The organism is Halovibrio sp. HP20-59 (assembly GCF_033052795.2).
In the GTDB taxonomy this organism is placed as follows: domain Bacteria; phylum Pseudomonadota; class Gammaproteobacteria; order Pseudomonadales; family Halomonadaceae; genus Vreelandella.
The window spans coordinates 1-55,753 of record NZ_JAWJUW020000015.1 but is presented as its reverse complement, the minus strand read 5'-3'; the positions used below and the strand labels follow the sequence as shown (position 1 = coordinate 55,753).

Below are 55,753 nucleotides of genomic sequence, written 5' to 3'. Positions count from 1 at the left end.
TTGGACTCTAACAGCGCGCGGGCATTCAACTCGGTGCCGCTACCCGGCGCACCGACTGACACGATTTTGCCTTCCAAATCAGCGATTGATTCAATATCCGACTCCGCCAACGTCACCAGCTGAACGGCGTTAGGATAAACCGAGGCCAAAGCGCGGGTATTTTCAATTTGACGGCCTTCGAAATCATCGGTGCCGGTATACGCTTGATAGACGGTATCAGCGAGTGCCAGCGCAAGGTCCGCATCGCCGCGCATGATCAAGCCCATATTTTCAACCGAGGCACCGGTGACTTCAGCAGTCGCTTGGGCGCCTTCGATATGGTTATTGATCATTTCGGCAAAACCACCGCCGATAGGATAGTAGACGCCGCCGGTACCGCCGGTGGCGATCGACAGTTGCTGGGCGCTGGCTGGGAGCGCAACCGCTAGCATAGAAGCAGCCGCTATATAGTGAAGAGTTCGCATGAGCGTTTCCTCCGTCCTGTTGGACTTATAGGTATGGTTGACGATAAAGGAGGTGTTCCCCCGCTTCTGCCTGTCATTAAAAGCCAAGCAAAAGCGGTTATCAGAAGTTAGCACGGCTTATGCGTTAGATGCTAATAAGGCTTTATCAGTGCAGTAGCGTTTTCAACGTTACCAAAATGACAGCGCTAATAGGCGTAACCGTCAAGCAGTTGGGCCTAGTAGCTACGCACTAAAATCATGAAATCCGGCACAAATGTCTTACTCCATGCCAAATTGTTATTATTTGTTGATAATGGCCGTCAATTCCACCCACCTCGCCTTTATTATTGATTCAGGATAGGAGCCAAACTGCTATGGAGCCCGGTTTTAAAGAAGAAAATAGTGGGGGCAAAGACGCGCCGCGCCAAAACCTCGCCATCAGTGCTTACCGTCAACTCAAGCACGACATTATTCGTGGCCACTTCGCGCCTGAACAGAAGCTGCTGATGAGCCGCCTGAAAGAGAAATACGGCGCGAGCACCGGGCCGCTGCGGGAAGCGCTTTCACAGCTGGTAGCTGACCGTTTAGTGGTGGCTATTAGCCAGCGCGGCTACCGGGTGGCGCCCATGTCGCTGGCCGAACTCAACGACATTTACGACGCCCGCGCTCAGCTTGAAGGGCTGATTCTGCGCTTGGCTATTGAGCGCGGCGACGACGACTGGGAAGCCACGGTCCTGGCCACCGCGCATCGGCTAGCCAAAGTCACCGACATCAACTCCCCCGACGACCTGCTCGATATCTGGGATCAGCGCCACAAAGCGTTCCATACCGCCATTGCCAGTGGCTGCAACTCCCCTCACCTGCTGCAAATGCGCAATACACTGTTTGACCAAGTAGAGCGCTACCGCCATTTGTGGCTGCAGGAAACCGTGATGTCGCCCCAGGCGCTGGCGCTTAAACGCCAGGAGCACGCCGCGCTGGTCGATGTCATATTGGCTCGCGATACCGCCAAAGCCGACAGCTTAATGCGCGACCACTTGATGACCCCGGTGCCGATTATTACCCGAGTACTCAAAGCGCGCGGTATGCACTAAATTCTGCGCTCCATAAAAATGTAGATATTTTTACAAAACGGCGATACATTGCCGGTAAGCGACGCTGTATTTATTGTCGAATTTATTACCACCCGTCATTTATCGCTGTAGGCGCTACGCTAGTTGAGTGCCAACAAATCGAGGAATCCACGCCATGACGCATTTCAACTGGGACGACCCGCTACTTCTGGAACAACAGCTCACCGATGAAGAGCGCCAGATTCGCGATGCGGCCTACGATTACTGCCAGGAAAACCTTCAGCCCCGCGTACTCACCGCCTTTCGCGAAGAGCGCTTTGACCGCGAAATCATGACCGAAATGGGTGAACTGGGCCTGCTCGGCGCCACTGTTTCCCCCGAGTATGGCGGCGCAGGCGTTAACCACGTGGCCTACGGCCTAATTGCCCGTGAGGTTGAGCGCGTCGACTCCGGTTACCGCTCCGCCATGAGCGTGCAGTCATCGCTGGTGATGTACCCCATCGAGGCTTACGGCTCCGAAGAGCAAAAGCACAAGTACCTACCCAAATTGGCCAGCGGCGAGATGGTCGGCTGTTTTGGCTTGACCGAACCTGACCACGGCTCTGACCCAGGCAACATGATTACGCGCGCAGAAAAAGTCGACGGCGGCTACCGCTTGACCGGCGCCAAGATGTGGATCACCAACAGCCCGATTGCCGATATTGCGGTGGTCTGGGCGAAGTCAGCGGCTCACGACAATCAGATCAAAGGCTTTATCGTTGAGCGCGGCGTGGAAGGTTTTAGTACGCCCAAAATCGAGGGCAAAGTCTCGCTGCGCGCCTCGATTACCGGCGAAATCGTGCTGGAGAATGCCTTCGTTCCCGAGGAAAACCTGCTACCCAACGTAAGCGGCCTGAAAGGCCCGTTTGGCTGCCTCAATAAAGCCCGCTACGGCATCGCCTGGGGGGTAATGGGCACCTCTGAATTCTGCTGGCACGCGGCGCGCCAATACACCCTGGACCGCAAGCAGTTTGGCCGCCCGCTGGCGGCGAACCAACTGATTCAGAAAAAGCTCGCCGACATGCAGACCGAGATTACTCTCGGGCTACAGGCGGCGCTGCAGGTGGGCCGACTGATGGACAGCGGCAACTGGGCGCCGGAGATGGTCTCGTTGATCAAGCGCAATAACTGCGGCAAAGCGCTGGACATTGCCCGCCAGTCCCGCGATATGCACGGCGGCAACGGCGTTTCTGACGAATACGGCGTTATCCGTCACATGGTCAACCTGGAATCGGTGAACACCTACGAAGGCACCCACGATGTGCATGCGTTGATTCTGGGCCGCGCCCAGACCGGTATTCAGGCCTTCTTTTAACCGCCCCGGGAGCAGGAGCGCTGAATGAGCGAAGCACCCAAACCTCTGATTGGCATCAAAGTGCTGGATATCTCCCGCGTGCTGGCCGGCCCATGGTGTGGCCAGATGCTCGCCGACATGGGCGCCGATGTCATCAAGGTGGAACGCCCCGGTAGCGGCGATGACACTCGCCACTGGGGGCCGCCCTGGTTAGCAGGAACGGCCGAATCGGCTTACTACCTATGCGCCAACCGCGGCAAGCGTTCGGTGACCGTCGATATGGCCAAGCCCGAAGGTCAAGCGGTGATCAAGCAGCTCGTCGCCCAGTCCGACGTGTTGATAGAGAACTTTAAAGTCGGCGGCCTTAAACGCTACGGTTTGGATTACTTAAGCTTAAAGGCGCTGAATCCCAAGCTGATTTATTGCTCAATTACCGGCTTTGGCCAAGAGAGCCCTTACGCTCACCGCGCCGGTTATGACTTTATGATTCAAGCCATGGGCGGGATCATGAGCTTGACCGGCAAGCCCGACGATGAACCCGGTGGGGAACCGGTGAAAAGCGGCGTCGCCTTTACCGATATTTTCACCGGGCTGTACGCGGCCAACGCGATACTGGCAGCGCTATATCAACGCCGCGATAGCGGCGAGGGCTGCCATATCGACATGGCGCTGATGGATGTTCAGGTAGGCGTGCTGGCTAATCAAGCGCTGAACTACTTAACCTCGGGCAACGTGCCACAGCGGATGGGCAATGCCCACCCTAATATCGTGCCTTACCAGGCGTTTGCCACCCAGGATGGCCATATGATTGTGGCCGTCGGCAACGATGAGCAATTTAAGCGTTTCTGCACAGCGCTGTCTCTGCCATGGCTGGCTGACGACCCACGCTTTGCCACCAATGGCGCCCGAGTGAACCAGCGTGCGCTACTGGTTCCCCAACTGGAAGCGGCGCTGGCCCAGCGCAGCACCGAACACTGGCTGACCACTTTTGAGGCAGTCGGTGTGCCCTGCGGGCCGATCAACACCCTGGACCGCGTATTCGACGACCCTCACGTTAAAGCCCGCCGGCTCAAGCAGACCTTACCGCACGACCAAGCGGGCCAGGTGGACTTGGTTGCTAATCCGATCCGTTTCAATGGCGTACAGATGAGCGCCACTACCGCCCCCCCTCACTTAGGCCAACACACTGACAACGTATTAGCCGAGCTTGGCATCACCCAAGAACAGTGCGAAGCCCTGCGTAAAGCAGGTATTATCTAAGCTTGCTTGAAAGTGGCATCCCTATCATCTGCGCTATGCCAATGACCCGGTACACCGAACATGCTGTACAGCTCCTGTACATCGCGCCCGATTTACGTCTAAAATAGTGCTTATTCATTGAGCTGGCAATTTATATACGACTGACGCTGACTCATCCAGAGCAGACAAAGATCTTACACAGGAGTTGTAATGAGCCAGTGCGCGCGTGTTGATGGTAGCTGCAAACGCTGCGAAGGGAATCTGCCATTTGAATTCACCATGGCTTTTCAGCCGATCGTGGATATTGCTTTGGCGCAAGTGGTTACTTATGAAGCCTTAGTACGCGGCATTAATGGGGAATCCGCTTGGAGCGTCATTTCGCAAGTCACCGATGAGCTGCTCTATCGTTTTGACCAAGCTTGCCGGGTGAAGGCCATCGAAATGGCCAGTGCCCTGGATATGCAAACCGATCTCTCAATCAACTTCTTACCCAACGCCGTATATGAACCAGAAGCGTGCATTCAGGCAACGCTAGACGTTTCCAGACGCGTTGGCTGGCCAATGGATCGGCTGGTTTTTGAAATTACCGAAACAGAGCGCGTTCGCGACCGTCAGCACCTGTGCAATATTATCGATGCTTATCGCTCCATGGGCTTCAAAACCGCGCTGGATGATTTTGGCAATGGTTATGCCAACTTAGACCTATTAACCGACTTAACGCCCGATAAACTTAAGATTGACCGTGCGCTGGTAATGGACTGCGATAGCGATGTACGTCGTCAGGCGCTGTTAAACGCCATTATTACACTGGCGCAAGACCTCGACATGACGCTGATTGCTGAAGGCGTTGAAACCCGGCCAGAAGCGCTTTGGCTGGCCCGGGCAGGCATCGTATGCCAGCAAGGCTTCTACTTTGCCAGACCGGCGGTCAACTCGTTGGGCGATGATATTACTCCCCTACTCGCGGGGTTAAAAAGCGAAGCGGGCATAGCGTTAGGAAAAGCAGATGAATAACTTCAGCACTGAGCAAATCTATCAGCTATTTAACCGCTCAAAGCGTAATACGGAAAACGTTATTCGGGCCGCGCCTATTGGCATCTGTATTACCACCCCTTCGGGTCACTTTGAGATGGCCAACCCGGCTTACTGTGAACTGTGCGGTTACCCAGAAGAGGAGCTCTTGGGCCAGCATTTTACCATGGTCATCCCAGAGGCTTACAGGGATCGGTTGACGGCCCTGCACCAAGATTTTATGCAGGGCGGCAAATCCCAGGAGCAACGTCAAGAGTGGGAGATGCTGACCAAACATGGTCGGATTCATACCATTATTGTTGAATCAGCACGCATTGAAGGTGAAGACGGCAAGCCACGCAAAGTCACTTTTATTCTCGACATTACCCAGCGTAAACAGCTTGAAGAACGCCTAAAACAGGCCAATGAGCGCCTTGATCATCTCGCCCATCACGATGAGCTAACCGAGCTGCTCAACCGCCGTGCCGGTTTACAGCGTCTGGATGAAGAGATCAAACGCTGCGAACGATACGGCGGCACCTTCAGCATCGCCATGTACGACCTAGATGACTTCAAAACCATTAATGACCAGTATGGGCATAGCATCGGTGACATCGTTTTACAGCAGACAACCGCCTTGGTGAACCAAGTGCTGCGCGACACCGACCTGCAAATCCGTTTGGGCGGAGAAGAATTTCTGGTGATTATGCCGGGGGTAGACGCTGACGAAGCCTTGCGGGGTATGGAGCGCGTTCGTAAAGCGGTTGCACAAGCCTCTTTTACCGAGCATCACTTAACGGTTACTCTTTCATCTGGGATCGCCAGTTATGTCGAAGCGTCTGGCACACGACTGCTTGATCGTGCCGACAAAGCTATGTATCAAGCTAAGCAGGCGGGACGCAATCGGGTTGCCATTGTATCGTCGCCTATGTGAGCAACGCCATTGCGCGCTATGCTGAAAGTTCATCATTCATTAATAGGATTTAAGTCATGAGCAGCAATGCAGAATTAAACGAGCTGAAACACAAATACGTCGCTGCTGGCGCCGCCAGTCCCGCGACGGCCTTTGCCGATCGCGCTGAGAATGCTGAAGTATGGGATGCCGACGGCAATCGCTTTATCGACTTCGCGGGCGGCATCGGCGTTCTCAACGTGGGGCACCGCCACCCCAAAGTCGTCGCTGCCGTCAAGGCCCAGCTCGATAAGCTGATGCACACCTGCCAAACCGTGATGCCCTATGAAGGCTACGTCAAAGTGGCGGAAAAGCTCAGCCAGATCGTGCCGGTTCGTGGCCATGCCAAAGTCATGCTGGCAAACTCTGGCGCCGAAGCGCTGGAAAACGCGGTCAAGATTGCCCGCGCCGCCACCGGCCGTTCTAACGTCATTTGTTTTGATGGTGGCTACCACGGCCGGACCTTCTACACCATGGCCATGAACGGCAAAGTGGCGCCTTATCAGAGCGACTTCGGGCCGATGCCGGGCACCGTTTTCCGTGCACCCTACCCGGTGCCCTACCATGGTGTCAGCGAAGATGAAGCCATCCGCGGCTTGAAGATGGCGCTAAAAACCGACGCCAACCCCAAAGACACCGCCGCGATTGTGCTTGAGCCGGTACTCGGTGAAGGTGGTTTCTACCCGGCGTCAAAAAACTTTCTTGAGAAAGTCCGCGCCATTTGCGATGAACATGGCATTTTGATGATCATTGATGAGGTGCAGTCGGGCTTTGGCCGTACCGGCAAAATGTTTGCCATTGAGCACAGCGGCGTTGAGCCAGACATTATGACCATGGCCAAGAGTATGGCCGACGGCATGCCGATTTCTGCCATCGTGGGTACTGACAAGGTCATGGACGCGTCTGGCCCCAACTCGCTGGGCGGCACCTATACCGGCAGCCCGACCGCCTGCGCCGCCGCACTGGCGGTGATGGAAGTGTTCGAAGAGGAGAACATCCTTGAGAAGAGCCAGGCCCTGGGTGAGAAGCTGGCTCAGCGTTTCGGCGGTTGGGAAAGCAAGTTTGCCTGCGTTGATAATGGCCGCAATATGGGCGCCATGGCCGCCTTTGAACTGGTATCCGACAAAACCGAGCGGACGCCTAATCCTGAACTGGCCGCAGCGCTGTGCAAGAAAGCCCGTGAAGAAGGCTTGATCCTGCTCTCTTGCGGCATGTACGGCAACACCATCCGCTTCTTGATGCCCGTCACCATTCAAGACGACGTACTCAACGAAGGGCTGGATATCATCGAATCCTGCCTGGAATCGCTGATTTAAGTACGCGCTAGCCTAAGTACTAAAACGCCGCCGCCCTTCTGGGCGGCGGCGTTATTGTTTATAGCCTTATACTCACTCTTTCGGACGACGGTCCCCTTCCAGGAAATTCGCCGTAAATACCGCTTTACCATGGGTCTCAAACGACCACTTCATCACGTCGCTTATCGCCGCCATGACGGCGTCAAACTCACCAAACACCTGAGTACTCATACGGTTCGGGTGCACTTCCAGCCCCGTTGCCTCAAAGCGTTTTACTACCTCTTTGATGACCGGCTTAAAGTCATCGGCCAGTGGGTAGTAGCTAAGCTGTACGGAAAGATACATAACGCCTCCTTACGCTGTGTGTGAATGCTTACTGGCATTAGGCAAACGCTGCCAGGCAGCCAAAATAGCCGCCCGGGTCTCGTCAGGATGCTCCATCGGAAACATATGCGTACCGGGGACTTCACTCACTGTTAGCCCCTTGCGCCTTAGCCGCTTGATACGTGAGGCGGTCAGCAGATGCGACTCTTTGCCCGCCACCAACGCCAGCGGCACCCCCAAACGCTGAGGAAGGCGCGAGAGGTGATCGGGCAGATGGCGGAAAATTTCCACCTCAATGCGCGGATCAAAGATCAGCTCAGCACTGCCGTCATCTAACAAGCGTGTCCCTGCTTCAATGTAGTCGTTGAGCGCGTCCGGGGTAAAGCGACGAAAGAGCCCCCGGCGCCGTAAAGAACTGGCCATCGTTTCACGGCTCGGCCACACGGTGCGCCGCCCCAAGGTTTTACCGGCAGGCGTGATACGATCGATAAAGCCAAACCGCTTGGCGGCTTTCATTGCCCAGGCATCGGTGCCCAGCATCAAGGGTGGATCCAGCATAATCACCCCGCAGAAACGCTCGGGCTGCCTGTCGGCGGCCATGGCCATCAAGGTGCCACCCAGCGAATGACCAACGCCCAGCAGCGGTGTGTCGCTCTCTGGCAGGGAGTTCAGCAGTTCATCGACCAAGTTGCCCCAGTTGTGGTTAACCGGGTAGTCAGGATGATGGCCCAGGCAATTGATCGGATGCAGATCAAACGTCTCCGCCAGAGGATTAAGCAGGCTGCGATAGCTCAACCCTGGGAAACCGTTGGCATGAGCAAACACTAAACGGGGACGTGAAACGGCATCGGCAGACATAACGGGGCTCGTTGGTGGCCAAACAGAAAAAGAGCAGTTCGAACTATCATACGACTGTTTTAACGCACTCCTGGCGCGTGGTCAATCGGGCAAAGGGTTAACAGGCTAATTAAAACAGCGACAGCTGATGCTCCTGGCTATTCTCCGCCAGCCGATAGCCCACGCCCAACAGGCGCACCGGTCGCTCGCCCCGTGCCCAGCCAACGTTAAGCAGGGTTTCAAACTGCTCAAGGTTGGGCGCCGGGTCGGCGTGCTCGACAGTAGTTTGGGTAAAGTCGTTAAACTTCACTTTGACGATTAGGCCGCGCACCGGCAGGGGCGGGTCAAGCCGGGCGTAACGGCGCTCTAAATCATCGATCAGCGCCGGTAGCTCACGGCGGCAGGCGTCAAGGGTGGGCAAATCCTGAGCGTAGGTCTGCTCGGTGCTGATTGACTTGCGCTCGCGGTGGGTTTTCACCGGGCGCTCGTCCCTTCCCCAGCTTAGTTCGTGCAGCCGTCTTCCAAAACGACCAAAGTGCTCGACCAACTCGGTCAGCGGGCGAGTGCGTAAATCAGCGCAGGTGTGAATAGCCAGCCCGGCCATTTTTTCTGCCGTGCGGGGGCCAACGCCGTGGATTTTCTTCACCGGCAGTTGCTGGACAAAGCTATCGACTTTATCCGGCGTAATCACGCACAGGCCGTCGGGCTTGTTCCAGTCGCTGGCAATTTTGGCTAGAAACTTGTTGGGCGCGACACCCGCTGAAACAGTGATACCCACTTCACGGCTGACCCGTCCGCGGATGGCTTCGGCCATTAGCGTAGCGCTACCGTGATGCTGGGTGACCTCTGAGACATCCAAAAAAGCCTCATCCAGGGAGAGAGGCTCAATCAGCTCGGTCACTTCGCGATAAATCGCAAACACTTGCCGGGCAACCGTTTTGTATTTGGCCATATCACCGCGAATCAACGTCAAATGCGGGCAGCGCTTGAGCGCTTGGCTCATGGGCATCGCCGAGTGAATGCCAAACGCCCGTGCAGGGTAGTTGCAGGTTGCCACCACCCCGCGCTGCTCGACGCTGCCGCCAATGGCAATCGGGATATCCCGCAACGCGGGGCTATCGCGCATCTCCACCGCAGCGTAAAAACAGTCACAGTCGCAGTGAATGATTTTGCGCACTGGCTAGCCTTCCACCTGTAAAAAACCACAGTTTATCACAGCATCAGGTGCCGCAGAATGTTCTCAGCACCTGCTCACTTTCCGTGGCAGGCGCCGCTAAACGACGCGCCTCAGTTGAATCCTCAAACGGCTGGGTAACGACGTCCAGCAGTGTGTGGAACGGCGCAAAGTCACCATCGTAAGCGGCATCAATGACTTCCTGAACGCGGTGGTTGCGGGGAATAATGATCGGGTTGGCGTGGCGCATGGCAGCTAGGCGCTGGCTATCTTGACTGGCTACCTGCTCGGCCCGCCAGTTATCCAGCCACGCGGCTAACGCATCGGGCTGGGTGGTTAGCGACAGCAGCGCTTCGCGATGCTCGTCACTCAGCGAGGCAGCGTAGTGGGTCAGCGCATCAAACGTCGCGGTCATATCCATCCGCCCCTGCTGCATCTGGCTTTCCAACCCTTCCATTAGTGGCATTGCCTGGTCGCTCTCCTCCGCCAGGCCGAGTTTATTGGCGTGTAATCGGCGGCGCTCAGCAGCAAAAAACGGATCAAAGCGGCGAATGGCGTCAGTGGCCTGTTCCACCAGCGCATCGCCTTCTTCGCGCATCAGCGGCAGCAATGTTTCGGCAAAGCGCGCCAGGTTCCACTGGGCAATCGCGGGTTGGTTGGCAAACGCATAGCGCTTGCCCTGGTCAACCGAGCTGTACGCTTTTTGCGGGTCGAACTGCTCCATGAAGGCGCAGGGGCCGTAATCGATGGTTTCCCCAGCAATGCTGCAGTTGTCGGTATTCATCACGCCATGGATAAAGCCGATGCTCATCCAACGGGCAATCAATACGGCTTGGCGAGCAACCACGGCTTCCAGCAGCGCCATATAGGGGTCTTCTGCCGAGGCGGCTTCGGGGTAATGGCGCTCAATGACATGATCGGCCAACGCTTTGAGCAATGCTTCATCCCGCTGTGCAGCGGCAAACTGAAAGGTGCCTACGCGAATATGGCTGCTTGCCACGCGGGTAAAAACGGCGCCAGGCTCGGCCATTTGCCGGACCACGCGCTCGCCGCTCGCAACGGCCGCAAGGGCACGCGTAGTGGGAATCCCCATAGCAGCCATAAACTCGCTGACCAGATATTCACGCAGCACCGGTCCTAACGGCGAACGGCCATCGCCACCGCGGGAAAACGGCGTGCGGCCGCTGCCTTTTAGCTGCACATCACGGCGAACGCCATCCTGATCGATCACTTCACCCAGCAGCAGCGCACGACCATCACCCAGCTGCGGCACAAAGTTGCCGAACTGGTGGCCTGCGTAACCCATTGCGCCCGGCTTGGCATCCGGCATGGGTTGGTTGCCGCTAAACCACTGGGCCAGCGTTGCTGAGTCAGGTATCTCTTTTGCGCCCAGCTCTTCGGCAAGCGGGGCATTAAAGGCAATGAGCTCAGGGTCGGCCACGGGCGTTACTTGGGTGGCAACCCAAAGGGGTTCAGGTAACGTGGAATAGAGATGTTCAAATGACAGCACGTTTAACTCCGCGTCTATTGGCTTTCGTCAGCTAATACCCTAGCATTTTACTCAACTAAACGCCGAAGCGATATTGTCCAACATGCCAAGTGTTAACGAGCGCGTACTAACGCCGCTCCCAAGGAATTTTTATAACCGCGACACCCTTGTAGTGGCGAGAGACATGCTCGGCTGCTGGCTGGTGCGCGAACATAACGGCGAACGGATGGCTGCAAAGATTGTTGAGACAGAGGCCTATTGCGGCGCTGGAGACTCCGCTTGCCATGCCCACCGGCGTCGATCACCGCGCACCGAAGCGATGTTCGGGCCTGCTGGCCACGCCTATGTCTATCTCGTTTACGGCATGCACTGGCTACTGAACGTGGTGACTGAGTCGGAAGGCTCGCCCTGCGCGGTATTGATTCGTGCAGTGGAACCCACGACCAACGAGGCCGCCATGCGCGCCACCCGTCAAGCCGTGGGCAAACAACTCAGCAACGGCCCCGGCAAGCTCACGCGTGCCCTCAGTATTGATAAAGCCTTGTATGGCCATGATATGACTCAGGCTGGAAAGCTGTGGATTAGCCAAGCGACACATAACGCCGAAATTGCTGCTGGGGCTATTGCTAGCGGGCCACGCGTGGGTATTGATTACGCCCAGCCCGAGCACCGCGATGCCCCCTGGCGGCTTTGGTTGGAAGATAATCCGTGGGTATCGAAAGCGCGCTAGCGCTGATGAACTAGCTAAGCACCCTTTAAGCAGCTCACAACCTGTTCAAGTACCGGCGTTAACGGCGCACGCCACTGGTGGGTCAATAGCGCGTCAGCCCGTGTGACGCCAAGAGAGAGCGATGCAACAGGCAGGCCCATCCCATGCGCATCACGGCAGAAGCGGTAGCCGGAATAGACCATCAATGATGTCCCCACGGCCAGTACCGCCTCCGCATTCTGCAAGCCTGCCTGGGCGGCGAGCCGCCTTGCTGGCGGGACCACATCACCGTAATACACCACGTCCGGTTTGAGGATGCCGCCGCAGCGCGGGCAGTCGAACACCGTAAAGCCGGAAAAGTCGGTTTCCAGGTCGGCGTCGCCATCCGGCGCATGGCCTGCATCAAGCGCAGCAAAGCGTGGATTCAGCTGCGCCATTTCACTGTGCATGGCGTGGCGCATCATGTGGTAGCCGCAGCTCATACAGCTAACCGTATCGGCTCGGCCGTGCAGATCGATGACCTTTTTGGAGCCCGCCCGCTGGTGCAGGCGGTCGACGTTCTGAGTGACCAGCATTTCCACAAAGCCCATGCGTTCGAGCGCCGCAAGCGCCTGATGCGCCCCGCTGACCTGCGCCTCGCGCAGCGCCTTGAAGCCCACCAGCGCGCGAGCCCAGTAACGCTGGCGCACGGCATGCGAGCCCATGAAGTCGCCGTGCTGAACCGGTGGCGAGCGTTTCCACTGGCCATCGGCATCACGGTAGTCGGGAATGCCACTATCGGTACTCACGCCCGCACCGGTAATCACCCACAGCTTAGGGTAGCGCTGAATAAAATCAGCCAGTTCCTCACCCGCCTGGGTAGCGTTTTTTGCAATTTCCACGGCCTGCGTCAATAGTTCACCTCTAGGCAATGTGGTTATGAGTCAGTGATACTGTAGAACATCGGCGGGCCATGCAACGCGCCCTTCAACGGTTATTGTGCACCCAGGAGATACTCTTATGCAGCAGGACCATGACATTATTATTGTCGGTGGCGGCATGGTGGGCGCTGCGCTTGCTGCCCGCCTAGGCCACGCGGGCTTCTCGATTGGCCTGGTTGAGCGTGATGGCCCACCCACCGCGCCGAGTGGCGATTACGATCTGCGGATTTCATCGCTGAATGCGCGCTCTCTCGCGTTTATCAAAGCCAGCGGCACAGCGCTGCCCGAAGAACGCAGCTGCCCTTTTCGGCATATCGATGTTTTTAACCAGGATGGCTCAGGCCACTCGCTGTTTTCCGCTGAAGAAAGCGGCATGGAAGACTTCGGTATTTTCGTCGAAAACCTTACCCTGCAATACTCGCTCTGGCAGCGTTTGGAACAGCTGCCCAGCGTTACCTGTTACACCCATTGCGCGCCGTTGAGCACTATCGCCGCCACCTCTGCCCGCCTGTTGGAGCTGGATAACGGCAAAACCCTAAGCGCGCGGCTAATAGTGGGGGCCGACGGCGCGCAATCGACCCTGCGTGAGCTAGCGGGTATCAGCGTTAGCAGCTATGACTACCACCAGCGGGCGATGATCATTAACGTAGAAACCGAACTGCCCCAGCAGGATGTCAGCTGGCAATGTTTTACCCCTACCGGCCCGCTAGCCATGCTGCCGCTACCCGGCCAGCGCGCCTCCTTGGTGTGGTACGACAGCGACGGCGCCACCAAAGGCCGCGAACAGCTGGACGACGAAGCGCTCAAAACGGCCATTGAAACGGCCTTTCCTTCTCGCCTGGGCAAGCTCACCCGTATCGTCGCACGGGCCAGTTTCCCCATTAAGCGCCAGCATGCCCAGCGCTATATCGGCAAGCGCTTAGCGCTGATTGGCGACGCCGCCCACGTGGTGCACCCGCTGGCGGGCCAGGGGTTAAATATCGGCCTGCACGACGCCGACACACTCGCCGAGATCATTATCCAAGGCCGCGACCCAGGTGACTATGTCAACCTACTCCGCTTCGAGTGCCAACGCCGCGCGGCCAACCAAGCAATGATCGCTGCTACCGACAGCTTCCACCACCTGTTTACCGGCGCCAAACCGCTGCGCCAACTGGGTGATTTAAGCTTGCAGCTCGCCGAGCGCTTCCCGTTTGCCAAGCGAATGATGATGCAGCAAGCCAACGGGTTGAATCCGTTTAAAATGCGCTAGGGTCTACTACGCTGAGAGGGTGGCTGCGATAGCGGTCAAAAACAATCACAACAATCCCTCTCTTAAGGCAACCCAATGGCATCTACACGACAAACGCTATTAACGGCAACGCTCTGCTCGGGTCTTGGTCTTCTGCTGACTTTCCCTCTTTGGGCCTGGGATGGTGTCGTTGAGAAACAAACCTTCGAAATGGACAGTTTCACTACCCAAAGCGGCGAGACGATTCCCAACGTGACGGTGGGTTGGGAAGCCTATGGCGAGCTCAACGACGCCCGGGATAACGTCATTCTGATTACCCATTTCTTCTCAGGCACCAGCCATGCGGCGGGCCGTTATGAGGCAGATGGCGAGCCGCCCGGCTACTGGGATGCGATCATTGGCCCCGGCAAACCACTGGATACCGATGAGTACTTCATTATTTCATCGGATACCCTGGTAAACCTGAACGCCAATGACCCCAACGTCACCACCACGGGGCCCGCTTCCATCAACCCAGAAACCGACGAACCCTGGGGAATGGACTTCCCGGTCGTCACCATTCGTGATTTTGTAGAGGTCCAGCGCGAGCTGCTAGAGAGCCAAGGCATTGAATCGCTGCATGCGGTGATGGGAGCCTCAATGGGCGCCCTTCAGGCCATCGAGTGGGCCAGCGCCTACCCTGAGCGGGTCGAACGCCTTATCTCCGTGATTGGTGCCGGCGTTGCCGACCCCTGGCTGATAGCGACGCTGAGCGCCTGGGCAGCGCCGATTCAACTGGATGCCAACTGGAACGGGGGCAACTACTACGACGGCGAGCCGCCCACCGATGGTTTAAAAGAAGCGCTTAAGCTGGTGACGCTCAACGCCAACCACTGGCAGTGGGCCAACGAAACCTTTAACCGTGACTGGGCGGATGAAGCGCGCGACCCTGCCCAGGATATCGACGCCCGCTACGCGATCGAACAAACGCTGGATGATATCGCTGCCGCCCGTGCAAAAACGTCTGATGCCAACCATTTCCTATACTTGGTTCAAGCCAACCAAACCTTTGTGGCAGGCCACGGCGACTCTCTAGAAGCCGGGCTTGAAGCAATCGACGCCCCCACGCTGATGCTGTATAGCGAAAACGACCTCGTCTTCGCCCCCGAAGGCGTGCGCCGTACCGCCGAGTTGATTGAAGCTGACGGCACCGAGGTGACACTTGAAACTCTGGAAGGTAACCGAGGCCACCTGGATGGTGTGCTATCCATTGACCAGGCGAGTGATACGTTGCGTGAGTTTTTGCAGTAAGGGATTGAGCGCTGGCTTCTCTAGGAGCCAGCGCTATTTAGGCGGCTTCAAAATCCAAAGGGTGAAGATCGTCCAAATTAATTGTGCTGCGAGCCATCCACAGGTCATATGTATCCTGCATTGCCAGCCAGCTCTCCGGGGAACGACCAAGAACCTTCGACAAACGCAAAGACATTTCAGGGCTAATGCCACTACCTCCTTTCAGCAACCGTGAAAGCGTAGAGGGCGATACACCCAAACTGGAAGCAAGCTGGCGTGAACTGATACCAAAGGGCTCTAGGTAAACCTCCCGAATAAATTCGCCAGGATGCGGTGGGTTATGCATTGTCATTAGTGATAATCCTCATAATCAAGAATATAAGCGTTGCCGTCCCGGAATTCGAAGGTCATGCGCCAATTTCCGTTGATCCAAATCGACCATCGCTCTTTGTCTTTCCCCTTCAACGGATGCAACCGAAAGCCGGGGATATCCATGTCTTCCACCGAAATAGCCGTATCTAGAGCAGCAAGCTGCATACGCAACTTCTTAGCGTGATCTGCCTGTATACCAGCAGTGCTGCCACTAGCGTAGAACCGTTTCAGTCCTTTGTGACGGAATGATTTAATCATGAGGTATTGTAGCGCGTTGCGCATCGCGCACCAATAAAAATTTACGCTCGGAATAAAAGCAAAGTTTTGAAGTGAGACTTCCCCTATCGAAGCACCGACACTGATGCTGTATAGCGAAAACGACCTCGTCTTCGCCCCCGAAGGCGTGCGCCGTACCGCCGAGTTGATGGAGGCTCGACGGCACCGATGTGAAGCTAGACGCTTTGGAAGGCAATCGAGGCACTTGGATGGGGTTGTTTCCATCGACCAAGAATAAGCCGAAGCCTCTTTGCATGCGCGGCGTTTCCAACTTCATTTCTCTGTGTTTAACCCTTCCGCTTATATGGTAGATAACACCGCTTCGGAAAATTCTCGTGGCGCTTCTTGCGGGAAATTGTGACCAACCCCGGGCATCACTCTGTGCTCATACTGGCCGGTGAAGAAATGATGATGATCCGCAGATCCGGCTAAAGGGGCAACGCCATCGTCGTGTCCATCTAACGAAATAGTTGGCACGGATATTTTGGGCAACTTGGTCAGACGCTGTTCGGTTTCTTCGACTAAAGGGTCTCCAGGAACCAGTCCAAAGCGATGCCGGTATGAATGAATCACCACGTCAACAAAGTCTGGATTATCGAATGCGACAGCGGTCTGGTCGAAATCTTCGTCCGTAAAATTCCAGGTGGGTGACCAAAGCCGCCAAAGAAGTTTACAGAGCTCACGACGGTTTTGAGATAGCCCTGCCCGCCCTCTTTCAGAGTGAAAATAGTACTGATACCAATAACGGTATTCATTTTCCGGAATCTGAGGTTTGGTCGATCCTGGAATGTCCTGAATGTTATAACCACCTACCGACACAAGCGCTTGAACACGCTCAGGCCAAAGAGCAGATAATATACAAGCAGCGCGACCGCCCCAGTCATATCCAGCGAGCACAGCCTTCGAAATCTCAAGTGAATCCATCAATGCAAGAAGGTCGTGCGCAAGCACTGCCTGCTGACCGGAGCGAGGGGTATCTGAATTTAAAAACTGCGTTGCCCCATACCCACGCAGATAAGGCACGATTACACGACAGCCTTTCGAAATCAAAACAGAGCTCACCGCATCATATGCATGCACATCATATGGAAAGCCGTGAAGCAGCAAGACTGGCGTCCCGTTTGGCGGGCCGTTATCAAAATAGGCAATGCTCAATACACCCGCCTCGATCTGCTTCAACATGGTCGCTGCCCCCTTAATGTCTCATTGCCTCATGCTTGCATTGCCGTTCAGCACGACGCTCATCTTATTGCGGCTACTCCCTGTTAGCGGTTGGCGTTCTCTTCGGCCACCTGACGAAGCGCATCGACAAGCACTTCAGCTGGCTGGGCGCCCGAAATCAGGTAGCGCCCGTCAAGGATGAATCCCGGCACGGCGCTAACCCCTGCGTCCATGAATCGCTGTTCTGCCGCGCGAACTTCGTCTGCATACTGATCGGAGCGGGCGATGGCCTCGGCGGCGTCGCCGTCAAGCCCAACCTCAATGGCCTTCTCTCGCAGAACAGTGGGATCTGAAGGGTTTTTCGCCTCACCGAAGTAGGCATCAAACAGTGCCAATTGCAGGGGCGTCTCCAGGTTCTGCGTTGCGGCCCACGCAAGCACGCGGTGGGCATCGAAGGTATTGTTCGCCCGACGCTCCTGGGCGCCACGGAAATTTAATCCAAGCTCTTCGGCCACCTTTATAATCTCGTGCTGGGCCTGCTCCATGCTGGCAGCATCCTTGCCGTACTTGCGGCATAAGTGCTCCAGAATCGGCTCACCCTCGGGTGGCATATCCCGGTTGAGCTCGAAGGGCTGCCAGAAGAGCTCAACGTCGATCTCACCATCAAGGGTCTCTAGCGCTTGTTCCAAGCGGCGGTAGCCGATCGCGCACCACGGGCAGGCTACATCGGATACTAGGTCAATTCTTACCTTCTGCATTTGTATATCCCTTCGACATATCTAAAAATTCGATCAAACTAAAGAAAGCATGGTACGTGTATATAGTGATTAACGGCAGTACAGATATGGAGACTTCCATGGAAAAGGCAACGGTGTTTAAAAGCAACCGCAGTCAAACGGTGCGCATGCCGAAATCCCTCGCGCTGCCTGAAAACGTTAAACGCGTTGAAGTTATTGCCTTGGGTCGCGCGCGCTTGATCGCCCCCGTAGGTGAAGCTTGGGACAGCTGGTTTGATGGCGAAAGTGTCACTGCAGACTTTATGAGTAAACGCGAGCAGTCAAACGAACAGGAAAGCGAGGCGTTTTGATGCTGAAGTAACTGCTTTCTAGCAGCAATGTTAGGTCGTCGCATAGGACATATACAAAAAACTACTCGCTCTCTATCTCAGAAAACTGACCCGATTTATCCAGAGTGTATTCGCCAAAATCCCGCGCCAGGTAAAGCGAACCCGAATAGACGTGCTGGGCCTCTTCACGGATCTCCTCAATGGAAGGCGATGCATGGGGGTTGAGCTGGTAACGGGGACTAAAGTGCGTCAGCACCAGGTTGGGCAGCTGTACTGATTCGGCAAACGCCGCGACAAGCTTGGCGTAGCTATGCCCCACATCACCGGCCTTCTGGGCCATCTCTTCGGTGTAGGTGGCTTCATGCACCAACACCTGTGCGCCCGCGCACGCCGCAAACAACAAGTCAGGCTGGTCATTGTCCCCCGCAATCACCACTTTCCTCGGCTTATGTTTGAAGATCAGGTAGTCATGGCTTTTTAACCGCTCACCCTCAAACTCAATATCAAACCCTTGCTGCAGCTGCCCCCACAGCGCCCCTCTCGGAATCCCCTTTTGCGCTAGCTTATCCACGTCCAAGGCAGCATCGACCTTTGTCTCCGTAAACCCATAAGCATAGGACGGCGCCCGGTGTGAAAGCGTGTAGGTGGCAACCTCAATATGCTCAAACTCAACGTTTGGCAGCTCGTCCGAGTCGATAAACTCCAGGGTGAAGGGCAAGCATAGATGCGTGGCCTCACAGGTAGCCTCCAACCACGCCTTGATGCCTGCTGGCGCCACAATGGTCAGCGGCGTTTTCCGTCCGCCCATTCCCGCACTCGCCAGTATGCCCGGCAGCCCATAGCAGTGGTCGCCGTGCACGTGGGTAATCAAAATGGCTTTCAGCGAATGGAACGACAGCTTCGTATGCAAGACCTGATGCTGGGTGCCCTCACCGCAATCGATCAGGTACCAGCCCTTCCCTTTGCTCTCTCGTAAAGCGACCCCGGAGACATTTCTGTTTTTTGTTGGTACTCCGGCGGAGGTGCCGAGGAATAGTAGGTTCATATCTTGTTCGTAATCTCGCTTATGCACCCTCTTTAAGAACAAGGTGGTGAATTGTCAGCTATCTAAATTTAAACAGTAGTGCTTTTATAATGATTATCAGACGTACATTAATGCAATTGAGGTCTATATACATACTACAAGCTTGGTGGGTGCAGTTTGTTATTATAGCATTTAATATTAAAACCATAATGCTTGCAGTTGCGGCGAGGACGAAGCCTAGCGTAGTCCTAAACCTGCAACCTGCACTTGCGGTGAGTGGCTGCCGCTCTTCACGGCTATTGTCGAAGGGCTTCTTGGGTTAACTCGCTCAGCCGGGCTCGCTGCTCACCGAACTCATCAAAATTATCTGGCGCTAGCCATTGTGAAAATGCCCGAAACAAAACCGGCCATTCAGTATCGATAACGGAGAACCACGCGGTATCCCGGTTACGCCCTTTGTACACTGTGGCTTGACGAAAAGTGCCTTCATACCTAAACCCGAAGCGTTTGGCGGCAGCGCACGAAGGTGCATTCAAAGCATCGCATTTCCACTCATAGCGCCGATAGCGCAGCTCGAAAGCTCTTTTCATCATCAAGAACATGGCCTCCGTAGCGATAGGGGTTCGTTTGAGCTGTTCCGAAAAACGGATATGACCAACTTCGATGGAGCCACTCGCTGGCATGATTCGCAGATAGCTCGCAACGCCCACGGCTCGGCCATCCGAATTCTGAATGATCGTGAAAAACAATGGGTCATCGCTCTGGTTCATTGTCTGAAGCCATGTTTGATAGCGTTCAAAGGAGCCAAAAGGGCCATAGGGAAGATAGGTCCAACTCCCCCCATCGTGATCCTGCGCGTTCGCAGCATATAGCTCTTCAGCATGGCGCTCTGGATCAAGCGGCTCCAAGCGGCAGAAGCGGCCATCCATTGGCTCTCGCGAAGGGCGAGTGGGCTCCTCCCAGTTCGCAAGTGTTTTCCCGACATGCTGACCGAACTCATTCAAAAATTGAGTCATGTTGTTTCCTTGTAGCTAACGCCCCCCTCCCAGAATTTTGGGAGGGAAGAGAGTAAAATTTCAATTTGTAGTGGTTTGCTATGCATTGCCCTGCGCCCACCAAACAGAATTGAAATAAGCTCTCTTTTACCTCAAATCAGCGAATGCGTGCTTCTTGCACAAATATCTAACTGACCGGCATGCTCATCCCAACATAGAAAAAGCGACTGACAGTATCTTCTTCACAATTTTCGGATCCTCACCACGAGCAAGCTGTGACGAAGCAGAGCTTATCTGTGCATCGATATAGGTTGCTGCAAACTCTGATGACATATCTGCAGAAAACTCACCTTTGGCCTTTGAACGCTCCACCCATTTCTTGAAAGCAGTTAACGCTTGCTCCTCAAGGAAATCAACCTGAGATCGTGTTGCTTCACCCAAGTGCGAACGTGATTCACGCATTTTAATAAAAAGGCATCCCATTGGAGACTCATGATGACAGCTAGCTGAAGTGGCAAATGATACGAGGCTATCAAGCGTCTCTCGAAACGAATTTTCACTGTGCAACATCTGCTGTACAGGGTTTAGTATTTGTTCCTGATACCTAATAATGACTGCTTTCATAAGGCCATCTTCGTTCGAAAATTCACGATAAAGCCCTGGCTTTGATACACCTGATCTCCTGCAAACTTCATTCAGGGACAAGTTGCCGATGTCCTCTTTCCAATAGGCCTCCATTGCCACATCCAGAACGTGGTCTCGATCCAGGGTCTTGGGTCGCCCCCTCGAAGGTTTGGTTGGATTTGAACTCATTTTTATACCGCCTGGTATTTTAATTTGACACGCAATCACTTACTCATTATTGTACCAATCGGTATTTAATTAGCAACCTGGTAGGAAAGAAAAATGACTGACGCAAAAGCAAACATAGTTATCACCGGAAGCAGTAGTGGGTTTGGGCAAAAATCAGTAAAAGACTTTGCAGATAAAGGCTATCAAGTGTTCGCCACTATGCGTGGTACAGAAGGCAAAAATGCCGCAATGAAGGCCGAGCTGGAAGCGTATAGCGATTTCATTCATGTTGTTGATATGGATGTCACCAATGACGAATCTGTCAAAACGGCCATTGCAAGTGTGCTGGCAAAAGCGGGCAAAATTGATATTTTGCTTAACAATGCAGGCGTGATGTATCTCGGCATTACGGAGGCATTTAGCATTGCCCAAGCCAGAGAGCAGATGGAAACCAACTACTATGGTGCTATGCGCACTATACAGGCTGTTTTACCCGCTATGCGTGAGGCCAAGTCCGGACTGATCATTAACACTTCATCCATGGTTGGCCAGATTTCAGCGCCGTATTTCTCTACCTACGCCGCCACCAAACATGCTTTGGAAGGCTACCTTCAAGGCTTACGCTACGAAGTGGCGCCCTTCGGTATTGACATTGCCATAGTGCAGCCGGGGCCGTTCCCGACAGGTCTGAGTGCATCAGGACAGCAACCATCACGCACAGACGTATTGGACAGCTATGGTGAGTTGGCAAATATTCCTACCGCTATGTTTGAGGAGTTCGGTAAATTTATGCAGAGCGATCAAGCACCTAATCCACAGATGGTCGTGGATACTTATTTGGCGCTTGCAGATATGCCTGCTGGTAAACGCCCTACACGCACGGCGGTCGGTTTGGTTTGGGGGGTTGCTGAAATTAACGCTGCCAAACAACCCATCCAAGACCGAGTGTTGAAAGAAATGCAACTAGACAATGTACTAGGCGGCGCTGACGCGTAATTTCAGGTAACAGGGGCAATCTATTTTTTGTCCCTGTTACCGTCATATCACAATCGTATCCTTTGCAGGGAGGTATATATTAGAAATTATTTATCTGCGATTAGCTCAACGAAATTGAAGGCGCGCCAATGTTCACTACGCGAACTGTATAACGTTTTGATAAGTGGCGCACTAAAGTGCGTCCGGTGGAGGGCCTCTGGTCCGGAACAATCTGCATAAATTTGTTAGATTTAGTTCGCACGGTCAATCGGTAGCTTAATCTTTCCTTCCCGTACGAATTCAGCAAGCTTACTGATCCTTCTGTGATGCGCCATTAAAATTTTAAGAGTAACTTCCGGGTTTTTAGTGCGAGCCTGAAGCTGCTGAAGACTTTCAAACCCAAGATTTTTGCAGATCTCTTCTGACATGGAATTCAGAAACTTAGCCTCATTCGCCGAAAAGTCGGCAAATTCCATTTGCTGCATTTTACGATTCTTAGCAATTTCCAACCGAGCCTTGTCTATTCGTTTATATGCCTCTACAGCAGTAACACCCAATCCGATGAGAGCACCGACAGATGCTGCAATTTTCATCGCAACATCAGGGTTTAAAAAGATGTCCATCCAGCCTGGAGATGCATATCTAATTTCTGCAATCTTCGGACGGTCTGTAGGCGGTATTTGATGCTGTAGAACAACATAGATGTTTGTGTAGCTGTATCCGCCTTGCCATGGATAGTTTTCGAGTGCCACGTCAATGCGCTTGGCATTTTTAGGGTCTTGAATAGAATCAAAGCAATAAATAAAGGAATACGTTTGAGAGTACGCATATGGAAAGCTGTACAGGTCGTCCAGTTCCCAGCGCTCATCCATCAACACTCTATATTTATTTTCAGGTTCCACGATAATTCCTTGTCAATCTAACGCCGCGCTTTGCGGCTGCTTTGTAGCGCCAGCGGAAAAGCAGCCCGACAACAGCGCTTTGTTACAACTTGTCTCAAGTGTGGCGCATTGCTACAATTGAGGCAAGTCAACGTCGGAGGTACAGATGGCTACGAACAGCATTCGCTTAGATCAAAACCTAATTGAAAAAGCCACTATTATAGCCAAAGCGCTTAACCGGACTCCGCCCAAGCAAATAGAACATTGGGCGAAAATCGGTGAAATGATGGAAGATAACCCCGATTTACCCTACGAGTTTGTGAGGCAAGCCATTATCGCGCAGGCAGAGCGAGACGCCGGAAAGCTGGAGACCTACGATTTTGGTTAAGGCTACAAGTGTATTACAAACCCCTACATTCAAGAAAGCAGTGAAGAAGCTCAAACCCAATCAGAAAAAGGACCTTGATTCGGCCGTTAAGGCGCTTATGGCCAACCCCAACATCGGAGAACAAAAGAAAGGGGATCTGGCCTTTCTACGAGTCCATAAATTCAAAATGAACAAGCAGCTGACTCTGCTAGGTTACAGCTTTGATGGGGGCGCCCTTGTACTTGAACTGATGGCTCTGGGCTCACACGAAAATTTCTACCGCGACCTCAAACGGCGATAATGACGTTGTAACAGTGGTTATATAGCCAGCTGCATAATCTCAATAAACACGAAGGCACATTGATTGAGGTTATGCTGCCGCAATAATTGACTCTATCCCATTGTTTCTGTTGTGAGCAAAGCAAAATTTGGTGACATATCCAAAATTCGCGTGCCCGCGAGTTTTGCCGGTTTCCATCATACTGACGCATGCGTATCACTCGGCAATGCGCCTGTGGATGAAGAGCACAACTGTGTGGGCTTCGCGACACATAGATAGGCACTTACACCAGCCCCACACACACCATTTCCCCACCCAACCATTGCTGCTTCAACCCCCGCTGCTTTTCCAGCAACAGCGTCAGGTACTCACGCAATGGATGAGCGGAAGGCAACGCGGCAAGATGCTTACGCAACCTACGCTGATAAGGAAACTGTTCAGCAGGCACGTGCAGCGACGTGGCGTTTTGGGTGAGCCATTCGATGTTGGGCAGGAGCAAGTGAGTGGCGTTACTATCCATTGCTTGGCTTACGCCTTTGGGATCGAAATCACCGACGTAGATATGTGGTCGATGGGTTTTGTACCAAGCCTCGGCCAGCAAGGAGAAACCGCCGCCGTAATAGCTATCACCAAGGTAGACAACCAGCGGATTTGTGTAGCCGCTTAGCGCTGGTTGTTCCGGCGACAACACATAGAAGCTGTCCAGGTTTTCGACCTGAACCAGGGCGCTAAACGCGCTCAGTTTTAATCCCAGTATATCCACATCGCGAATAGCGCGGGGCTCACTGGCAAGCCCCGCTATTGGCTGCGGCGGAAAGCTGACGAGTATCCGTCGCGCACGGGGGCTTTCGCGGCTGGCTTTATCTTCACCTATGCCCTCTTTCGCCTGGTCGATGCTGCTCAGGCCGCTGAGCGAGCGGCCTAGAGGCGCTATGCGGGCGCTCTCTAACACGTCATTGATCTGGGCCAACAAGGCGGCGTCAAAGCGCAGCGCTTTACCGTTGATTCGCGTGGCCAGGTCGATGTCGTGCTGGTGGCACCAGGCCACCACGTCGTTTACCCATTGGCCACGGGGCTTTTCTACTATGGGCTTGCGGAGCAGTTCGCGGGCGACGCCGTTTAGCCCATTGCGGGCCCGACCGGGTAGGTTCATACGGCCAGCTGCAGTTCTACATCGTGGATTAGGCGCAGGTGATTGAATTGGCTGGCCTGGCTCTCCTGCTGTTTGAGTCGAAACGCCTTCTGGTCGCTGCGCGGCAGGCCTTGGTATTCGGAAATCACCTGGAACAGCCAGATTTCCTCCGGCCATTCCAGCGGGCTTTCGTGTAGGTACTCAAGGGCGCTGACCGGCTCCGCCTGGGGCTGGTCGATCACGCTCAAATAGAAGTGCTCCACATCCTGCTTGAGCGCCTGCTGGCGGGCGGCGGCTAAGCTGCTCTCTTGGGCTTGGGCAGGGGCCGCGGCTTCAACGGTTTGGGTGGTGTGGCGTGGTTGGGGTAGCTGGTGCAGCAGCTCGGCGAGCAACCGGCTATCCAGGTTGCGATCCAGCGCCGGGGCGGCGGCGGCGCTTAGCGGTGCGGCTTGATTGACCAGCCCTGGCACCTCGCTTCGCCGGGCATAGTTGCCGGGCACAAAGCCTGGGTGTTCGCGCATAAAGGCGGCCATGCCACTGATCAGGCGGCTGCGCGCCTGCTGCTTGCGAAAGCGCGCCATTAGTTCGATCAAGCGCCGCTGAACTTCGCGCAAACCGGTGTAGTGCTGGCTTAACTGCTGCTGAAGCAGGCTGATCAATAGCTTGCGCAGGCTGCCGTCGCTGCCCACCAGCTCAATCAGCTCGTCGAAGTCGATCAGCGCTAGGCCATCTAGCAGCCTCGCGATCTGCTTCTGGGCGCGGTCGTTTTCGCGGATCTTGTCGTTGAGCTGGCTGACAAAACCAAAGTCGCTATTCAGCCGCTGCCATAAGCTGTCGATGGCATCGGCGAAGCGCCCGTTCAGGTCATCGACCTCCTGGCGCAGGCGCATCAACTGCTGCTCCAGCCGCCAGTGTTCGCCGCGGCTGCGCGCCTCCCGGTAGCTGTGTACCAGGGCACGAATCAGCTCAAGGGTTTCCGCTACATCGGCGTTCACATGGCGGCGGGTCTCGTCGGCGAGCATCTCGGCGATCAGCTCACGCACCTTGGGCGCCAGCTTCACGCCGCTCTGCTCATCCGGTCGCCATAGAATGCGCGCTGCCAGCAGCTTACGCAGCGCGCTATCGCTAAGTGATTCCAGCGGCACTTCATCGCGGGTGTAGGCTTGCATCAGTACATCGGCGTGCTTGCCGAGCAGCGCCAGCCGTTCGCTGCCGGTTTTGAGCAGGCGGCTTTCCAGGGCATGTTCTCCGTTCGAACTCACAACAGGGCCTCCTGGGAACCGGAGCCCTCCTCGCTGCCCTCTTCGATAGGCAGGTTCTCTTCATCGCGAATAAAGCGCACCAGATCCACCAGGTAGTCGATCTTGCCGGTGACCACGAATACCTGCCGCTCTGAATGGGGCTGAAGCAGGTAGCCGTGCTCTTTCAGGCGCTTGAAGACCTGCTTTACCTGGGCATCGAGCTGGTCGCTTTGGGAGCCGAAAAAGCTGTCGGTGGCCAGGCGCTCCAGGCGTTCGCGCAGGCTCTGGTTGTCTTCGCACTTGGCGCTGAATTCGGCGGGTTTGAGTACGTCGCCGGGGGCAGCCAGGGTATCGCGGCCCAGCGCCTCTTGAACCAGTTGCAGCCATTCCAGCAGCGGCAGCAGGCTGTTGAGCGTGTCACCGAGCTGGCGGGAGAGCTGATCCCGGGCGTTGTCATTGAGCTGACGCCAAGCTAGAAAGTAGACGCTGCCCTCTTCGTTGCTGGCCAGGCGGCGGTTAAGCGGCCGCAGGTAGGTATCAATCTCCTCCCGGGTCTCTTCATTGGTGAGATGGCGATAGCCGCTCTCATCGCTGATCGGGCAGACAAACTCCCCGGCCAGCAGGCGCTCTAGCAGTGGGCCATGTTCGATCATACCGTCACCTCCTGCTGACGTTCCTGGAGCCGTTCGGCCAGGCGGCTTAGCCGTGGCTCAATGCGTTTTAACACCCGCTTGTTGGGGTTGGCCTCATCGCGATCGATCAGGTAGCGGTTGGCGAACAGTAGCAACACATCGGATTCGGGGTTGGGAAACGCGCCGACAATATGAATGCGGTTGCTGTCGCAGGCGTCGAACAGTTTTTCGACGTTGTGGTACGCCAGAGTGCCGATCTCATCGATGGGCCAGTGGATGGCGATTTCCGCATCGCCGCGCAGCAAGCGGGTAAAGGCGAGTAGGAACTTGCACAGAATCAGATACGCCATGCCGTGGCTGGAGGACTCCAGCAGTTGGCGGTCGTTTTTGATCACCAGATCGGTGCCGCCTTCATTCAGGTGCAGCTCCAGACGCAGCAGGCTTTCGAAGCTGTACTGCTGGTCGCTGCGCAGCAAATCGACCACGTCCGCCAGGGCGTTGAGGTAATCGTCGCTGGGCAGCGTCTGGCCGGATTCCCGCCACTCTTTGTAGCGCTGGGCGAACAGTTTCAGCGGCTCCCAGAAGCCCAGTTCATCGATGGTGGACTGGATGCGCACTTCGGCCTTGGTGATGCCTTCCAGGCGCAGGTCATCGGCGACCTCTTCAGAAAGCCGGCGGCTTTGAGCGCTGATGCGCCGGTTCAAATCGCGGAACACGGTGAAAAACTTATCCAGGTCGTCGCTCAGATTGCGCCCTTCCTGAATCAGCTGCTGCTGTTGATCTTCGAGCAGTTTGAGCATGTCACGCAATAGCGGCAGCTGTAAGCGCGGGTTATCGCTCTGCAGCTTGCTGCGTTCGCTCTCCAGCGCTTCGGCGAAGCCGCTGCTGGCGTCCTTGATCAGTTGGCTTTCGACCTCCAGGCAGCCACGGCGTAGCTGCTCGATGAGCTGGTGGCGATTGCCCAGGGCCTGGCGGGCGCGCTCAATACGCTCTTCCACATCGCCCAGTGGCGTGCCGGGCGCCTGGCCGTCGGGCTCGATGGCCAAGCTTTCCAGCTGGGTGAGTAGCGGCTTCAAGGCTTCCAGGCAGGCGTATTCGCTCTCCCGATGGGTTTTCAGTGTACTGACCGTGCTCTGGTGGGTTTTGCGCGCGGCCTGAAAGTCGTTTTTCAGGTGTTCTTTATCGCGCTGCAGCTTTTGCTCCGCCTGCTCCAGCTCGGCTTCTTGCGCGACTAGCTGCGGCTTGTGCTGGCCCCACTCGACGCGCATAAAGCGGGTGTATTCGGTGAGTTCATCCTGACGGGCGGCGGTGACGCGAATGCGTTCATCCTGGCTTGCCAGCCGCTCCTTGGTATCTTTTAGCTTGGCGGGGTCGACGCCCTGCTCGGCCAGTTCCTGGCTAAAGGCCTCTTCCAGTTCCGCACGCTGGCGCTTGTGTTCGGCATTGGCGTCGCTCAACTGCTGCTTATACTGGCGCAGTTGGGCATCCAGGCTATCCACCTGGCTCTGGCCGTCGGCCTTGAGCTCTAGCAGTTGGCTTTGGTGGGTCTCGCTGAGAGCGGCAAGCGCCTGCTGTTTCTCTTCGCGCAGCTCCTTTTGCGCCTGCTCCTGGCTGGCTAACGCAGTCTGATGCGCTGCGCGACGCTCCTGCTGGCGCTTGGTGTGGCGCTCCTGCTGCTGGCGGCGGGCCTCTATCGCAAACTCGACTTCCTGCTCGGCGCGCTTGTGGGCCATGCGGCCCTGATCCTGGGCTTCATCGGCCTGCTGCACCCGCTCGTTATGCTGTTTGAGGGATTTCTCGGCGGCCTGACTTTCCGTTTGCACCCGGCGTTTGGCGCCATCCGCCTCTTCGATGGCGGCCAGCAGGCTGGCTTCATCCTGGGCGTAATCGGGCAAAGCAATGGCGGAAAGATCTAGCGCCAGCCCGAACAGGTCATCGCTTGCGCCTTCGGCCAACTGCGGGGCGAGGTCACGCCGCTCCAGCAGCTCTGGCGCAATCACCTTGCCTAACTGCTGCTCCCAACCGGGGCGGTGATAGCGCAGGAAATGGCGCAGGCTGCCCTGCTCCGGGTCGCGCTGCTGATAGAGCGCGAAGCAGCGCTGCTCGGCACGCTCCAGCTGTTGGCGAAGTTGCACCAGCTGTTGTTCGGCACTGTCGCGCTCGCGTTTGCGGCTTTCAAACTCCCGGCGCAGGCCATCCAGGGTAGCGGCCGATGCGTTGCGCTCCTGCTGGGCCTGATCCAGGCGCGCCTGGGCAAGCTCCGCCTCGGAAGCCTCTTCGGCGGTCTGGGTCGAAAGCGAGAGCTGCGCTTTTAGTTCGGCTAGCTGTTCGACGCCGAGTTCCAACTGCGCCTGGTACTCGCCCTCCAGGCGTTGGCGCTCCTGCTGGTAGCGCTCGTTGAGCTGCTGTTCGGATTCCCACTGCTGCTCCCGGCGCAAGGCTTTCTCTTCGACCAGGGCGTCGATCAGTTCCTGGGATTCACGGGTCTGGCGGGCCAATGCTTCGGAAAGCTCGCGCAGCCGCCCGTCCAGGCGCGCCTGGCTCTCTTTGACCGCGTCCTGCATCACGTTCAGGTGCTTTTGCAGCTGGTCGCGCTGCTCCCGCCACTGGGGCAGCGCATTGATGTCACGCTCCAGGGCGGGCATGTCCGCATCAGCGTAGTGCTCGTACTGGGTTTGCAGGTCGTTGAGGCGGCGCTGGGTCTGCTGTAAATCGCTGACCACTTCGCTGTGGCGATCGTTCAGCTTATCCCGCGCCTCACTATAGTCGCTCTCCCGCTGCTGGAACTCGCGCTGGTGGCGGGCAAGCTCAGCATCCACATCGGCCATGCGGCGCTCTGCCTGCTGGCGGTCGTCTTCCAGTTGGGGCTTCAGTTGCCACAGCGTGGCATCCAGGTCGGCGAGTTCACGGTCGATACCGGCGAGTCGGGCGAGGGAGGCCTGCAGCGGTTCCAGGCGCATGGATTGTCGCATCTGGGCAATCCACTCCCGGGCCTTGGTGTTGCGAATCCGGGTCACCGGGAGTTCAACGCCATCCTCTTCGAAAATCGCCGCCAGCATGGTTTTAAGGGTGTCCATCTTGCCCTCTTTGGCATGCACCGCCGAGACCAGCTTTTCGATATGGCGAATGCGGCGCTCGGGCTTCACCAGGCTGAACTGCGCGGCGATCTGGCGCAGCTTGAGGCCGTCGCGGCTGTTACCGTGCAGTTGGGTAAAGTCGTTCTGGATCACCGAGCGAAATTCAGAAGTCGCGCCCAGCTTGGGCGACACCGGCGTGCCGCTGCGGCGCAGGCCGCTGGCCCATTCGGTGTAGTCCAGCGCCGCCACGCCCGCATCGCTCTCGACCAGATAATCTTCCGGCTGGTAGGGCGCGCCAACAAAGCGGTACTCTACCCCGCCTTCTTGTTTCCGCGTGAGCACCGCCTGGCAGATATTGCCCGCTTCGCGGCGGTACTCGTACACCAGGTAGCTGTTGCGATTGGGCAGGTAAAACGCATCAAACTTCATGCGCGTTTTGGGCACGACCTTATTGGGTAACTCGCCGTAAAACACCGGCACCAGGCGCTGTAGCGTGGTTTTACCGGAGGCGTTGGTGCCGCAAATATTGGTGTGGCCGTCCACACTCAGTTCGACCACGCCTTCCAGGTGGCCGTGAATCATCACGATGCGTAGCAGGTGGGCCATGCCGTGTCCTTTCGTTTGCTAACCGGATCGTTTTGCTGATCGCTGAAAGGAGCCATTTTGCCAGACACTTTGATGGCTTGTCCTACTCATTACATCTTGCCCAGCAACCCTTCAAAAAAACTCACCGCATTGGCTTCCAGCCCTTCCAGGTAATAACCGCCCTCCTGTACCACCAGCGTGGGTACGTTGAGGCTCGCTACCCTGCGGCCAAGCTCACCAAACCCCGCGGTAGAAACGGCGACCTTGGCTTGGGGGTCGCGCTCGTAGATATCGAACCCCAGCGCCAGCACGATGGCGTCAGGCTCGAACAGGCGAATGGCCTGGCAGGCTTGTTCCAGGCGGTCAAAAAACACCGACTCCGGTGATCCGTGAGGCATCGGCAGGTTGATGTTATAACCCAACCCAGTGCCCTGCCCGCGCTCATCTTCAAAGCCAGACACCGCCGGATAGAAGTTGGTGGTGTCGCCGTGGATCGAGATATACAGCACATCGTCGCGCTGGTAGAAAATCTCCTGAACGCCCTGCCCGTGGTGCATATCGGGGTCCAGCACGACGACACGCGGATAGCGCGAGGTAAGATGCTGCGCCGCGATGGCCGTATTGTTTAGAAAACAAAAGCCACCGGCGGAGTCGATGCCCGCGTGGTGGCCCGGCGGGCGCGTTAACGCATAGGCAAACCGGTCGCCCGCCAGCAAGGCCTCGGCACCGGCTGCCGCGCTTTGCGCTGACCAATAAGCCGACTGCCACGTACGCTGACCCACAGGCGCACTGCCGTCCGCCAAGTAGCGCCCGGCTTCCGCCAATATACCGCGCAGGGCGTTAGGCGAACGCACAAAAATATTGGAGATAACCTCTTCACCCCAATCTTCCTCCAGGGCATGCCAACGCTGATGGGCACTTTCGAGAAAGCGCAAATAGGCCAGCGAATGCACTGCCCTCAGCGGTGCCACGCCATAATCCACGGGTGTTTGAATATCAAAACCTAACCGCTTGGCAGCCGCCAGCAAGGGCGTGGCGCGCTCGGGCACTTCCTGGGGGGTGCGCATTTTGCCCCGGGAGAAGTAGGTTTGTGGTTGATGAAGCAATTGGTCAGGATGGAAAAAGGTCTTCATCAGTATTATCTCCAGTTTCACCTACCCCTTTAACCACGAAGTCGCGAGCAACGCCAATATGGTAATCAATCGCCTCACGGCAGGTGGCAGGGCTGCCGCTATTCAGCGCGTCGAGCAGCATGAAGTGGCTGGTCGCGATGGTGTCGGGGGCCTCATGGGTTTTGGTGATTAAGGTGATGCATAGACGCAGCTCATGAGTCAGGTCGTCAAACGCTCGCAGTAACCGTTCGTTACCCGCGTAGTGAAGCATCAGGCGGTGAAATTGCAAATCTTCCTCAATGCGGCGTGTACCATCGTTAGTCGCTGCCGCCTCGCACAGCACCTCGACCTGCTGCTCCAGCGCGCGCTTGGCCTCAGGTGTATAACACTCGGCCAGTCGTTGAATCGCGTGGCGCTCAAGGCATAGCCGCAAATCAAACACGTCTTCGAGTTCAACGGCATTCAACGCGCGAACAAAGAAGCCCCGGCGGGGTTTTGAGATCAGCAAGCCACGGCTTTCCAGCAACCTGGCAGCCTCACGCACCGGCGCGCGGCTAACGCCCAAGTCGCGGGAAAGCTGCACTTCAGAAAGCCGCTCACCGGGCAAAAAGTGTTGCTGAATAATCGCTTGGGTCAAATAGTCAGCGACTTGCTCGACCAAGTTCTGCTGCTGAATAAAAGCCTTGGGAGCCGTCGTTGGTAAGGCCATAAAATTCACTCATAGGGCTTGGTGCGTACTTTCCAGTATGACGAAAAATACCCCCTTGTCGACGAACGATTGCCGACTGTCGACAGTTTTAACTCTTACTGCTACTTTCAATTTAAGTCCCTAACAAACAACACAACAGGGCTTAACGCGTCACGCCTCGCTCACCTAACGATAACGTAAGCCCATTGCGTACCTTGCTTTGGCCCGATAAACGAGGAGCAGGAAACGATGAAGACACCACTGGCTTTGGCTATTTCCGCTGCAGCACTAACGTTCACGTCTCTCAGCATGGCCGACGATCCTACTCCTGGGGGCGTCGTTGATACCATTGTTCAACCTGAGCCGCCCGGTCTGGTACTAGGCATGATTCAAAACGCCCCCACGCGTACCGTATCAGGCAATATCTACGAAGGTCTACTGCGCTACACCACCGACCTAGAGCCTATGCCACAGCTGGCGGAGTCGTGGGAGGTCAGTGACGACGGTCGTACCTACACCTTCCATTTACGCGACGACGTTACCTGGCATGACGGCGAAGCCTTTACCGCCGAAGATGTGGTGTTCTCCGCCGATGTTTTTCACCGCGAGTTGAACCCCAGTGCCCGCGCCGTGCTGCAGCATGTCGAGAGCATCGAAGCCACCGACGACCACACCGTGGTGTTTACCCTGACCCAACCCTTCGGCCCTTTCTTGCTCTCCTTCGAGGCGGGCACCTTTACTATGGTTCCGGAGCACCTGTACGCGGGCACTGAGTTCCGTGACAACGAGCACAATGACCACCCCATCGGCACAGGCCCTTTTAAGTTTTCCAACTGGGAACGCGGCACGGTCATCAAGCTGGTTAAAAACGAGGAGTACTACGAAGAGAACCTTCCCTACCTGGACGGCGTTAACTGGCACATTATTCCCGATGGCGCTTCCCGGGCGGTCGCGTTTGAAAATGGCACCATTGACGTGCTACCCAGCGGTACCGTCGAGAACTTTGACATTCCCCGCTTAGCGGCAATGGATAACGTCTGCATGACCGAAGAGGGCCATGAGTATTTCAGTCCATTTGCCATGCTGTGGATGAACAACCGCGAAGGCCCCACGGCGGATAAACGTTTCCGCCAGGCGGTGATGTACGCCATGGATCGCGAGTTCGCCAAAGACGTGCTGTGGAATGGCCTAGGCAATGTACCGCTCTCTGCTTTCGGCTCTAATGCGCGCTTCCAGAATGATGACCTGGAACCCTACGACCACGATCCAGACCGTGCCCGGGAACTACTGGATGAAATGGGCTACGACGGTGAAGAGATCACCATTCTGCCGCTGCCTTATGGGGAAACCTGGACGCGCTGGGCCGAAGCCGTGCAGCAAAACCTGCGCGAAGTGGGGATTAACGTAGAAACCCAGGCCACCGACGTGGGTGGCTGGAACCAGCGCCTGGGCGATTGGGATTACGACCTCGCCTTTACCTACCTCTACCAATATGGCGACCCGGCGCTGGGTATTTCGCGCACCTACCTTTCCGACAACATTGCCAAGGGCTCACCCTGGAATAACGTCGAAGGCTACGAAAACGAGCGCGTTGACGAGCTGTTCAACGAGGCCGCCACGGCTTTTCCCGACGAAGAGCGCGAAGCGCTTTATCATGAAGTCCAGGAAATCCTGCACGAAGATGTGCCCGTTGGCTGGCTGATGGAGCTGGGCTTCCCGACACTCTACCGCTGCGATGTGAAAAACCTGGTTACCTCCGGCGTGGGGGTTAACGACGGCTTTAAGGATGCTTGGTTAGATCGTTAATTGTTAACCCCAGCCTAAGCCCATCCAGGCGGTAAGAACCGCCTGGATGTTTGCTACGTCAGGAAGGTATTTATGGTTTACGCTCGCCTCATTATCATGCGGCTGTTAAAAGCCGTGATTGTGCTGTTTTTAATCGTTATTTTTAACTTCCTGCTGATTCAGCTGGCCCCCGGTGACCCGGCCGCCATTCTGGCTGGCCAAGCGGGCGCTGCCGATCAGGAATTCCTCAACCAGTTGCGCGAGCGATTCGGCCTTGATCAGCCAATGTACGTGCAGCTATGGCGCTACGTTTCCGGTATCGCCATGCTCGATTTTGGCTACTCCTACCGCTTGGGCGTCCCGGTGTTTGATCTGATCATGGATCGCCTGCCGGCCACCCTGCTGCTCACCGGCACAGCCTTTGTGCTCTCACTGGTGCTGGGCATCGTGGCGGGCTCCATGGCCGCGGCACGGGTCAAGAAACCCTCCGGCTCACTGATTATGGCGCTCGCGCTGGTGTTCTACGCCACGCCGCTGTTCTGGGTCGCACTAATGTCGGTGGTGGTCTTTTCCGTCTACCTGGGCTGGCTGCCCGCCTACGGCCTCTACACCGTGGGGGGCGGCCACACGGGGTTTGCGCTGGCACTCGATATCGTCAAACATCTGGTGTTACCGGCAACCACGCTGGCGCTGTTCTTCATGGCGATATACACCCGCATGACGCGCACCTCAATGCTCGATGCCGCCCAGCAGGATTACGTCAAAACCGCCCGCGCCAAAGGCTTGAAGCCCAGCATTATTCAGCGCCGCCATGTGTTGCGTAACGCCCTGCTGCCGATCATTACACTGGCGGGTTTGCAGGCGGGGCAAATGGTCGGTGGGGCGATCCTAACCGAAACCGTGTTTGCCTGGCCGGGCATCGGGCGGCTGATGTTTGAAGCGTTGCAGCAGCGCGACTACAACTTGCTGCTGGGCATTTTCTTCTTCTCGGCGGCGCTGGTCATCGTCTTCAATATCATCACCGATTTGGTGTACAGCCTGGCGGATCCGCGCATCAAGAAGGGGGCCTCATGAGCTTTTTCGCACGCTTTGCGCAAAATCGTGGCGCGCTGGTGGGGTTTATCATCCTGATGGTGATTATCGCCATGGCCATACTCGCCCCACTGCTATTCCCCGAATCGCCCTGGCGCATGGTGCAGCGGCCGTTCCTGCCCCCGCTCTCCCAGGAAGGCTTTCCGCTGGGTACCGACACCATGGGCCGAAACGTGGCCTCTGGCCTGATGCACGGCGCCTGGGTATCGCTGTTGATTGGGCTGGTATCGACGAGCGTGGCGCTGCTGATTGGCGTTCCCTTGGGGGCCATTGCGGGCTACTACGGAGGCATCATTGACGATGTACTGATGCGCTTTACCGAGTTCTTCCAGACCATTCCCAACTTCGCGCTGGCGATTGTGTTGGTGGCGATTATGCAGCCCAGCATCACCTCGATTGTGCTGGCGATTGCGATTGTTAGCTGGCCGCCGGTGGCCCGTTTGGTGCGCGCAGAGTTTATGTCGCTGCGCAACCGCGAGTATGTCGAAGCCGCACGCTTGGTCGGCCAGTCCAACAGCACGATTATTCTGCGTCAGATTCTGCCCAATACGCTGTCGCCGATTATCGTGCTGGCCTCACTAATGGTGGCCACCGCGATTTTGCTGGAGTCGGCGCTTTCGTTTCTCGGCTTGGGCGATCCGAACGTCATGTCCTGGGGCTATATGATTGGTGCTGCGCGCACGGTGATTCGCCAGGCGTGGTGGCTGAGTTTCTTCCCGGGGGTGGCGATTCTGCTCACCGTGCTGGCGTTAAACCTGGTAGGTGAAGGTTTAGACGACGCACTGAATCCCAAACTATCCCGCGAGCGCTAAGGACTTTATATGCCTATTACAGAGAATCAATCGGCTGACACCGTCCTCAGCATTCGCGAACTAAGCATTGCGCTCCCTAAAGGGGCGGATCGCGCGCTGGCGGTGGAGGACGTTAGCTACGAGGTGAAGCGCGGCGAAATCATGTGCGTGGTGGGCGAGTCCGGCTCCGGTAAATCGATGGCCGCTAACGCCGTGATGGGCCTGCTGCCTAAGGGCGTGAACGCCACCCAGGGCGAGATACTCTTTGAAGGGCAGGATCTACTTGCCCTGTCGGAAAAGCAGCACCGCGCCCTGCGTGGACTAAAAATCGGCATGATCTTCCAGGAGCCGATGACCGCCCTTAATCCGCTGATGCGGGTAGGTGCGCAAATTGCCGAGGTGTTCGAGGCTCACGGCCAATACAATGCAAAAGAGCGCCAGGCTCGCGCCCTGGAGCTGTTGATCGAAGTGGGCATTCCGCAGCCGGAGAAGGCCATTCGCGCCTACCCCTTCGAGCTTTCCGGCGGCCAGCGCCAGCGGGTCATGATCGCCATGGCGCTAGCGCTGGAGCCTATCCTGCTGATTGCCGATGAGCCCACCACAGCGCTGGATGTCACCACGCAAGCACAGATTCTGGAACTGATTCGCGACCTACAGCAGCGGCGCGGCATGTCGGTGATGTTTATCACCCACGACTTTGGCGTGGTGGCGGAAATTGCCAATCGCGTTTGCGTGATGCGTCACGGCAAGATCGTCGAGCTGGGTGATGCCAAACCGGTGCTTGAGAACCCTCAAGACGCCTATACCCAAGTGCTGATTGCAGCGATTCCCAGCAATGCGGTGCCTCCTCACCGGGAGACCAGCCAGGTAGCGCCGTTGCTGGAAATCAACCATCTGAGCAAAGTGTTTCGCTCACGGGGCGGCTGGTTCAAGTCTGCCCGTGAGGTACGCGCCCTTGACGATGTATCGCTCACCCTGGCTCGGGGAGAAACCGTGGGCATTGTGGGTGAATCCGGTTCGGGCAAGTCCACCCTTGGGCGCTGCGTGGTGCGCCTTGAGCACCCCGATAGCGGCGAGCTGCTGCTGGATGGGGTCAACCTTTCCCAACTAAAAGGCGATGCGCTGCGCCGGGAACGCCACCGGGTGCAGATGATATTCCAAGACCCTTACGCTTCGCTCAACCCACGCACCAAAGTGGGTATGGCGATTGCTCAGGGGCCAATTGCCAATGGCACGCCCAAAGCCGCGGCGCTTAAGCAGGCGGGCGAGCTATTAGACATGGTGGGTTTAGGCGCCAGCGCCGTGGAGCGCTTCCCCCATGAATTTTCCGGCGGCCAGCGTCAGCGTATCGGCATTGCCAGGGCGTTGGCGCTAAACCCTGAATTGATCGTCGCAGACGAAGCCGTTTCAGCCCTGGATGTTTCGATTCAGGCCCAGGTATTGGAACTGCTGGAGGAGCTAAAACAGCGGCTCTCCCTATCGCTGCTGTTTATCACCCACGACCTACGCGTCGCTGCGCATATTTGCGACCGCATAGTGGTGATGCAGCATGGCCGCATTGTTGAGCAAGGCAGCGCCGAGCAAATTTTCCTCGCCCCGCGTGAGGCGTATACCCAAGACCTGCTCAAGGCGATTCCAGGCCGCGAAGCGCCCGTGGCGACTACTGCGTAATTGTCTAATGGTAAAAAAGGATACCCAATGCAGATAAACCTGGAGGCACTGCGCACTATTGTGGGCCCTGCTCATGTATTGACCGGCGACGATGTGCTCAGCCGCCGCGTGGATTGGATGACCGGCGCGCCCTGCCAGGCGGGGGCGATTGTTCGCCCGGCGGATACCGAAGAAGTCGCCGCCGTCATGCAGGCTTGCCACGCCGTGCAGCAGCCGGTGGTGACTCACGGCGGCCTCACCGGTCTGGTTCACGGCGCAGAAGCGAGCCCCGATGAGCTGGTGATTTCCCTGGAGCGTATGAGCGCCATCGAAGAGATCGATCAAGTAGGTGGTACCCTCACTGTGCAGGCAGGAGCGCCGCTACAACGGGTTCAGGAAGCTGCGAAAGAGGTCGGCTTGCAGTTCCCGCTGGACCTTGGCGCACGGGGCAGTTGCACCATTGGCGGCAATATCGCCACCAACGCCGGTGGCGTGCGGGTGATCCGCTACGGCATGATGCGCCAACAGGTGCTCGGCCTAGAGGCGGTGATGGCCGATGGCCGCGTGGTCAGCTCCATGAACCGCATGCTGAAAAACAATGCCGGTTTCGATTTAAAGCAGCTATTCATCGGCAGCGAAGGCACCCTGGGCGTTGTGACGCGCGCAGTGCTGCGTTTGCAGCCTCCCACGCCCAGTGAGCAAACGGCGTTGGTGGCCTGCCCCTCGTTTGAAGCGCTCACCGGGCTGCTCAGCCAGATGGGCAAAGCACTTGGCGGAAGCCTAGCCGCCTTTGAGGTCATGTGGCAAAACCACTATCGCCTGCTCACTGAAACCCTGGGCCGTCATACTCCACCAATTGCCACCAAGCACCCTTTCTATGTAATTATCGATTGCCTGGGAAGCGATGCCGAACGCAACGCCACTCAGTTTCGCGAAGCGTTAGAAAACGCTCTAGAGAGCGAGTTGATTGTCGATGCGGTCATCGCGCAATCGAGCAACCAGCGCGATGGGTTATGGGCGATTCGTGAGGATATTGAGGGGTTGATCAAAGGGCTGGCACCCCTGTTCACCTTCGATGTCAGCCTGCCGATTGCCGATATGCAGCGCTACATCGATGCGCTGGAAGCCCAGCTAACACAGCGCTGGCCCGAGGCGCGACTGGTGGTATTTGGCCACTTAGGCGATGGTAACCTGCATATTTCCGTTAGCGCCGGAAGCGCTGACGCAGCGGTGCGCCGCGAGGTGGAAGCCATGGTCTACCAGCCACTGGCAACACTGGGTGGTTCGGTGTCCGCCGAGCACGGCATTGGCCTTGAAAAGCGCCCCTGGCTAAGCACCTGCCGCTCCAGCGCCGAGGTCGAGCTGATGCGTACCCTCAAGCAAGCGCTAGACCCGCTTAATCTTTTAAATCCCGGTAAAGTGCTTTAAATAAACGCACTACGTTAATCATTAATACTGTTGTTAAAAATCGTTTTTAGGAATTGCTATGCCCTGCCAAAGCACGCCCCGTTACCCCGAGCACTTACTGAGTGAAGGCCCTGTTAATCCGTTTCCTGGCATCAAGGTACTGGAGCGCAAGCTTGGCCACGCGATTCCCTACCAGTTGGGCTCCAACGAGGGGCTGGACATGCCCCACCGCGCCCTGCGCGAGCACTTTGGCGATGCGCTGGCCGAACACGTTTACTGCTATGGCGATTCAGAAGCCTTGGGCGTACGCCAACGCTTGAGCGCACAGCACGGGATTGCACTGGAAACGATGCTGGTAGATGCCGGTGCTGACAGCTTGATTGCCCTGGCCCTGCGCACCACCTGCGAACCGGGAGAAACCGTGGTGAGCACTGCAGGCACCTATCCCACTTTAGGCTATTTTGCCAAAGGCCAGGGCTGCCGCTTGATTGAGCCCAGCTATTTTGAGGCGCCGGGCGTGTTAGCCCCCGACTTGGAAGCCCTGGCAGCGGCCGCTCATCAGGAAAATGCCCGTTTGGTCTATCTGGCCAACCCAGATAACCCCAGCGGCCACCTACATAACGACAGCGACATCCTCAAGCTGCGCGAGGCGCTGCCCGACACCTGCTGGCTGCTGCTGGATGAAGCCTATGGGGATTTCCGCGATGACGCCGGTAGCGAGTTCGCTGCCAAAGCGTTGCCGGGGGTGATTCGCCTGCGCACACTCTCTAAAGCTCATGGCTTGGCGGGCCTGCGCATTGGCTACGCTATCGCTGATCCCGACGTTCTGGCGATGATGATGAAGGTGCGTATTCACTATGCGGTCTCCACCTTCACCCAGGCTGCTGCCGAAGTGGTGCTCGACCATCCTGACGAGGTGAACCAGCACGTCGCTGACGTGAAAGCCCGCCGTGAGCAGTTGGCAGAACACTTTCGCGCGCTGGGTGCCGACGTGCTGCCCAGCGCCACCAACTTTGTCGGCGTTCGCCTACCCAGCGCCGAACTCGCCGCCGAGGTGCACCAACAGCTGCTCTCCGAAGGCGTTTTGGTCGCTCGCTTGACGCACCCTGAGCTTGCCAACGTGATACGTATTACCGCCGTGCAGGCCGCGTTGGAGCCGGGCAGGCTTGCTGCTTTAGAGAATGCGATTAAAAATTAAGACGGCGTTAGCCAGTGCCTGAACTTATCCAGCTCGCCGCGCACCGCCTGGCGATATAGACCCTGCAGTTGGGCAGTGACGCTGTCGGGGCTGATGGGTTCGTTAACAGGCGGCGCACCCGCGCGCCCGCCAATGCGCCGACCATCCAGTTCGCGCAGCGGCAGTATCTCGGCGGCGGTCCCGGTTAAAAACGCCTCATCGGCGGTGTATAACTCGTCGCGGGTCATCCGCCGCTCACGCACTTCAATACCCAGCATTTTTTGCGCCAGCTGAATCACGCTATCCCGGGTGATGCCCTGCAGGCAGGAGGTCACTTCTGGGGTGTGCAGTACGCCGTCGCGCAGCAGGAAGATATTCGCCGCCGAGGCCTCGGCCACGTAGCCCTCCGGGTCGAGCATGATAGTTTCGTCAAACCCAGCTTTGAGCGCCGTATTCAGCGCCAGCATGGAGTTGACGTAGTGGCCGTTGGTTTTCGCCCGGCAGAGGCTGATATTGACGTGATGGCGCGCCCAGGATGACGTCAGCGCGCGCAGACCGTGGGTCGCGGCCTGGGGTGAAATGTAAGGGCCCAGGTCCCAGGCGGCGATCATCACGTGGGTGGTCAAGCCCTGGGCGCGTAGCCCCAGGCCTTCCGCCCCGAAAAACACCGTGGGCTTTAAATACGCATTGCTCAGGCCGTTTTTGGCCAGGCACTCGCGCTGGGCGTCGATCAGCGCCGCTTCGCTGAACGGCAGCGGCATATCCAGCGAATGGGCGCTTTCCACCAGGCGGCGTGTGTGCTCGGCGGCCCGAAACAGGTGTGTACCGCTGGGGCCGGCGTAGGCGCGCACGCCTTCAAAGCAGCCCATGCCATAGTGCAGCGTGTGTGTGAAGACATGCACCTTGGCCTCGCGCCACTCACGCCATTCGCCGTCCTGCCAAATCCAGCCATCGCGGTCATAAAGCGGTGTCATTGTTTGCGTTGCTCCCACTGTTGGCACCAGTCATCGATCAACGTCTGCTGGTGCGGTTGCAAGGCCTGATAGCCCCAGGCGGCAATTTCATCGTTTTGCGGGTCGGGCACGGCAATGGCGCTGCCTGCCAGGGTCTGGATCACCGCGTGGCCGCAGAGCGGTACATAGCCTTCTGAATAACCACCTTCGTGAATAAATACCAGCTTGCCTTCACAGCAGCGCTCGGCCAACGCTTTAAGCTGGGCGGTCATGGTAGCGAACGCTTGGCTATTGAGCAGCATCTTGCCTAAGGGATCCTTGGCGCAGGCATCAAAACCGCAGGCCACCACGATGAGCTCGGGGTTGAAGGCTTCCAGTGCGGGCAGCACCAGTTTTTCCATGGCGTAGGCATAGGCGCCTAACCCACAGCCCGGTGGCAGCGGCAGGTTGAGGTTGGCGCCCAGGCCTGCGCCTTCGCCCTTCTCGTCAAAGCCGCCGGTTTCCAGCGGGTAGTTCGCCGCCTGATGGATTGAAACGGTCAGCACCTCGGGCTCGCCATAAAACGCCGCCTGCTGGCCGTTGCCGTGGTGAACATCCCAATCGAGTATCGCAACGCGGTTCGCTTGGCCTAAGGCGCGGGCACGCATCACCGCCACGGGAATATTGCCCAGCAGGCAGAACCCTCGGCCCTGGTCGGCTTCGGCATGGTGCCCCGGCGGGCGGCATAGGGCGTAGGCGTTGCGCGCCTCGCCAAGTGACACGGCTTCAACGGCAGCGATGGCTAACCCAGCGGACTGGGTGGCCGCCGCCCAACTGCCGGGCATATAGGGCGCGCAGTCGCCGCCGTTGCCGCCTCGCGCTTTATCCCCCGCCTGCAGTTGTTCCAGATAGCGCGGGGTGTGAAAACGCAGCAGGTCAGTAAGCGGCGCGGCAGGAGGTTTCACCACGTGAAGCTCATCAATCAGCCCGCTGACTTCAAGGATGTTCTTCAGCCGCCGTTTGCTCTCCGGGCTTTCCGAGGCAGCCTGGGGCTGTAAGAACTCCCCGGGCGCGGAAAATACCCCAATCGCGCCCAGATCATGCCAAAAGCATCGTTCGTGCCAATAGAAACCGGTTCTGCTCATGCCGTAAAACCCTGCATAAAAGCGGTCAGGTTGGCGCTTAGATGCTCGGTGGGATAGCCGCCTTCCTGAATAATCACTATGGGTAGCGCGAGCGCTGCCAGACGTTTACCCACCTCGATAAATGCCTCGGTTTCCACCGTAAGCCCCGCGAGCGGGTCATCTTTATGGGCGTCTAACCCGAGCGCCACCACCACAACATCGGGCTCGTAGCGCTGTAGGTGATCAATCAGAATCGCCAGAGCGTCGAGATAGACATCCCCGTCGCTGCCCACCGGCAAGGGCAGATTAACGTTAGCACCTACGCCCTCATCAAAGCCCTCTTCATCAGCACCGCCCCAAAAAAACGGGTAGAAATCACTGGGGTCGGCGTGCAGCGAGCCCGTCCAGACATCGCTGCGGTGATAGAAAATATCCTGGGTGCCGTTGCCGTGGTGCAGATCCACATCGATGATGGCTACTTTGGCGAAGCGTTCGCGCAGCACCGTGGCGGCCAGCGCTGAATTGTTCAGCAAGCAAAAGCCTCCAGCGCGCTCCGGCCCGGCATGGTGACCCGGCGGGCGGCACAGTGCGTAGGCTGTAGACGCGCCATTAAGCACCTCCTCTGCCGCCGCTTCAGCGCTAGCGGCTGAGGCCAACGCACCTTGAAAGCTCGTCGCGCTTAGCGGGCAGGCCATATCGTGCAGGTGCCATCCTGCTTGGCCAATGGGGTGACGCGGGTAGTGGTAACCACCGCCGCAAGGGTGAATATTGGGTGCCACCACTTCCGCCGCATTGGGCAGCGCCTGCCAACGAGCGTAAATGGTGTCCAGAAACGTCAGGTAACGCGGCGTATGAATCTTCTCCAGGCGCTTGCGCAGCTTAGGGGAATCGGCCTCGGCAGGTGTGAACAGGGTCAGCCCTGCCGTTACCAGCCCCTGGGTAAGCAGCTCAGCGCGCACCGGTCCTTCCGGTGACGGCACGGGCTGGCCGCGCAGCAGGAAGGTCGGCGGCGCATGCAACGCCTGGTCAGGGTGATAAAAACACTTCATGGGTCGCAGTCCTTAGCTAAATTACAGCAGTGACGGAATCCAGGTAGAGAGCGCCGGAAACGCCGCCAGCAACACAATCACTACCAGAAACGACACGTAAAACGGCAGCGATGCCACGATTGCCCGTTCATAAGGCACCTCGGCTATTCGCGCGGCGGTCATCAGCGTCATCCCCACCGGCGGTGTCACGTTGGAGATATTGAGCACCACGATCATCAGGATGGCGAAGTGCAGCGGGTCAAAGCCCAGCTGGATCATCGCGGGCACCAGCACCGGGGCAATGACCACCAGCGCGGGCAGTACATCCATCACCGTGCCGATCATCAGGAGTAGTAGGCACACCAACATCAATTGCACAAAGGCCACATCGCTAACGGTGGTGATCATGCTGGCCGCATCCCTAGCGATGCCCGAGCGGGTGACGAACCAGCCCAATACCGCCGACGTTGCCAGCAGGAAAAACACCACGCCGGAGAAGCGCACCGTGGTGACCAGGGAGTCCCATATTTTGCGCCAGGTCAGGTTACGGTAGAACACCACGCCAATCACGATGGCGTAGACCGCGGCAAAGCCGGAGGCCTCGGTAATCGTGGTTAAGCCCGAAAGAATACCGCCGAGAATAATCAGCGGCACCACCATCGCTGGCAGTGCGACGAGCAAGGCGATGATCGCCGCTTTAAAGGGCGTGGGCGCTTGCTTGGGATAGTTGCGCTTCCAGGCGAGAAAAAAGCTCACTCCCAGTAGCGCCAATGCCATGATCAAGCCGGGAATAATGCCACCGGCAAACAGGTCAATCACCGAGATATCCCGAAGCAGCGTGGCGTAGACCACCATCACCACGCTGGGGGGAATAATCGGCCCAATGATCGAAGAGCATGCAGTAACCGCCGCGGCGTACTCGGCATCGTAACCCTGCTTTTTCATCTCGGGGATCATGATCTTGCCGATCGCCACGGTATCGGTGACCGCAGCACCCGTAAGCCCCGCAAAAAACACCGACACCGAGATATTCACGTGGGAAAGCGAGCCGCGGACCCGGCCAAACAGCGCATTGTTGAAGGCGATCAGCTTGTGGGTCAGCCCGCCCTGGTTCATCAGCTCGGCGGTGAAAATAAAGTAGGGCACGGCGATCAGCAGAAAGCCCGAGACACCGGAGAACATGCGGTCGGCAATGATACCCAGCATGCGTTCGCCGCCCATGGCAAAGCCACCCGCTAGGCCTGACATCGCCATCACCACTGCCACCGGCGTACCGATCAACAGCAACAGTACGAATACCACAATCGCAGGCATCATGAGCGATGTTCCCCATCGGCGGTTTCAATCAGTTCATCAATCACATGGCTGTCATCGATAAAATGCTCCAGCAGGGCGAAACCATGCACTAGGTGGAGTAGCATAATAACGCCGCTAATGGGCAGCACAACGGCGGTAAATTTGCTGGGAATTTGAATTTGCGCGGACACCATGTAGACCTGGGTGGCGCTAGTGAAGTAATCCCAGCCGTACCAGGTCAGCATCAGCGCAAACAGCGCAATCACCGCCAAACAGAGCCCAGCGGCGATTTGAACCATGATTTTTGGCAGGCTGCGAACCAGCAGCGTCATGGCCACGTGTTCGCCGTAGCGCAGCGAGATGGTCATGGAAAGAAAGCCTATCCACGGCAAAAACAGTCGCGCCAGTGAGTAGGTCCAGCTTAACGTGCTGCCGGTCACCAGCTTGTAGATAAACGCGGTGAAGGAGATGCCCAGCATCGCCAGAATACAGCCCACACATACCACGATGGCCACCTGATTGACGCTATCGCTCAAGCGGCGCAACGGTTGTAATACGCCCATAAAGCCCCCTCATGGCAACGCCCGTTAACCACGTTTAACGCCGGGGCGGAAAGTCTCGCCCCGGCGTCGGTTAACAGCGCGTCGCTCTGGACATGCGTTTATTGGCCATAAACACTGTAGTCTTCGTCTGCAACTTCTTGACCCACGCGTTCGGCTTCATCCAGCAGCCCCTGAACGCGGGCTTCGTCCATGCCAAAGTCATCGACAATCCACTCCTCCCACGCCGGGCGGGCAATCTCCGCCATGCGTTCGCGCTCGGCATCGGGCATCAGGTAGCACTCTTCAAAGCGCTCGCAGGATTCCACCCAACTGGCGGTGGCCAAGGCGCCGGACATGCCGTGGCTCAGCTGGATCGCTTCCCGTGCTGAATGGATCAGCACTTGCTGATGTTCTTCGGGTAGCGATTGGTACCACGACTCGCTGACCACCCAGGGGGCGCTGTTGTACACATGGCCGGTGAGCGTGGTGTAGTCGGTTACCGCATCGAAGTTGAAGGTGGTGTTGAGTACCGGCGCATTGAACTGACCATCGGCCAGGCCGGTTTCCAGCGCAGTGATCAACTCGCCCCAAGGCAGCGGCGTGGCGGAAGCACCTAGCGATTGCATGATCGCCACGTGAGCGGGGTTCTCTTCGGTGCGAATATTGAGCCCTTCCAAGTCTTCGACGGTCTCAATCAAGCGCACGTTGTTGGTAAACGCCACAAAGCCGCCACCATCATCGAAGGTGCCCAAGTAACGCATATCGGCGTCTTCAATGGTGCCGGACATAAAGTCAGCAAACCATTCGCTGTCGAAGAAGGTCCACGCCTGGCGCCAGTTAGTGAACAGGAATGGCGCCGTGACTACTTGGTAGTCTTCGTAAAATGACGACATCGCCCCGGCTGACATGATCGTCGACTGCAGCGTACGCCCGCCCTGCACTTCCGAGCCGTTTTCGACCTCGGAGCCTAACTGGCCGCCACCGAAAATGTTGACCGCAAGATCCCCATCGGTACGCGCCTCGACAAGATTTTTGAAGTGCACCAGCGCCGGATAAATGGCGTTATTACTCATATCCTCGGGTAGCTGCGTGGCGATCACCATCTCGAAAGATTGTGCCTGGGCATTGGCGCTGGCAATAGCCAGTGGAAGTGCCGCCAAGGCGACGATGAAGAAGGACTGATTAGCTTTCATAACATGCCTCTTTTTGGTTATTAATCGGTCTTCGTTATGACTGGCGTTGCCACCTGATCGGTGACGATGTCGTTGTTGCTATTGTTATTATAAAATCCATGTCTGTTGAAAAAATTATGGTTATTCGGGTAGCGACTCCCACACCTCAATGGCAGCGGCTAAATCCTCAAGCGAAGCGCCTACCGATTTGAACAACGTGATGGCGCCGGGTGCAGAGCGCCCCGGCTTGGTCCCGGTTAACACCTCAGCAAGTTCCGCCTGAATCTGGTCGAACTGAAACTCACCTTCATCAATCGCCTGAAGAATATCGCCTGCCTCGCCTTTAGCACCGGCATAGGTATCTACAAACACCTCTGAGCGCCACATGCACAGCGCATCGGTCTCGCGCATTTGCGGTCGAAACGCGCCGATCAGATCAACATGCGCGCCGGGTTTCAGCCATTCGCCCTTGATCAGCGGCTGGGTGGAGAGTGTTACGCAGCTGACGATGTCCGCCTCAGCGACAGCATCCGCTAATTCCTCCACCACCTGGGTCTCGAAGCGCTCGGCGTACTCGTCGGCAATCGCCGCCGCTTTGTTTGGGTTGCGGCCCCAGATCAGCACTCGCTTGATGGGGCGGACGCTGGCGTGGGCCTCGATCACCATGGGCGCCAGCTTGCCGGTACCCACCACCAGTAGCGTTTCTGCGTTTTCATTGGCCAGGGCTTGGGCGGCCAGCGCGGAAGAAGCTGCTGTGCGACGCCGGGTGAGCTCGCTGCCATCAATACATGCCAGCGGCTGACCGTGCTTGCCTTCGCTAAGCAGGTAGAGCCCAGAGATTGCCGGAATACCGTGGTCGGCGTTTTGCGGAAACACGTTGACCATCTTGACGCCGATATAACCCGCGGCTTCCCAGGCGGGCATCAGCAGCATGGTGGCTTCGCCATCGGGTCGGTGCATGGCGTGGTGATGGCGGGGTGGAGACTCAACACCGTTAACGAAAGTGGTGTGTAACCGCTTGATCAAACCATCCCAGCGCAGCGTTTGAGCAACCTCTTGTGCAGAAACAACCCGCATATCAGGCCTCCGGTAGCGCGGCAATCACCATGATTTCAACCTTCCACTCGGGTTTTGCGAGCTTGGCCTCAACGGCAGCGCGCACCGGTGGGCGACCCGGCACAACCCAGGCATCCCAAGCGCCGTTCATCTGGTCAAATTCCGCCATGCTGGTGACCCAGATTTGCGCTGAAAGCAGATACTCTTTGGTCGTCCCCGCTTGGGCTAGCAGTTGGTCAATGCGCGCCAGCACCTGCTCGGTTTGGCCACGCATGTCCACCGTGGCATCCGTGGGTACTTGGCCTGCAAGGTAAACGGTGCCGTTGTGAACCGCTATTTGGCTCATACGCGGATTGCTGTCTTGGTAGGTAACGCTCACTGGGTCTCTCCATCAAAAGGGCTCCTTCAGAGACTAGAACGCTATTGGGCAAATTACTTGCCCGACACTGCGGTAAGTTTGCCCGTAAGTCATGCAGACTGTTATCACGGTGAGGCCAGCTACAGGCATTGCCTATCTGTCAGACGAGGGAGAGATTTCAAAATAGCGCCGGTAAGCCCGAGAGAAGCTGCCTTGGTCGCGAAAGCCGACCAGCATGGCAACATGCCCCAGGCTAAGCGTGCTGTGGCGAACTAACGTGCGCGCGTGCTCTAAACGCCTGCGCTGGACATAGGCCAGCGGCGTTACACCGGTCAGCTCACGAAAACAGCTGTGGAAATGCCCTGAGCTTAAGGCACAAAGCGCGGCTAGCTGCTCCACGCGGATTTCATCGGCCAGGTGCTGATCCAACCAGGCATCCAGACGGGCAAGGTCGAGGCGCTCACTGATACAGTGCTGGCCCAACTGCCCGGCCGCTTCAGGCGTGGCGTCGTGCAGATACATGGTCAGCGCACGTAACAGCAGGATAGCGATTTCATTCTGCAGCGCTGGGCACTGCTCAAGCTGATTGGCCAGTGCGTGGGTCAGCTGGTTTAACGCGGGAGGCACGCTGAAAAAGCGCGGTTTATCGAATAAGCGCTCAATCTCGCTGCCTTTTTCAAGCGTGGCCAGTTGAGCAACGGGAATATCCAACACCAACGTTCGGTTGCTACCATCGCCCTGGTACTCGTGGTGGCGCGAGGAAGGAATCAGACAGCCACGCCGGGCCGTCACCCTCTCCCCCTGCCCCTCCATCGAAAGCTCCGTTACACCACAGGTAGCCAGAATAAGCTGGTGGAAATCATGGGCATGGGCCACCTGCTCTTGGGCTAAGTTGCGGCTGTGCAGCTCAAAAAAGGCCATGGTGGGTTACCGTCTTTCGTCGAATGCGATTAATTCACTATAAAACGCCCAGGCAACAAAAAGCGAGGGAGCAGCTAACTGTAGCCTAACAATCTACTTGATGGCTGCCATTTGGCCGCTGACTGTCATCCGCCAGTCATGGACGCAAGATAGCTTGTCAGTAAGCTGCCAATAGAGTCTAAACAACATGCCACAGCGCCGACGCCCCTCTCTCAGCACCCATCTCAGTGACCAGGAAGTCTCGGCCCTCACTCAATTAGCCAATGGCAATGCTCTACACCTGCAGCGTAAAGCTGACCGCGAGTCACGGCTAGTGTCAGCTTTGACGCTGTTTCACTCAGCGGCGTCAACGACCGAGACGCCGTTGAGTGGTATGAAAATACTGATGATTTCGGATGTTTACTTTCCCCGCGTCAACGGCGTATCGACGTCCATTGCCAGCTTTCGCGGCGCCCTGGAGCGCTTGGGGCACTCGGTTACCCTGATTTGCCCTGGCTACCCCGTGGGCCAAGTGGATGAACCGGGCGTCGTGCGTACCCGTTCGCGCCAAGTGCCCGGCGACCCTGAAGATCGCATGATGCACTATCGAGAGCTTCTCGCCATGGCACCGCAACTTTCTGCCAAGGCCTTCGATCTTATTCATGTCCACACACCCTTCACGGCGCACTATGCCGGTGTCGCCCTTGGCCGTCGGCTCGGCCTTCCAGTGGTGGCCACCTACCACACGCTCTTTGAAGAGTATCTGCATCACTATATTCGCTGGTTACCACGGCGCTGGCTTCGCTTTGCCGCACGTCGGCTTTCGGTGCACCAGTGCCAACAGGTTGACGCCATCGTAGCCCCCTCCCGAGCAATGCAGGAAGCACTTAGCCGTTACGGCGTAACCACGCCCACAGAGGTTATTCCCACCGGCCTGGCGTTGGAGTCGTTCTGCCACTCCCAAGGACCCCAGGATGATAGCGACTTTCGCGCCCTTTACGGTCTGCCTCAGGAAGCACGCTTGCTGCTCTATGTAGGCCGCGCCGCGTTTGAGAAGAACATCGATTTTCTGATCGACATGCTGCCCAAGGTACTAGTCGAACACCCCACTACCCGACTAATCATTACCGGCGAAGGCCCAGCGCATGACTCGCTGGTTCGGCGTGCCCAGGAAGTGGGTGTGGCAAAGTCAGTGCTATTTCTCGGCTATCTCGACCGCAACGGCCCGCTGCAAGCGGCCTACCGCGCCGCCGACGTGTTTGTATTTGCCTCACGCACGGAAACCCAGGGATTGGTTCTGCTGGAAGCGATGGCACTCGGCACCCCAGTGGTGTCTACCGCCATGATGGGCACGCTTGATGTACTAAAAGAAGGAGAAGGCTGCCTGATCGCCAAAGATAACCATGACGACTTCGCCACCCAGATTAACCACCTGCTAAGCGATGAAACCCTGCGCCAGCAGCTCGCCAAGCACGCCCAAACCTACGCCGCCAGCTGGCACGAAGATGCCAAAAGTGCCGAGCTGGTTGCTCTTTATCAGAAACTTGCGGCTGAGCGTTCAACCAATGCGGGAAAGTAAGTGCCGATATCTCCGCGGACACTTTGTGGACACATTGTGGACACATTGTGGACACATTCAGAGATTCAGGAAGGGAAAAACACAAATTGCAGACACAAAAAAAGGCACCTAAGTGCCTGATTTTAAAGATGGTGCCGGTAGCCAGACTCGAACTGGCACGCCTGTTACAGCGGCACATTTTGAAACCTTAGCGCATCAACTCATACTAACGTGACACATTGATTTTAAAGCTTTTACGCCTTAAAAATTGCTCGTTTCAGCTCAAAAATGTTGTTGCAATGCGGACACTTCACGTTCATTTGCCATTATTACCAAATAGGTATATATTTTTTTTCCTATGAATAGCAAATCACCAAAACCTTTGCGATGGGTAGCTAGCTCAAAAAAAGATCTCCAGGCCATGCCCGAGGATGTGAAAGATGTTTTCGGCTTCGCGCTTCACCTGGCTCAGTCCGGTTCAAAACACTCTCAAACTAAGCCACTCAAAGGCTTTGGCTCGGCTGGTGTTCTTGAAGTAGTGGAAGACTACCAAGGTGATACCTACCGCGCTGTTTACACGGTTCGCATCCAGGAAGCGGTATATGTACTCCACTGCTTTCAAAAGAAGTCATCCACGGGTATCTCCACACCTAAACCCGATTTAGATAAAATTCGTGACCGATTGAAAGCGGCAGAAAAACACGCCAAAGGAGAAACCTAATGATCATTGAAGAAAGCATCGGCAACGTCTACGACGATATCCACAGCAATGATGCCGATGAAATGCTCATCAAAGCACAGCTTGCCGCCAAGATCGGTGAGGTCATCAAGCAACGCCGTTTAACTCAGGTCAAAGTTTCCGAGTTGACCGGCTTGCCTCAGCCTAAAGTGTCTGCCCTTCTTAAAGGCCAGTTTCGGGGCATCAGCGAATCCAAGATGCTTGAATCTCTCGCTCGCCTGGGTCGTGATGTTCGCATTGTGGTGGGGCCAGCTCGCCCACGCTCTAAACCTGGGCATGTTCAGCTTGAGGTATCTTAAACAGCCATCATCTTTTTAAGCTAAGCATAGCTAGTTAACGCTATAAAGTATGCCTTGAAAATCGAGGTGGACAAAAAGTGGACAGATTCAGATATTCAGGAGGGAGAATACAAATCACAGACACAAAAAAGGCGCCTAAGCGCCTGATTTTAAAGATGGTGCCGGTAGCCAGACTCGAACTGGCACACCCGTAAAGGCGGCGGATTTTGAAGCCTTGGGCCACCTACTCACTACGGCACACTGTATTGATTTTAAAGGATTTTTACCACGAAAAATGCTCATTATAGCTCGCTAAAGCTAAGTTATGTTGTCGCAATGTGGACACTTTTGCTCCCTTATCAATCAACCTATCAATAAGGTTTTTACCTAAATATTTACGTTTGTATTCGCCATATCTTAATTAAAATGGCAGATAAATCCATGCTTATTAGCGAATATTATACAAGCGAAACGTTAAATAACCAAAAAGATATTACTCAAACCTAAAGTTAAACATTAGTTTTAATTAATATCTATGCATTCTGACACATCAATCACCTCATTATCACAAGGAACGCGCACTTGTTTAGCATCTTCATTAAAGATGTAAAAAGCAACAATATATAGAACATAAAAACCAATTACTCTTTTTATATTCTTTCTTTGTTTATTTATTTCACCACCAAGATAGCTATCACCCTTTTTAAAAGAATCCCACTCTGATTCACTAAAATTACTAGCAAGCCTTATGATATCTTCAATTATATCTTTTGCTTTTTTACGGTCATCACTACTGTATTTCTCGTTACTTATTTTCAAATTATCTTTAATGCACTCAACACGATGAAGTATTCTAAACTGTAAATCTTTGCTACTTTTCAGTTTTGTTCGTAAAACAGTCCTTTTTTTATGATATTCAACAGATTTTTCAAATAACTTAGCCTCAAGGGTATCTATATCATTAAGAAGTCCCTCATCTTCTGCTAAACTTTCTCCTAGAAGATCAATTTTTTCGCTAATAACTACCTTCAAATACGCGGCTGTTATACAAATTTCACAAAAATCTGATATATCTACTCTAAAACTCTCCATCCATTCAGACTTTATTTTTACAAACTCAGAATCTCTACTGTTTAAAGATGACAGCCTAGTATAAATGCCCGCAATCAATGCAGCCGCTATAAATGCTAAATCTCCAGGTTCAATCAACGACATTTAAAACCTCCACTTTCTTGTTTTCATAATTTAAACTCATTCTATTAAGCATAACCCCTGCATCTCTACATACATTGTTCAAAATAATATCTCTTCTTTTTCTATCAGGCTTCTCGTGGCTGGAGTCGTCAAGTTCTAATGCGCAATAAATACGAAAATCATCTTTATGACACATAACGTAGTCAAAGTGCCATTGCGACACCTGCCAAAATAGAGCCTTATATTCTTTTGTCCAGGTGAGATACTTTTTTACATTAGGCTGTAAAACGTCCACTACTCGCACCTGGGCAAATATATAATATTGTTCACCATACTTTCGCTCTAACACCTTATAAACCTTTTGCTCGATTGGAGTCATCATAAAACCTTTACTTACATATGCTCCACCTTTTTCAATTAGCTGAATTGACAGGGAGTCTTCCTTTTTATTCATTCTAGCTTTATTTGTTTTTCTTGATTTCTTTTTATAAGAAAAAAAAAGAACCTTAACAGTAAAAAAAACTGCTAAAGCTCCTAATAAAAATATTATAAAAGGGATCTTACCATCTACTATAGCACCCAAGATATTCACATCTGCCATTTATCCCTTTCCCCTTTATCCACAATGCCTACCCCCTGGATACCATCTATCCACAACCCGTTGTGCTAGTTGGTATCCGTCCCTGTTTGCTTCAACGTACGGCGCGCCCTCTCTATGTCGGGGCTTACTTGTCCGCACACTTCATCTACCTGACCTGTCATTAACCAAAGTGTGTACTTAGGCCACTGCTTACATATAGCTTCTAAAAGATCGCCTTTCGGCACCCTTCCTGTCTGCTCAATACCTTCTAATGTTTTCTTAGCAATTCCAATAAGTTGCGAAAACTCCCCCCTTCCTGAAGTTTCCACCTCACGAATTTGACGGATTTTATGGGCAAGTTCGCTTGACATATACTCAACTCTGAGTAACCTTAGATATGAGTGTACTCTATTTTGAGTACATGGCTGGTTGCACCAACCTCTTGTTTTTTTGGTGCTGATTGCAGCCTACCACAACATGCCACAGCGAGCAGGTACAGCATGGAAACGAGCAACACGCCCCACGTTCCCGCACCTCAGGTGCCCGTTATGACGATAGAGCGTTTCTCCGAGCTAACTGGCCTCACCCCCGACACCATCCGGGGCCAGCTTAACCAGGGGAATCTCCCGCTTATAAAGGTGGGTCGTCGTCGCCTCGTTAATGTCGCGCTTTTTACCGTTGAATGCCTGCAATCGGAGGACTGGCAGTGATGACCGCTATAGCCCCCCAAGCTCCCGTTGTCAGCCTCACAGCGCCTAACAAGCTCTTGGACACCGATACCTTCGCTATCAAGGTTCAAGAGCTCTTGATGGACGACCAGCGCGCTCCTGGCATGGTGTTGCTTCACCAGCATGTTGTTAAAGATTTTGACAATGGTGGTTTCAGCTTCATCAACGTCCCAGCGGCGCACATGCTCGCTCTCGACCTGGACGACACCACCATCACCCGCATGGTCGCCATTGACGATTGCCTTCGTTACAGCATCGTTTTCAAGCACTACCAGCACGCCCTGGCCTACCTCGCCAAGCACTACGGCCTTGCCCTGGCCACCGACCGCGCCTCTACACCTACCGACGCCTCCCCTTGCTCATCGGTGATTGTGGTACCGGCGCACCTATCCACACCCCTACGGCTAACGCGCCGTCCTTTATCCACAACGGCCTTTAGCCCTTTCGGAGTTATGCACATGAGCAAAAAACAGCCCATTCGCGTGTTTCTCGAACAAGAGATTCACAGCCGCTATTTGATCCAAGCAGGCACCAACGGCTTGACCCCCTCCGCCCTGGGGGAACACCTGATTCAGTACGGCCTTACCCAGCTGGAACGCGGCGAAAAAGCACCGCTGAAAGCCCCAGTGGGTGATGCCTCCCCCGCTCCCCACGGCAACAGGGCCTGATTCTGTGTCCCCTGCCCGTCATCCGTCGCCCTTCGGTCGCACGGTGCCCTTAGCCCGCCTCGGGGCGGCTGTCATACCCGAGGCACGAGCGGTTGACAGCCGCCCCGAGGTGGGCTGCCGTGCGACGCGACAGAAGGGCCACGGAGGGCGGGTTGGGACACCCCCCTGCCTCGATTCCCGAGCTCTGAGGGAGCGGGGCCAGCGGTGCCTCCATGGCAGGGACTATGCACGCGCCGCCACCTACTACGCCCAGGCTGAATACCTGGCGCTGGTACAAAACGGCGTCACACCTGAAACCACTGAGCTAGCCATTCTCGCGGACTACTGCCTAACACAAGCCGCCAGAACCCAACGCTAACGAAAGGAACCATCACCATGATCAACACCATTCAAGCCCACGTTATCGGCGCATCACGCTACAGCATGGACAACGGCGTTAAAGGCGCAAAAATCACCGTTATGCAGGCCGCCTCTGCTGACAACGACAACGTGCTAGGCAACCAAGTCAGCGTCATGTCTGCGCCTTATGAAATCTTCGACCAGCTCCACGCCTCGGCCCCGCACATGCCCTGCGCCATGGAGCTGGATATCGAACTGCGCACCTCGGCCGCCTCAGCGGGTGGCAAAACCACCATTCACGTGATCGCCGCCCGCAAACCCAACGCCACCGGTAGCCAGCCGCAACCCGCTACCAACAGCGACAAAAAATAGGATTTTGAGCCATGGACACAACAGAAATTAGCGGTCTGTGGCTCCTGGTTTATTGCGTCGGCCTCGTTCTCTCGTTCGGGATCGGCGCGATAAATGGGGGCCAACGATGAACGACCCAAGCATCACGTTTGTGGTTGGCACCCTTTTCACGTCCTACGCCATTGGTTGGGCGTTTGGACACATCATCTTGACCCTTAAACGCTTTATGGAGTCTGTCACATGACCCTTAACACCATCGCACAACACGTAAAACAAGCCGCTACCTCCACACGCGGCAAAGTCGCTGGCGGTGCTGCACTGCTCATGGGTTCGGTAGCTGCTCACGCTCAGGAAGCCACCGGTGCCGCTGCGGCGTTCGATGAAGTCTCGGCCTCTGGCGCTGAAATGGCCGGTTATGCATGGCCGGTTGTGGCTTCTATCACCGCCGCCTTAATCGGCATCAAGTTGTTTAAGAAGTTTGCTAACCGCGCTTCTTAATACCGCTTTAACAGGGATCAACAAGGGGCGGAAACGCCCCTTTTTATATCGCGAGGGGAACATGATTAAAAAACTTGTTTTATTATTTCTTTTATCATCTTTTTTAATGGTGTTTTCCAATTCTGTTTTAGCTGACCCCTCTTTTACTCGTCATTGGAATTATAAGGTTTCTTCGTGGGATTCCCCTGCCGAGGCTTGTTCTGATCTTACTGCTTCTCATACAAATACTGACCCTGCTTATTACTATAGAAATGAAGGCGCTCATAAAAAAAGCGATGGTGATTATTCTTGTCTTCGCAGGACTTGTTATATAAATCCTATTAATGGTAATACTTGCGCTTCTAAAGCTAATGTTGTTTATACTATTAAAGCTAATGATTGTGATGGTTCTTCTTATTGCGATGCTTTGGCAACTAATCCTAACCTTTTACCTGAAAAAACAGATGAAGAGTGTCAAGCTGAAAATGGTGATTCAATACTGACGGATCCCCACGAAGTTGATGCTATTCATCATGTAACGCTTGATAAGTCGCTTCTTCACGCAGGGCTTCCTGA

Annotated in this window: 60 protein-coding genes (1 of these 60 cut by a window edge); 28 read left to right on the top strand and 32 right to left on the bottom strand. The window is 55.8% G+C overall.

What is annotated here, in order from left to right; genetic code table 11:
• Positions 1–464, bottom strand: the start of a protein-coding gene (locus tag RZA33_RS15440; RefSeq protein WP_317508600.1) for a TAXI family TRAP transporter solute-binding subunit. It extends 496 nt beyond the left edge of the window; the window shows 464 of its 960 coding nt (coding positions 1–464); the start codon lies at positions 462–464; its stop codon lies off the left edge, out of view.
• 353 nt (positions 465–817) lie between these two features.
• Here RZA33_RS15440 and csiR point away from each other — a divergent pair, with 353 nt between their 5' ends.
• The 6 genes from csiR to gabT all read left to right on the top strand — a co-directional run bounded on the left by csiR (position 818) and on the right by gabT (position 7,367).
• Positions 818–1,537, top strand: coding sequence for a DNA-binding transcriptional regulator CsiR (gene csiR, locus RZA33_RS15435; RefSeq protein WP_317508599.1), 720 nt, complete (start codon positions 818–820; stop codon positions 1,535–1,537).
• A gap of 154 nt (positions 1,538–1,691) precedes the next feature.
• Positions 1,692–2,870: an acyl-CoA dehydrogenase gene (locus tag RZA33_RS15430; RefSeq protein WP_317508598.1), complete on the top strand. Its 1,179-nt coding sequence runs from the start codon at positions 1,692–1,694 to the stop codon at positions 2,868–2,870.
• A gap of 24 nt (positions 2,871–2,894) precedes the next feature.
• On the top strand, positions 2,895–4,109 hold the full coding sequence (locus RZA33_RS15425) for a CaiB/BaiF CoA-transferase family protein (RefSeq protein WP_317508597.1): 1,215 nt from the start codon (positions 2,895–2,897) through the stop codon (positions 4,107–4,109).
• A gap of 189 nt (positions 4,110–4,298) precedes the next feature.
• Positions 4,299–5,102 (top strand): EAL domain-containing protein, encoded by an 804-nt coding sequence (locus RZA33_RS15420; protein WP_317508596.1) that lies wholly within the window; start codon positions 4,299–4,301, stop codon positions 5,100–5,102.
• Entirely contained in the window at positions 5,095–6,033 is a 939-nt protein-coding gene (locus tag RZA33_RS15415; protein WP_317508595.1) for a sensor domain-containing diguanylate cyclase, read from the top strand. Before RZA33_RS15420 ends, RZA33_RS15415 begins: the two co-directional genes overlap by 8 nt.
• 56 nt (positions 6,034–6,089) lie before the next feature.
• Entirely contained in the window at positions 6,090–7,367 is a 1,278-nt protein-coding gene (gabT, locus tag RZA33_RS15410) for a 4-aminobutyrate--2-oxoglutarate transaminase (protein ID WP_317508594.1), read from the top strand.
• Between the two features lie 72 nt (positions 7,368–7,439).
• On the opposite strand, the gene RZA33_RS15405 is transcribed toward gabT, so the two are convergent.
• The 4 genes from RZA33_RS15405 to RZA33_RS15390 all read right to left on the bottom strand — a co-directional run bounded on the left by RZA33_RS15405 (position 7,440) and on the right by RZA33_RS15390 (position 11,191).
• Positions 7,440–7,691, bottom strand: coding sequence for a YkoF family thiamine/hydroxymethylpyrimidine-binding protein (locus RZA33_RS15405; protein WP_317508593.1), 252 nt, complete (start codon positions 7,689–7,691; stop codon positions 7,440–7,442).
• Positions 7,692–7,700: 9 nt separating this feature from the next.
• A complete protein-coding gene (locus RZA33_RS15400) occupies positions 7,701–8,528 on the bottom strand; it encodes an alpha/beta hydrolase (protein WP_317508592.1) in 828 nt (275 codons plus the stop codon).
• A 109-nt stretch (positions 8,529–8,637) separates the two neighbouring features.
• Positions 8,638–9,684: a DNA polymerase IV gene (gene dinB, locus RZA33_RS15395; protein WP_317508591.1), complete on the bottom strand. Its 1,047-nt coding sequence runs from the start codon at positions 9,682–9,684 to the stop codon at positions 8,638–8,640.
• Positions 9,685–9,727: 43 nt separating this feature from the next.
• Positions 9,728–11,191 carry a protein adenylyltransferase SelO gene (locus RZA33_RS15390; RefSeq protein WP_317508590.1) on the bottom strand — a complete coding sequence of 488 codons (1,464 nt, stop codon included), beginning with the start codon at positions 11,189–11,191 and terminating at the stop codon, positions 9,728–9,730.
• 163 nt (positions 11,192–11,354) lie between these two features.
• On the opposite strand from RZA33_RS15390, the gene RZA33_RS15385 reads away from it, so the two are divergent.
• Positions 11,355–11,900, top strand: a complete 546-nt coding sequence (locus RZA33_RS15385) for a DNA-3-methyladenine glycosylase (RefSeq protein WP_317508589.1) — start codon at positions 11,355–11,357, stop codon at positions 11,898–11,900.
• A gap of 14 nt (positions 11,901–11,914) precedes the next feature.
• Here the strand turns inward: RZA33_RS15385 and RZA33_RS15380 are convergent, their stop codons facing one another.
• Complete coding sequence (locus RZA33_RS15380; protein WP_317508588.1) at positions 11,915–12,772, bottom strand: NAD-dependent protein deacetylase; 858 nt, start codon at positions 12,770–12,772, stop codon at positions 11,915–11,917.
• Between the two features lie 106 nt (positions 12,773–12,878).
• Between RZA33_RS15380 and RZA33_RS15375 the strand changes: the two genes are divergently transcribed.
• The gene (locus RZA33_RS15375; RefSeq protein WP_317508587.1) at positions 12,879–14,051 is read left to right on the top strand and encodes a UbiH/UbiF/VisC/COQ6 family ubiquinone biosynthesis hydroxylase; all 1,173 of its coding nucleotides are present in this window, start codon (positions 12,879–12,881) and stop codon (positions 14,049–14,051) included.
• Between the two features lie 75 nt (positions 14,052–14,126).
• Entirely contained in the window at positions 14,127–15,320 is a 1,194-nt protein-coding gene (locus RZA33_RS15370; protein ID WP_317508586.1) for an E22 family MetX-like putative esterase, read from the top strand.
• Between the two features lie 37 nt (positions 15,321–15,357).
• Here the strand turns inward: RZA33_RS15370 and RZA33_RS15365 are convergent, their stop codons facing one another.
• The 4 genes from RZA33_RS15365 to RZA33_RS15350 all read right to left on the bottom strand — a co-directional run bounded on the left by RZA33_RS15365 (position 15,358) and on the right by RZA33_RS15350 (position 17,866).
• A complete protein-coding gene (locus RZA33_RS15365; RefSeq protein WP_317508585.1) occupies positions 15,358–15,651 on the bottom strand; it encodes a HigA family addiction module antitoxin in 294 nt (97 codons plus the stop codon).
• On the bottom strand, positions 15,651–15,953 hold the full coding sequence (locus tag RZA33_RS15360) for a type II toxin-antitoxin system RelE/ParE family toxin (RefSeq protein WP_317508584.1): 303 nt from the start codon (positions 15,951–15,953) through the stop codon (positions 15,651–15,653). Before RZA33_RS15360 ends, RZA33_RS15365 begins: the two co-directional genes overlap by 1 nt.
• A 294-nt stretch (positions 15,954–16,247) precedes the next feature.
• Complete coding sequence (locus tag RZA33_RS15355; protein ID WP_317508583.1) at positions 16,248–17,129, bottom strand: alpha/beta hydrolase; 882 nt, start codon at positions 17,127–17,129, stop codon at positions 16,248–16,250.
• 83 nt (positions 17,130–17,212) lie between these two features.
• Positions 17,213–17,866: a DsbA family oxidoreductase gene (locus RZA33_RS15350; protein WP_317508582.1), complete on the bottom strand. Its 654-nt coding sequence runs from the start codon at positions 17,864–17,866 to the stop codon at positions 17,213–17,215.
• Between the two features lie 98 nt (positions 17,867–17,964).
• On the opposite strand from RZA33_RS15350, the gene vapB reads away from it, so the two are divergent.
• Positions 17,965–18,195: a type II toxin-antitoxin system VapB family antitoxin gene (gene vapB / locus RZA33_RS15345; RefSeq protein WP_416337875.1), complete on the top strand. Its 231-nt coding sequence runs from the start codon at positions 17,965–17,967 to the stop codon at positions 18,193–18,195.
• Between the two features lie 61 nt (positions 18,196–18,256).
• Here the strand turns inward: vapB and RZA33_RS15340 are convergent, their stop codons facing one another.
• From RZA33_RS15340 to RZA33_RS15330, 3 genes are all read right to left on the bottom strand, one after another.
• On the bottom strand, positions 18,257–19,219 hold the full coding sequence (locus tag RZA33_RS15340) for a ribonuclease Z (protein WP_317508581.1): 963 nt from the start codon (positions 19,217–19,219) through the stop codon (positions 18,257–18,259).
• Between the two features lie 275 nt (positions 19,220–19,494).
• Positions 19,495–20,214: a GNAT family protein gene (locus RZA33_RS15335; RefSeq protein ID WP_317508580.1), complete on the bottom strand. Its 720-nt coding sequence runs from the start codon at positions 20,212–20,214 to the stop codon at positions 19,495–19,497.
• 183 nt (positions 20,215–20,397) lie between these two features.
• On the bottom strand, positions 20,398–21,006 hold the full coding sequence (locus RZA33_RS15330) for a TetR/AcrR family transcriptional regulator (RefSeq protein ID WP_273189691.1): 609 nt from the start codon (positions 21,004–21,006) through the stop codon (positions 20,398–20,400).
• Between the two features lie 93 nt (positions 21,007–21,099).
• Between RZA33_RS15330 and RZA33_RS15325 the strand changes: the two genes are divergently transcribed.
• Entirely contained in the window at positions 21,100–21,981 is an 882-nt protein-coding gene (locus RZA33_RS15325; protein ID WP_317508579.1) for an SDR family oxidoreductase, read from the top strand.
• A gap of 230 nt (positions 21,982–22,211) precedes the next feature.
• Here RZA33_RS15325 and RZA33_RS15320 read toward each other — a convergent pair whose 3' ends face one another.
• Positions 22,212–22,862, bottom strand: coding sequence for a hypothetical protein (locus RZA33_RS15320; protein ID WP_317508578.1), 651 nt, complete (start codon positions 22,860–22,862; stop codon positions 22,212–22,214).
• A gap of 145 nt (positions 22,863–23,007) precedes the next feature.
• Between RZA33_RS15320 and RZA33_RS15315 the strand changes: the two genes are divergently transcribed.
• Positions 23,008–23,229 (top strand): TA system antitoxin ParD family protein, encoded by a 222-nt coding sequence (locus RZA33_RS15315; RefSeq protein ID WP_317508577.1) that lies wholly within the window; start codon positions 23,008–23,010, stop codon positions 23,227–23,229.
• On the top strand, positions 23,222–23,509 hold the full coding sequence (locus RZA33_RS15310; RefSeq protein ID WP_317508576.1) for a type II toxin-antitoxin system RelE/ParE family toxin: 288 nt from the start codon (positions 23,222–23,224) through the stop codon (positions 23,507–23,509). The genes RZA33_RS15315 and RZA33_RS15310 overlap by 8 nt, the downstream gene beginning before the upstream one ends.
• A 262-nt stretch (positions 23,510–23,771) precedes the next feature.
• Here RZA33_RS15310 and RZA33_RS15305 read toward each other — a convergent pair whose 3' ends face one another.
• From RZA33_RS15305 to RZA33_RS15280, 6 genes are all read right to left on the bottom strand, one after another.
• Positions 23,772–24,641: a hypothetical protein gene (locus tag RZA33_RS15305; RefSeq protein ID WP_317508575.1), complete on the bottom strand. Its 870-nt coding sequence runs from the start codon at positions 24,639–24,641 to the stop codon at positions 23,772–23,774.
• On the bottom strand, positions 24,638–25,882 hold the full coding sequence (locus tag RZA33_RS15300) for a hypothetical protein (protein ID WP_317508574.1): 1,245 nt from the start codon (positions 25,880–25,882) through the stop codon (positions 24,638–24,640). The genes RZA33_RS15305 and RZA33_RS15300 overlap by 4 nt, the downstream gene beginning before the upstream one ends.
• Positions 25,879–26,514 (bottom strand): condensin complex protein MksE, encoded by a 636-nt coding sequence (locus RZA33_RS15295; protein ID WP_280105705.1) that lies wholly within the window; start codon positions 26,512–26,514, stop codon positions 25,879–25,881. Before RZA33_RS15295 ends, RZA33_RS15300 begins: the two co-directional genes overlap by 4 nt.
• On the bottom strand, positions 26,511–30,176 hold the full coding sequence (locus tag RZA33_RS15290; RefSeq protein WP_317508573.1) for an ATP-binding protein: 3,666 nt from the start codon (positions 30,174–30,176) through the stop codon (positions 26,511–26,513). The genes RZA33_RS15295 and RZA33_RS15290 overlap by 4 nt, the downstream gene beginning before the upstream one ends.
• An 89-nt stretch (positions 30,177–30,265) precedes the next feature.
• On the bottom strand, positions 30,266–31,288 hold the full coding sequence (locus tag RZA33_RS15285) for a histone deacetylase family protein (RefSeq protein ID WP_317508572.1): 1,023 nt from the start codon (positions 31,286–31,288) through the stop codon (positions 30,266–30,268).
• Complete coding sequence (locus tag RZA33_RS15280; RefSeq protein WP_317508571.1) at positions 31,266–31,976, bottom strand: GntR family transcriptional regulator; 711 nt, start codon at positions 31,974–31,976, stop codon at positions 31,266–31,268. Before RZA33_RS15280 ends, RZA33_RS15285 begins: the two co-directional genes overlap by 23 nt.
• 228 nt (positions 31,977–32,204) lie before the next feature.
• On the opposite strand from RZA33_RS15280, the gene RZA33_RS15275 reads away from it, so the two are divergent.
• The 6 genes from RZA33_RS15275 to RZA33_RS15250 all read left to right on the top strand — a co-directional run bounded on the left by RZA33_RS15275 (position 32,205) and on the right by RZA33_RS15250 (position 39,878).
• Positions 32,205–33,761: an ABC transporter substrate-binding protein gene (locus RZA33_RS15275; RefSeq protein WP_317508570.1), complete on the top strand. Its 1,557-nt coding sequence runs from the start codon at positions 32,205–32,207 to the stop codon at positions 33,759–33,761.
• 72 nt (positions 33,762–33,833) lie between these two features.
• Positions 33,834–34,814 (top strand): ABC transporter permease, encoded by a 981-nt coding sequence (locus RZA33_RS15270; protein WP_317508569.1) that lies wholly within the window; start codon positions 33,834–33,836, stop codon positions 34,812–34,814.
• Positions 34,811–35,644 (top strand): ABC transporter permease, encoded by an 834-nt coding sequence (locus RZA33_RS15265; RefSeq protein WP_317508568.1) that lies wholly within the window; start codon positions 34,811–34,813, stop codon positions 35,642–35,644. Before RZA33_RS15270 ends, RZA33_RS15265 begins: the two co-directional genes overlap by 4 nt.
• A 9-nt stretch (positions 35,645–35,653) precedes the next feature.
• A complete protein-coding gene (locus RZA33_RS15260; protein WP_317508567.1) occupies positions 35,654–37,294 on the top strand; it encodes an ABC transporter ATP-binding protein in 1,641 nt (546 codons plus the stop codon).
• Positions 37,295–37,321: 27 nt separating this feature from the next.
• Positions 37,322–38,701 (top strand): FAD-binding oxidoreductase, encoded by a 1,380-nt coding sequence (locus tag RZA33_RS15255; protein ID WP_317508566.1) that lies wholly within the window; start codon positions 37,322–37,324, stop codon positions 38,699–38,701.
• Between the two features lie 58 nt (positions 38,702–38,759).
• The gene (locus RZA33_RS15250; RefSeq protein ID WP_317508565.1) at positions 38,760–39,878 is read left to right on the top strand and encodes a histidinol-phosphate transaminase; all 1,119 of its coding nucleotides are present in this window, start codon (positions 38,760–38,762) and stop codon (positions 39,876–39,878) included.
• On the opposite strand, the gene RZA33_RS15245 is transcribed toward RZA33_RS15250, so the two are convergent.
• The 9 genes from RZA33_RS15245 to RZA33_RS15205 form a co-directional block, all read right to left on the bottom strand.
• Positions 39,875–40,831, bottom strand: coding sequence for a branched-chain amino acid transaminase (locus tag RZA33_RS15245; RefSeq protein WP_317508564.1), 957 nt, complete (start codon positions 40,829–40,831; stop codon positions 39,875–39,877). The two genes, RZA33_RS15250 and RZA33_RS15245, sit on opposite strands and share 4 nt — an antisense overlap.
• Positions 40,828–41,934: a class II histone deacetylase gene (locus RZA33_RS15240; RefSeq protein ID WP_317508563.1), complete on the bottom strand. Its 1,107-nt coding sequence runs from the start codon at positions 41,932–41,934 to the stop codon at positions 40,828–40,830. The genes RZA33_RS15245 and RZA33_RS15240 overlap by 4 nt, the downstream gene beginning before the upstream one ends.
• On the bottom strand, positions 41,931–42,962 hold the full coding sequence (locus RZA33_RS15235) for a histone deacetylase family protein (protein WP_317508562.1): 1,032 nt from the start codon (positions 42,960–42,962) through the stop codon (positions 41,931–41,933). The genes RZA33_RS15240 and RZA33_RS15235 overlap by 4 nt, the downstream gene beginning before the upstream one ends.
• A gap of 21 nt (positions 42,963–42,983) precedes the next feature.
• Positions 42,984–44,258, bottom strand: a complete 1,275-nt coding sequence (locus RZA33_RS15230; protein WP_317508561.1) for a TRAP transporter large permease — start codon at positions 44,256–44,258, stop codon at positions 42,984–42,986.
• Positions 44,255–44,800: a TRAP transporter small permease gene (locus RZA33_RS15225; protein ID WP_317508560.1), complete on the bottom strand. Its 546-nt coding sequence runs from the start codon at positions 44,798–44,800 to the stop codon at positions 44,255–44,257. The genes RZA33_RS15230 and RZA33_RS15225 overlap by 4 nt, the downstream gene beginning before the upstream one ends.
• Before the next feature lie 98 nt (positions 44,801–44,898).
• Complete coding sequence (dctP, locus tag RZA33_RS15220) at positions 44,899–45,972, bottom strand: TRAP transporter substrate-binding protein DctP (protein WP_317508559.1); 1,074 nt, start codon at positions 45,970–45,972, stop codon at positions 44,899–44,901.
• Positions 45,973–46,092: 120 nt separating this feature from the next.
• Positions 46,093–47,028 (bottom strand): ornithine cyclodeaminase family protein, encoded by a 936-nt coding sequence (locus tag RZA33_RS15215; RefSeq protein WP_317508558.1) that lies wholly within the window; start codon positions 47,026–47,028, stop codon positions 46,093–46,095.
• A gap of 1 nt (position 47,029) precedes the next feature.
• Positions 47,030–47,386, bottom strand: a complete 357-nt coding sequence (locus tag RZA33_RS15210) for a RidA family protein (RefSeq protein ID WP_317508557.1) — start codon at positions 47,384–47,386, stop codon at positions 47,030–47,032.
• Between the two features lie 132 nt (positions 47,387–47,518).
• The gene (locus tag RZA33_RS15205) at positions 47,519–48,286 is read right to left on the bottom strand and encodes an AraC family transcriptional regulator (RefSeq protein WP_317508556.1); all 768 of its coding nucleotides are present in this window, start codon (positions 48,284–48,286) and stop codon (positions 47,519–47,521) included.
• A 187-nt stretch (positions 48,287–48,473) separates the two neighbouring features.
• On the opposite strand from RZA33_RS15205, the gene RZA33_RS15200 reads away from it, so the two are divergent.
• The 3 genes from RZA33_RS15200 to RZA33_RS15190 all read left to right on the top strand — a co-directional run bounded on the left by RZA33_RS15200 (position 48,474) and on the right by RZA33_RS15190 (position 50,861).
• Positions 48,474–49,844 (top strand): glycosyltransferase, encoded by a 1,371-nt coding sequence (locus tag RZA33_RS15200; RefSeq protein WP_317508555.1) that lies wholly within the window; start codon positions 48,474–48,476, stop codon positions 49,842–49,844.
• A gap of 337 nt (positions 49,845–50,181) precedes the next feature.
• Entirely contained in the window at positions 50,182–50,544 is a 363-nt protein-coding gene (locus tag RZA33_RS15195) for a type II toxin-antitoxin system RelE/ParE family toxin (protein WP_317508554.1), read from the top strand.
• The gene (locus RZA33_RS15190) at positions 50,544–50,861 is read left to right on the top strand and encodes a helix-turn-helix transcriptional regulator (protein WP_317508553.1); all 318 of its coding nucleotides are present in this window, start codon (positions 50,544–50,546) and stop codon (positions 50,859–50,861) included. Before RZA33_RS15195 ends, RZA33_RS15190 begins: the two co-directional genes overlap by 1 nt.
• Positions 50,862–51,362: 501 nt before the next feature.
• Here the strand turns inward: RZA33_RS15190 and RZA33_RS15185 are convergent.
• The 3 genes from RZA33_RS15185 to RZA33_RS15175 all read right to left on the bottom strand — a co-directional run bounded on the left by RZA33_RS15185 (position 51,363) and on the right by RZA33_RS15175 (position 52,985).
• Positions 51,363–52,055 carry a hypothetical protein gene (locus RZA33_RS15185; RefSeq protein ID WP_317508552.1) on the bottom strand — a complete coding sequence of 231 codons (693 nt, stop codon included), beginning with the start codon at positions 52,053–52,055 and terminating at the stop codon, positions 51,363–51,365.
• On the bottom strand, positions 52,042–52,635 hold the full coding sequence (locus tag RZA33_RS15180) for a DUF2726 domain-containing protein (protein WP_317508551.1): 594 nt from the start codon (positions 52,633–52,635) through the stop codon (positions 52,042–52,044). The genes RZA33_RS15185 and RZA33_RS15180 overlap by 14 nt, the downstream gene beginning before the upstream one ends.
• A gap of 65 nt (positions 52,636–52,700) precedes the next feature.
• Positions 52,701–52,985 (bottom strand): transcriptional regulator, encoded by a 285-nt coding sequence (locus RZA33_RS15175; RefSeq protein ID WP_317508550.1) that lies wholly within the window; start codon positions 52,983–52,985, stop codon positions 52,701–52,703.
• A gap of 129 nt (positions 52,986–53,114) precedes the next feature.
• Between RZA33_RS15175 and RZA33_RS15170 the strand changes: the two genes are divergently transcribed.
• From RZA33_RS15170 to RZA33_RS15150, 6 genes are all read left to right on the top strand, one after another.
• Positions 53,115–53,324: a DNA-binding protein gene (locus RZA33_RS15170; RefSeq protein WP_317508549.1), complete on the top strand. Its 210-nt coding sequence runs from the start codon at positions 53,115–53,117 to the stop codon at positions 53,322–53,324.
• Positions 53,324–54,010, top strand: a complete 687-nt coding sequence (locus RZA33_RS15165; RefSeq protein ID WP_317508548.1) for a hypothetical protein — start codon at positions 53,324–53,326, stop codon at positions 54,008–54,010. The genes RZA33_RS15170 and RZA33_RS15165 overlap by 1 nt, the downstream gene beginning before the upstream one ends.
• 375 nt (positions 54,011–54,385) lie before the next feature.
• Complete coding sequence (locus tag RZA33_RS15160) at positions 54,386–54,721, top strand: hypothetical protein (RefSeq protein WP_317508547.1); 336 nt, start codon at positions 54,386–54,388, stop codon at positions 54,719–54,721.
• An 11-nt stretch (positions 54,722–54,732) separates the two neighbouring features.
• On the top strand, positions 54,733–54,831 hold the full coding sequence (locus RZA33_RS19930; RefSeq protein ID WP_416337874.1) for a tail virion protein G7P-2: 99 nt from the start codon (positions 54,733–54,735) through the stop codon (positions 54,829–54,831).
• 109 nt (positions 54,832–54,940) lie between these two features.
• Complete coding sequence (locus tag RZA33_RS15155) at positions 54,941–55,198, top strand: major coat protein (protein WP_317508546.1); 258 nt, start codon at positions 54,941–54,943, stop codon at positions 55,196–55,198.
• 61 nt (positions 55,199–55,259) lie between these two features.
• Positions 55,260–55,753, top strand: a 494-nt coding sequence (locus tag RZA33_RS15150; RefSeq protein WP_317508545.1) for a hypothetical protein, incomplete at its 3' end; no start/stop codon positions are given.

Bases quoted from the DNA above. Each gene is read 5' to 3' on its own strand.
- csiR (WP_317508599.1), top strand. From the start codon at position 818: ATGGAGCCCGGTTTTAAAGAAGAAAATAGTGGGGGCAAAGACGCGCCG.
- RZA33_RS15430 (WP_317508598.1), top strand. From the start codon at position 1,692: ATGACGCATTTCAACTGGGACGACCCGCTACTTCTGGAACAACAGCTC.
- RZA33_RS15425 (WP_317508597.1), top strand. From the start codon at position 2,895: ATGAGCGAAGCACCCAAACCTCTGATTGGCATCAAAGTGCTGGATATC.
- RZA33_RS15420 (WP_317508596.1), top strand. From the start codon at position 4,299: ATGAGCCAGTGCGCGCGTGTTGATGGTAGCTGCAAACGCTGCGAAGGG.
- RZA33_RS15415 (WP_317508595.1), top strand. From the start codon at position 5,095: ATGAATAACTTCAGCACTGAGCAAATCTATCAGCTATTTAACCGCTCA.
- gabT (WP_317508594.1), top strand. From the start codon at position 6,090: ATGAGCAGCAATGCAGAATTAAACGAGCTGAAACACAAATACGTCGCT.
- RZA33_RS15405 (WP_317508593.1), bottom strand. From the start codon at position 7,691: ATGTATCTTTCCGTACAGCTTAGCTACTACCCACTGGCCGATGACTTT.
- RZA33_RS15400 (WP_317508592.1), bottom strand. From the start codon at position 8,528: ATGTCTGCCGATGCCGTTTCACGTCCCCGTTTAGTGTTTGCTCATGCC.
- RZA33_RS15385 (WP_317508589.1), top strand. From the start codon at position 11,355: ATGCTCGGCTGCTGGCTGGTGCGCGAACATAACGGCGAACGGATGGCT.
- RZA33_RS15375 (WP_317508587.1), top strand. From the start codon at position 12,879: ATGCAGCAGGACCATGACATTATTATTGTCGGTGGCGGCATGGTGGGC.
- RZA33_RS15370 (WP_317508586.1), top strand. From the start codon at position 14,127: ATGGCATCTACACGACAAACGCTATTAACGGCAACGCTCTGCTCGGGT.
- RZA33_RS15365 (WP_317508585.1), bottom strand. From the start codon at position 15,651: ATGACAATGCATAACCCACCGCATCCTGGCGAATTTATTCGGGAGGTT.
- RZA33_RS15360 (WP_317508584.1), bottom strand. From the start codon at position 15,953: ATGCGCAACGCGCTACAATACCTCATGATTAAATCATTCCGTCACAAA.
- RZA33_RS15355 (WP_317508583.1), bottom strand. From the start codon at position 17,129: ATGTTGAAGCAGATCGAGGCGGGTGTATTGAGCATTGCCTATTTTGAT.
- RZA33_RS15350 (WP_317508582.1), bottom strand. From the start codon at position 17,866: ATGCAGAAGGTAAGAATTGACCTAGTATCCGATGTAGCCTGCCCGTGG.
- vapB (WP_416337875.1), top strand. From the start codon at position 17,965: ATGGAAAAGGCAACGGTGTTTAAAAGCAACCGCAGTCAAACGGTGCGC.
- RZA33_RS15340 (WP_317508581.1), bottom strand. From the start codon at position 19,219: ATGAACCTACTATTCCTCGGCACCTCCGCCGGAGTACCAACAAAAAAC.
- RZA33_RS15335 (WP_317508580.1), bottom strand. From the start codon at position 20,214: ATGACTCAATTTTTGAATGAGTTCGGTCAGCATGTCGGGAAAACACTT.
- RZA33_RS15330 (WP_273189691.1), bottom strand. From the start codon at position 21,006: ATGAGTTCAAATCCAACCAAACCTTCGAGGGGGCGACCCAAGACCCTG.
- RZA33_RS15325 (WP_317508579.1), top strand. From the start codon at position 21,100: ATGACTGACGCAAAAGCAAACATAGTTATCACCGGAAGCAGTAGTGGG.
- RZA33_RS15315 (WP_317508577.1), top strand. From the start codon at position 23,008: ATGGCTACGAACAGCATTCGCTTAGATCAAAACCTAATTGAAAAAGCC.
- RZA33_RS15305 (WP_317508575.1), bottom strand. From the start codon at position 24,641: ATGAACCTACCCGGTCGGGCCCGCAATGGGCTAAACGGCGTCGCCCGC.
- RZA33_RS15295 (WP_280105705.1), bottom strand. From the start codon at position 26,514: ATGATCGAACATGGCCCACTGCTAGAGCGCCTGCTGGCCGGGGAGTTT.
- RZA33_RS15290 (WP_317508573.1), bottom strand. From the start codon at position 30,176: ATGGCCCACCTGCTACGCATCGTGATGATTCACGGCCACCTGGAAGGC.
- RZA33_RS15285 (WP_317508572.1), bottom strand. From the start codon at position 31,288: ATGAAGACCTTTTTCCATCCTGACCAATTGCTTCATCAACCACAAACC.
- RZA33_RS15280 (WP_317508571.1), bottom strand. From the start codon at position 31,976: ATGGCCTTACCAACGACGGCTCCCAAGGCTTTTATTCAGCAGCAGAAC.
- RZA33_RS15275 (WP_317508570.1), top strand. From the start codon at position 32,205: ATGAAGACACCACTGGCTTTGGCTATTTCCGCTGCAGCACTAACGTTC.
- RZA33_RS15270 (WP_317508569.1), top strand. From the start codon at position 33,834: ATGGTTTACGCTCGCCTCATTATCATGCGGCTGTTAAAAGCCGTGATT.
- RZA33_RS15265 (WP_317508568.1), top strand. From the start codon at position 34,811: ATGAGCTTTTTCGCACGCTTTGCGCAAAATCGTGGCGCGCTGGTGGGG.
- RZA33_RS15260 (WP_317508567.1), top strand. From the start codon at position 35,654: ATGCCTATTACAGAGAATCAATCGGCTGACACCGTCCTCAGCATTCGC.
- RZA33_RS15255 (WP_317508566.1), top strand. From the start codon at position 37,322: ATGCAGATAAACCTGGAGGCACTGCGCACTATTGTGGGCCCTGCTCAT.
- RZA33_RS15250 (WP_317508565.1), top strand. From the start codon at position 38,760: ATGCCCTGCCAAAGCACGCCCCGTTACCCCGAGCACTTACTGAGTGAA.
- RZA33_RS15245 (WP_317508564.1), bottom strand. From the start codon at position 40,831: ATGACACCGCTTTATGACCGCGATGGCTGGATTTGGCAGGACGGCGAA.
- RZA33_RS15240 (WP_317508563.1), bottom strand. From the start codon at position 41,934: ATGAGCAGAACCGGTTTCTATTGGCACGAACGATGCTTTTGGCATGAT.
- RZA33_RS15235 (WP_317508562.1), bottom strand. From the start codon at position 42,962: ATGAAGTGTTTTTATCACCCTGACCAGGCGTTGCATGCGCCGCCGACC.
- RZA33_RS15230 (WP_317508561.1), bottom strand. From the start codon at position 44,258: ATGATGCCTGCGATTGTGGTATTCGTACTGTTGCTGTTGATCGGTACG.
- RZA33_RS15225 (WP_317508560.1), bottom strand. From the start codon at position 44,800: ATGGGCGTATTACAACCGTTGCGCCGCTTGAGCGATAGCGTCAATCAG.
- dctP (WP_317508559.1), bottom strand. From the start codon at position 45,972: ATGAAAGCTAATCAGTCCTTCTTCATCGTCGCCTTGGCGGCACTTCCA.
- RZA33_RS15215 (WP_317508558.1), bottom strand. From the start codon at position 47,028: ATGCGGGTTGTTTCTGCACAAGAGGTTGCTCAAACGCTGCGCTGGGAT.
- RZA33_RS15205 (WP_317508556.1), bottom strand. From the start codon at position 48,286: ATGGCCTTTTTTGAGCTGCACAGCCGCAACTTAGCCCAAGAGCAGGTG.
- RZA33_RS15200 (WP_317508555.1), top strand. From the start codon at position 48,474: ATGCCACAGCGCCGACGCCCCTCTCTCAGCACCCATCTCAGTGACCAG.
- RZA33_RS15195 (WP_317508554.1), top strand. From the start codon at position 50,182: ATGAATAGCAAATCACCAAAACCTTTGCGATGGGTAGCTAGCTCAAAA.
- RZA33_RS15190 (WP_317508553.1), top strand. From the start codon at position 50,544: ATGATCATTGAAGAAAGCATCGGCAACGTCTACGACGATATCCACAGC.
- RZA33_RS15185 (WP_317508552.1), bottom strand. From the start codon at position 52,055: ATGTCGTTGATTGAACCTGGAGATTTAGCATTTATAGCGGCTGCATTG.
- RZA33_RS15180 (WP_317508551.1), bottom strand. From the start codon at position 52,635: ATGGCAGATGTGAATATCTTGGGTGCTATAGTAGATGGTAAGATCCCT.
- RZA33_RS15175 (WP_317508550.1), bottom strand. From the start codon at position 52,985: ATGTCAAGCGAACTTGCCCATAAAATCCGTCAAATTCGTGAGGTGGAA.
- RZA33_RS15170 (WP_317508549.1), top strand. From the start codon at position 53,115: ATGGAAACGAGCAACACGCCCCACGTTCCCGCACCTCAGGTGCCCGTT.
- RZA33_RS15165 (WP_317508548.1), top strand. From the start codon at position 53,324: ATGACCGCTATAGCCCCCCAAGCTCCCGTTGTCAGCCTCACAGCGCCT.
- RZA33_RS15160 (WP_317508547.1), top strand. From the start codon at position 54,386: ATGATCAACACCATTCAAGCCCACGTTATCGGCGCATCACGCTACAGC.
- RZA33_RS19930 (WP_416337874.1), top strand. From the start codon at position 54,733: ATGGACACAACAGAAATTAGCGGTCTGTGGCTCCTGGTTTATTGCGTC.
- RZA33_RS15155 (WP_317508546.1), top strand. From the start codon at position 54,941: ATGACCCTTAACACCATCGCACAACACGTAAAACAAGCCGCTACCTCC.